Origin of the sequence: Azospirillum brasilense, assembly GCF_007827815.1 — a bacterium.
In the GTDB taxonomy this organism is placed as follows: Bacteria; Pseudomonadota; Alphaproteobacteria; order Azospirillales; family Azospirillaceae; genus Azospirillum; species Azospirillum brasilense_C.
Window position 1 is genome coordinate 733,024 of the sequence record NZ_VITH01000001.1, and the last position, 54,473, is coordinate 787,496.

54 protein-coding genes and 3 tRNA genes (2 of these 57 only partly in view) are annotated in these 54,473 nt (G+C 70.3%); 28 read left to right on the plus strand and 29 right to left on the minus strand.

Features of this window, described 5'->3' with window-relative positions; all coding sequences use genetic code 11:
- The 3 genes from FBZ83_RS03385 to FBZ83_RS03395 all read right to left on the minus strand — a co-directional run.
- Positions 1–234, minus strand: partial view of an SH3 domain-containing protein gene (locus tag FBZ83_RS03385; protein WP_145681055.1) — the 5' portion only. The gene continues 408 nt to the left of window position 1, outside the view; 234 of the gene's 642 nt are visible here — the first part of the coding sequence; it begins with the start codon at positions 232–234; its stop codon lies beyond the left edge, outside the window.
- 96 nt (positions 235–330) lie between these two features.
- Positions 331–2,280, minus strand: a complete 1,950-nt coding sequence (locus FBZ83_RS03390; RefSeq protein WP_145681056.1) for a M1 family metallopeptidase — start codon at positions 2,278–2,280, stop codon at positions 331–333.
- Positions 2,281–2,335: 55 nt separating this feature from the next.
- Positions 2,336–2,974: a gamma-glutamylcyclotransferase gene (locus tag FBZ83_RS03395; protein WP_145681057.1), complete on the minus strand. Its 639-nt coding sequence runs from the start codon at positions 2,972–2,974 to the stop codon at positions 2,336–2,338.
- 108 nt (positions 2,975–3,082) lie between these two features.
- Here FBZ83_RS03395 and FBZ83_RS03400 point away from each other — a divergent pair, with 108 nt between their 5' ends.
- Positions 3,083–4,096, plus strand: a complete 1,014-nt coding sequence (locus FBZ83_RS03400; RefSeq protein WP_145681058.1) for a DUF2125 domain-containing protein — start codon at positions 3,083–3,085, stop codon at positions 4,094–4,096.
- 142 nt (positions 4,097–4,238) lie between these two features.
- Here FBZ83_RS03400 and FBZ83_RS03405 read toward each other — a convergent pair whose 3' ends face one another.
- From FBZ83_RS03405 to FBZ83_RS32250, 5 genes are all read right to left on the minus strand, one after another.
- A complete protein-coding gene (locus FBZ83_RS03405) occupies positions 4,239–5,498 on the minus strand; it encodes a M16 family metallopeptidase (RefSeq protein WP_145681059.1) in 1,260 nt (419 codons plus the stop codon).
- A 124-nt stretch (positions 5,499–5,622) separates the two neighbouring features.
- On the minus strand, positions 5,623–5,790 hold the full coding sequence (locus FBZ83_RS31305) for a hypothetical protein (RefSeq protein ID WP_186464732.1): 168 nt from the start codon (positions 5,788–5,790) through the stop codon (positions 5,623–5,625).
- 112 nt (positions 5,791–5,902) lie between these two features.
- Complete coding sequence (locus FBZ83_RS03410; RefSeq protein WP_145681060.1) at positions 5,903–6,673, minus strand: hypothetical protein; 771 nt, start codon at positions 6,671–6,673, stop codon at positions 5,903–5,905.
- 45 nt (positions 6,674–6,718) lie between these two features.
- Positions 6,719–7,144: a DUF350 domain-containing protein gene (locus FBZ83_RS03415; protein WP_145681061.1), complete on the minus strand. Its 426-nt coding sequence runs from the start codon at positions 7,142–7,144 to the stop codon at positions 6,719–6,721.
- Between the two features lie 39 nt (positions 7,145–7,183).
- Positions 7,184–8,878 (minus strand): DUF2491 family protein, encoded by a 1,695-nt coding sequence (locus FBZ83_RS32250; protein ID WP_282186883.1) that lies wholly within the window; start codon positions 8,876–8,878, stop codon positions 7,184–7,186.
- A gap of 455 nt (positions 8,879–9,333) precedes the next feature.
- Between FBZ83_RS32250 and acnB the strand changes: the two genes are divergently transcribed.
- From acnB to FBZ83_RS03440, 3 genes are all read left to right on the plus strand, one after another.
- Complete coding sequence (acnB, locus tag FBZ83_RS03430) at positions 9,334–11,919, plus strand: bifunctional aconitate hydratase 2/2-methylisocitrate dehydratase (protein WP_145681063.1); 2,586 nt, start codon at positions 9,334–9,336, stop codon at positions 11,917–11,919.
- Positions 11,920–12,022: 103 nt separating this feature from the next.
- The gene (locus FBZ83_RS03435; RefSeq protein WP_145681064.1) at positions 12,023–12,262 is read left to right on the plus strand and encodes a hypothetical protein; all 240 of its coding nucleotides are present in this window, start codon (positions 12,023–12,025) and stop codon (positions 12,260–12,262) included.
- Positions 12,243–12,578, plus strand: coding sequence for a type II toxin-antitoxin system PemK/MazF family toxin (locus tag FBZ83_RS03440; protein WP_145681065.1), 336 nt, complete (start codon positions 12,243–12,245; stop codon positions 12,576–12,578). Before FBZ83_RS03435 ends, FBZ83_RS03440 begins: the two co-directional genes overlap by 20 nt.
- A 68-nt stretch (positions 12,579–12,646) precedes the next feature.
- On the opposite strand, the gene FBZ83_RS03445 is transcribed toward FBZ83_RS03440, so the two are convergent.
- Positions 12,647–13,423 (minus strand): AraC family transcriptional regulator, encoded by a 777-nt coding sequence (locus FBZ83_RS03445; protein ID WP_145681066.1) that lies wholly within the window; start codon positions 13,421–13,423, stop codon positions 12,647–12,649.
- A gap of 127 nt (positions 13,424–13,550) precedes the next feature.
- On the opposite strand from FBZ83_RS03445, the gene FBZ83_RS03450 reads away from it, so the two are divergent.
- From FBZ83_RS03450 to FBZ83_RS03465, 4 genes are all read left to right on the plus strand, one after another.
- The gene (locus FBZ83_RS03450; RefSeq protein WP_145681067.1) at positions 13,551–14,756 is read left to right on the plus strand and encodes an MFS transporter; all 1,206 of its coding nucleotides are present in this window, start codon (positions 13,551–13,553) and stop codon (positions 14,754–14,756) included.
- A gap of 183 nt (positions 14,757–14,939) precedes the next feature.
- Positions 14,940–15,422, plus strand: a complete 483-nt coding sequence (gene fldA / locus FBZ83_RS03455) for a flavodoxin FldA (RefSeq protein WP_145681068.1) — start codon at positions 14,940–14,942, stop codon at positions 15,420–15,422.
- Entirely contained in the window at positions 15,401–15,817 is a 417-nt protein-coding gene (locus tag FBZ83_RS03460) for a DUF2023 family protein (protein ID WP_247888119.1), read from the plus strand. Before fldA ends, FBZ83_RS03460 begins: the two co-directional genes overlap by 22 nt.
- Positions 15,818–15,940: 123 nt before the next feature.
- Complete coding sequence (locus tag FBZ83_RS03465; RefSeq protein ID WP_145681069.1) at positions 15,941–16,231, plus strand: hypothetical protein; 291 nt, start codon at positions 15,941–15,943, stop codon at positions 16,229–16,231.
- Positions 16,232–16,238: 7 nt separating this feature from the next.
- Here FBZ83_RS03465 and FBZ83_RS03470 read toward each other — a convergent pair whose 3' ends face one another.
- The 3 genes from FBZ83_RS03470 to FBZ83_RS03480 are packed head-to-tail and all read right to left on the minus strand — an operon-like array spanning position 16,239 to position 18,455.
- Positions 16,239–16,772, minus strand: a complete 534-nt coding sequence (locus FBZ83_RS03470; protein WP_145681070.1) for an AAA family ATPase — start codon at positions 16,770–16,772, stop codon at positions 16,239–16,241.
- A gap of 44 nt (positions 16,773–16,816) precedes the next feature.
- The gene (gene rraA / locus FBZ83_RS03475) at positions 16,817–17,314 is read right to left on the minus strand and encodes a ribonuclease E activity regulator RraA (RefSeq protein ID WP_145681071.1); all 498 of its coding nucleotides are present in this window, start codon (positions 17,312–17,314) and stop codon (positions 16,817–16,819) included.
- 58 nt (positions 17,315–17,372) lie between these two features.
- Positions 17,373–18,455: an NUDIX hydrolase gene (locus FBZ83_RS03480; RefSeq protein ID WP_247888120.1), complete on the minus strand. Its 1,083-nt coding sequence runs from the start codon at positions 18,453–18,455 to the stop codon at positions 17,373–17,375.
- A 231-nt stretch (positions 18,456–18,686) separates the two neighbouring features.
- On the opposite strand from FBZ83_RS03480, the gene FBZ83_RS03485 reads away from it, so the two are divergent.
- Positions 18,687–19,340: a DUF47 domain-containing protein gene (locus FBZ83_RS03485; protein WP_145681072.1), complete on the plus strand. Its 654-nt coding sequence runs from the start codon at positions 18,687–18,689 to the stop codon at positions 19,338–19,340.
- 4 nt (positions 19,341–19,344) lie between these two features.
- On the plus strand, positions 19,345–20,352 hold the full coding sequence (locus FBZ83_RS03490) for an inorganic phosphate transporter (RefSeq protein WP_145681073.1): 1,008 nt from the start codon (positions 19,345–19,347) through the stop codon (positions 20,350–20,352).
- A gap of 130 nt (positions 20,353–20,482) precedes the next feature.
- Here FBZ83_RS03490 and FBZ83_RS03495 read toward each other — a convergent pair.
- Positions 20,483–20,557 (minus strand) — tRNA-Gly (locus FBZ83_RS03495).
- 318 nt (positions 20,558–20,875) lie between these two features.
- Between FBZ83_RS03495 and FBZ83_RS03500 the strand changes: the two genes are divergently transcribed.
- Complete coding sequence (locus tag FBZ83_RS03500) at positions 20,876–23,962, plus strand: ATP-binding protein (RefSeq protein WP_186465955.1); 3,087 nt, start codon at positions 20,876–20,878, stop codon at positions 23,960–23,962.
- 55 nt (positions 23,963–24,017) lie between these two features.
- Here the strand turns inward: FBZ83_RS03500 and FBZ83_RS03505 are convergent, their stop codons facing one another.
- Positions 24,018–24,326 (minus strand): ribbon-helix-helix domain-containing protein, encoded by a 309-nt coding sequence (locus tag FBZ83_RS03505; protein WP_145672829.1) that lies wholly within the window; start codon positions 24,324–24,326, stop codon positions 24,018–24,020.
- Between the two features lie 233 nt (positions 24,327–24,559).
- Here FBZ83_RS03505 and FBZ83_RS03510 point away from each other — a divergent pair, with 233 nt between their 5' ends.
- From FBZ83_RS03510 to FBZ83_RS03545, 8 genes are all read left to right on the plus strand, one after another.
- Positions 24,560–24,754 carry a hypothetical protein gene (locus FBZ83_RS03510; protein ID WP_145672832.1) on the plus strand — a complete coding sequence of 65 codons (195 nt, stop codon included), beginning with the start codon at positions 24,560–24,562 and terminating at the stop codon, positions 24,752–24,754.
- A gap of 174 nt (positions 24,755–24,928) precedes the next feature.
- Entirely contained in the window at positions 24,929–26,191 is a 1,263-nt protein-coding gene (locus FBZ83_RS03515; RefSeq protein WP_145681075.1) for a YcaO-like family protein, read from the plus strand.
- A gap of 59 nt (positions 26,192–26,250) precedes the next feature.
- Complete coding sequence (locus tag FBZ83_RS03520; RefSeq protein ID WP_145681076.1) at positions 26,251–27,018, plus strand: TfuA-like protein; 768 nt, start codon at positions 26,251–26,253, stop codon at positions 27,016–27,018.
- A gap of 56 nt (positions 27,019–27,074) precedes the next feature.
- The gene (locus FBZ83_RS03525) at positions 27,075–27,785 is read left to right on the plus strand and encodes a Crp/Fnr family transcriptional regulator (RefSeq protein WP_145681077.1); all 711 of its coding nucleotides are present in this window, start codon (positions 27,075–27,077) and stop codon (positions 27,783–27,785) included.
- A 105-nt stretch (positions 27,786–27,890) separates the two neighbouring features.
- Positions 27,891–28,277, plus strand: a complete 387-nt coding sequence (locus FBZ83_RS03530; RefSeq protein WP_145681078.1) for a ribbon-helix-helix domain-containing protein — start codon at positions 27,891–27,893, stop codon at positions 28,275–28,277.
- Positions 28,278–28,493: 216 nt separating this feature from the next.
- Positions 28,494–30,536: an MASE3 domain-containing protein gene (locus tag FBZ83_RS03535; RefSeq protein ID WP_145681079.1), complete on the plus strand. Its 2,043-nt coding sequence runs from the start codon at positions 28,494–28,496 to the stop codon at positions 30,534–30,536.
- Positions 30,514–30,909, plus strand: coding sequence for a response regulator (locus tag FBZ83_RS03540; protein ID WP_247888121.1), 396 nt, complete (start codon positions 30,514–30,516; stop codon positions 30,907–30,909). The genes FBZ83_RS03535 and FBZ83_RS03540 overlap by 23 nt, the downstream gene beginning before the upstream one ends.
- A gap of 356 nt (positions 30,910–31,265) precedes the next feature.
- Complete coding sequence (locus FBZ83_RS03545; RefSeq protein WP_145681081.1) at positions 31,266–32,198, plus strand: NAD-dependent epimerase/dehydratase family protein; 933 nt, start codon at positions 31,266–31,268, stop codon at positions 32,196–32,198.
- 18 nt (positions 32,199–32,216) lie between these two features.
- On the opposite strand, the gene FBZ83_RS03550 is transcribed toward FBZ83_RS03545, so the two are convergent.
- Positions 32,217–33,908 carry a Na/Pi cotransporter family protein gene (locus tag FBZ83_RS03550; RefSeq protein WP_348982495.1) on the minus strand — a complete coding sequence of 564 codons (1,692 nt, stop codon included), beginning with the start codon at positions 33,906–33,908 and terminating at the stop codon, positions 32,217–32,219.
- 129 nt (positions 33,909–34,037) lie between these two features.
- Positions 34,038–34,937, minus strand: a complete 900-nt coding sequence (locus FBZ83_RS03555) for a DMT family transporter (protein ID WP_145681083.1) — start codon at positions 34,935–34,937, stop codon at positions 34,038–34,040.
- Positions 34,938–35,041: 104 nt separating this feature from the next.
- On the opposite strand from FBZ83_RS03555, the gene FBZ83_RS03560 reads away from it, so the two are divergent.
- Both FBZ83_RS03560 and FBZ83_RS03565 read left to right on the plus strand, forming a co-directional pair.
- Positions 35,042–35,917 (plus strand): LysR substrate-binding domain-containing protein, encoded by an 876-nt coding sequence (locus tag FBZ83_RS03560; RefSeq protein ID WP_145681084.1) that lies wholly within the window; start codon positions 35,042–35,044, stop codon positions 35,915–35,917.
- A gap of 136 nt (positions 35,918–36,053) precedes the next feature.
- A complete protein-coding gene (locus FBZ83_RS03565) occupies positions 36,054–36,626 on the plus strand; it encodes a glycine zipper 2TM domain-containing protein (RefSeq protein WP_145681085.1) in 573 nt (190 codons plus the stop codon).
- Positions 36,627–36,639: 13 nt separating this feature from the next.
- Here FBZ83_RS03565 and FBZ83_RS03570 read toward each other — a convergent pair whose 3' ends face one another.
- Positions 36,640–37,656: a 4-(cytidine 5'-diphospho)-2-C-methyl-D-erythritol kinase gene (locus FBZ83_RS03570; protein WP_145681086.1), complete on the minus strand. Its 1,017-nt coding sequence runs from the start codon at positions 37,654–37,656 to the stop codon at positions 36,640–36,642.
- A gap of 569 nt (positions 37,657–38,225) precedes the next feature.
- On the opposite strand from FBZ83_RS03570, the gene tyrS reads away from it, so the two are divergent.
- On the plus strand, positions 38,226–39,500 hold the full coding sequence (gene tyrS / locus FBZ83_RS03580) for a tyrosine--tRNA ligase (protein WP_145681087.1): 1,275 nt from the start codon (positions 38,226–38,228) through the stop codon (positions 39,498–39,500).
- A gap of 22 nt (positions 39,501–39,522) precedes the next feature.
- On the opposite strand, the gene FBZ83_RS03585 is transcribed toward tyrS, so the two are convergent.
- The 4 genes from FBZ83_RS03585 to FBZ83_RS03600 form a co-directional block, all read right to left on the minus strand.
- Positions 39,523–42,456 (minus strand): PAS domain S-box protein, encoded by a 2,934-nt coding sequence (locus FBZ83_RS03585; protein ID WP_145681088.1) that lies wholly within the window; start codon positions 42,454–42,456, stop codon positions 39,523–39,525.
- Positions 42,457–42,712: 256 nt separating this feature from the next.
- Positions 42,713–43,297 (minus strand): carbonic anhydrase, encoded by a 585-nt coding sequence (locus tag FBZ83_RS03590; protein WP_145681089.1) that lies wholly within the window; start codon positions 43,295–43,297, stop codon positions 42,713–42,715.
- 254 nt (positions 43,298–43,551) lie between these two features.
- Entirely contained in the window at positions 43,552–43,725 is a 174-nt protein-coding gene (locus tag FBZ83_RS31310; RefSeq protein ID WP_155903579.1) for a hypothetical protein, read from the minus strand.
- A gap of 113 nt (positions 43,726–43,838) precedes the next feature.
- The gene (locus FBZ83_RS03600; RefSeq protein WP_145681090.1) at positions 43,839–45,014 is read right to left on the minus strand and encodes a mandelate racemase/muconate lactonizing enzyme family protein; all 1,176 of its coding nucleotides are present in this window, start codon (positions 45,012–45,014) and stop codon (positions 43,839–43,841) included.
- Between the two features lie 123 nt (positions 45,015–45,137).
- On the opposite strand from FBZ83_RS03600, the gene FBZ83_RS03605 reads away from it, so the two are divergent.
- Entirely contained in the window at positions 45,138–46,061 is a 924-nt protein-coding gene (locus tag FBZ83_RS03605) for a LysR family transcriptional regulator (protein WP_145681091.1), read from the plus strand.
- Complete coding sequence (locus FBZ83_RS03610) at positions 46,058–46,699, plus strand: glutathione S-transferase family protein (protein ID WP_145681092.1); 642 nt, start codon at positions 46,058–46,060, stop codon at positions 46,697–46,699. The genes FBZ83_RS03605 and FBZ83_RS03610 overlap by 4 nt, the downstream gene beginning before the upstream one ends.
- Positions 46,700–46,788: 89 nt before the next feature.
- On the opposite strand, the gene FBZ83_RS31315 is transcribed toward FBZ83_RS03610, so the two are convergent.
- On the minus strand, positions 46,789–46,926 hold the full coding sequence (locus FBZ83_RS31315; RefSeq protein WP_186465956.1) for a hypothetical protein: 138 nt from the start codon (positions 46,924–46,926) through the stop codon (positions 46,789–46,791).
- Between the two features lie 245 nt (positions 46,927–47,171).
- On the opposite strand from FBZ83_RS31315, the gene FBZ83_RS03615 reads away from it, so the two are divergent.
- Positions 47,172–48,170 (plus strand): MBL fold metallo-hydrolase, encoded by a 999-nt coding sequence (locus tag FBZ83_RS03615; protein ID WP_145681093.1) that lies wholly within the window; start codon positions 47,172–47,174, stop codon positions 48,168–48,170.
- Positions 48,171–48,285: 115 nt separating this feature from the next.
- Positions 48,286–48,492 (plus strand): hypothetical protein, encoded by a 207-nt coding sequence (locus tag FBZ83_RS03620; RefSeq protein WP_114858830.1) that lies wholly within the window; start codon positions 48,286–48,288, stop codon positions 48,490–48,492.
- 9 nt (positions 48,493–48,501) lie between these two features.
- Here FBZ83_RS03620 and FBZ83_RS03625 read toward each other — a convergent pair whose 3' ends face one another.
- A complete protein-coding gene (locus FBZ83_RS03625) occupies positions 48,502–49,080 on the minus strand; it encodes a hypothetical protein (RefSeq protein ID WP_145681094.1) in 579 nt (192 codons plus the stop codon).
- Between the two features lie 220 nt (positions 49,081–49,300).
- Here FBZ83_RS03625 and FBZ83_RS03630 point away from each other — a divergent pair.
- Both FBZ83_RS03630 and FBZ83_RS03635 read left to right on the plus strand, forming a co-directional pair.
- Positions 49,301–49,376: transfer RNA gene (locus FBZ83_RS03630), tRNA-Asn, on the plus strand.
- A gap of 4 nt (positions 49,377–49,380) precedes the next feature.
- Positions 49,381–49,457 (plus strand) — tRNA-Asp (locus FBZ83_RS03635).
- A gap of 32 nt (positions 49,458–49,489) precedes the next feature.
- Here the strand turns inward: FBZ83_RS03635 and FBZ83_RS03640 are convergent.
- The 6 genes from FBZ83_RS03640 to FBZ83_RS03665 all read right to left on the minus strand — a co-directional run.
- Positions 49,490–50,095: a hypothetical protein gene (locus FBZ83_RS03640; protein ID WP_145681095.1), complete on the minus strand. Its 606-nt coding sequence runs from the start codon at positions 50,093–50,095 to the stop codon at positions 49,490–49,492.
- 169 nt (positions 50,096–50,264) lie between these two features.
- On the minus strand, positions 50,265–50,672 hold the full coding sequence (locus tag FBZ83_RS03645; RefSeq protein WP_145681096.1) for an EF-hand domain-containing protein: 408 nt from the start codon (positions 50,670–50,672) through the stop codon (positions 50,265–50,267).
- Between the two features lie 93 nt (positions 50,673–50,765).
- Positions 50,766–52,178, minus strand: coding sequence for an alginate export family protein (locus tag FBZ83_RS03650; protein ID WP_145681097.1), 1,413 nt, complete (start codon positions 52,176–52,178; stop codon positions 50,766–50,768).
- Complete coding sequence (locus tag FBZ83_RS03655) at positions 52,175–53,827, minus strand: MFS transporter (RefSeq protein WP_145681098.1); 1,653 nt, start codon at positions 53,825–53,827, stop codon at positions 52,175–52,177. Before FBZ83_RS03655 ends, FBZ83_RS03650 begins: the two co-directional genes overlap by 4 nt.
- Positions 53,824–54,276: a DoxX family protein gene (locus FBZ83_RS03660; protein ID WP_186465957.1), complete on the minus strand. Its 453-nt coding sequence runs from the start codon at positions 54,274–54,276 to the stop codon at positions 53,824–53,826. Before FBZ83_RS03660 ends, FBZ83_RS03655 begins: the two co-directional genes overlap by 4 nt.
- Positions 54,277–54,290: 14 nt before the next feature.
- Positions 54,291–54,473: the final stretch of an amidohydrolase gene (locus FBZ83_RS03665; protein WP_145681099.1), read on the minus strand. The gene runs 1,794 nt beyond the window's last position; only the last 183 of its 1,977 coding nucleotides appear in the window; its start codon lies off the right edge, out of view — the gene reads right to left on this strand; the stop codon is at positions 54,291–54,293.

The following is a 54,473-nucleotide window of genomic DNA, read 5'->3' on the forward strand; positions in this document are numbered from 1 at the left end:
GCGCATGGAGCGCACGCCGATCCAGTTGCCCTCCTGCTTCAGTTCGATCACCTCGTCGCCGCGGGTGACCGTGGAGCGGACCGAGGCGTTGTCGGACGGGGCCGCGCGTAGGTTGACCTTCTCGCCGGTCACCGTGTGGATGTCGCCGGAGGCCGCCGCCGCGGGCAGCGCCAGCGCCGCCGCCACGCCGAGGCCGGCCAGGGTTCCGAGGATGGTCTTCGTCATCCGAGACATGTGCATTCTCCCGCAGAACGCGCGCATCGCGCGCCGTTTCCCCTACAACAGGCAAAGGCGGGGTATGCTCCATGGACAGAGGACGGGCGGGCGGAACTACTCGAAAGACACACGTAGGGGGCTGTCGCCAGCGGGCCAGACGCCGCGGTCCACGGCGCGTGCCCCCTCGAAGACCAGCCAGCTCTGCCGACCGTAATGGGGCAATGGGCGCAGCAGCGCCTGCAACGCCGCCGCGTCGTCCGCGGCCACCGCCAGCAGCGGGCGGCCCTGCGGGGTCCGCGCGGTCCACACCCGCGCCGTGCCGCGCCCCTTGAGGCTGTCCGGAACCGCCGGCAGGCCGAGCCGGGCCAGCAGCCGGTCGACCTCCCCCGCCGTTCCGATCACGGCGAGCGGAGCGGTGGGATCGGCGCGGTCCGCGGCGGCAATGCGCGGTTTGCCATCGGCCAGACGCTCGGCCAGCGCATGGGCGGCCTCGGCGGCCGGGTCGTCGGCGGTGGCGATGACGGTGGTGGCCGCGTGGTCCAGCGTCACGTCGCGCAGGGTCGGCGGCGCCTCCCCGGGTGCCAGACGGCGGAACAGGGCGAAGCCGGGATCGACCGCGAGCGCCCGCGGCGGGGCGGCGATCGGGATCGTCACCGTCGTTTCGCGCCCGTCGAGGCGGATGGTGTGACGTTCCGTCCCCGCCGCGGTCCGCACCTCCACCGGCACGGTCAGACCGTAGGCCGGCTCGCCCTGGCGCAGGGTCAGCGCCACGCCGTCGCCATCCGCCTTGGCTTCCGCCAGTTCAAGCGTCGGCGCCCCCACGCGGGTCAGCCATTGCTCGAAGAAGGCTTTGAGGTCCCGCCCGGACCCGGCCTCAAAGGCGCGGCGCAGGTCGTCCCATCCAGCGTCCTGAAAGCGCTTGTCCTCCCAGAAGCGGCGGATGCCCGCGTCGAAGGCGTCCGCCCCGATCTCGGCGCGCAGCATATGGAACAGCATCGCCGCCTTGCCGTAGCCGACGATCTGGGCGGCGTCATGGACCTTGGCGCGGAAGTCGGTCAGGGCGGAATCGCGCTCCGCCGGAAGGGCGGCATAGTCGCGCAGCCAGTCCAGCCGCATGGCCCGCGCCGCGTCCTCCCCGCGCGCCTCCGCCGCCGCGTAGTCGGCCATGAAGGTGGTCAGCCCCTCTGACCAGTTGCCGGGCCAGTTGCCGTCCCCGCCGACGCGCACGCCGTTGCCCCACCAGTTGTGCAGGATCTCATGGGGCAGCGACTGGGCGCGGATGAAGGGCAGCGGCATCACCTGACGCCCGATGTAGGTCAGGCCGGGGAAGCCCAGCCCAACCGGCAGCGGCGCTGACAGGATGGCGAAACCGGCGAAGGGATAGGCGCCGATCCGCGCCGCCTGTGCGTCGATGGTCCGGGCGCTGAGGTCCAGATACTCATCGGCCAGCGCGGCCTGCTCCGGATGGAAGTAGGTGCGGAGACGAAGACCATTGTGCATCCGTTCCGTCACCTGCCACGCCCCGGCGAAGAGAGACGGTTCCTCGACGCTGCGGTCCTCGGCGAAGGTCGCGGCGTAGCCCGCACCGTCGCGCGTCTCCTCCACCAGACGTCCGGTCGCCACCGCGACGAAGGGCGCCGGCACCCGGACCGACAGACGCCAGGACGGCGGCGCCTCCGCGCCGCTTTCGGGGGTTGGAATCCAGCCGGTGCCGGCGGGCAGATAGGCGCCCTCCGCTCCCCCGCCCCCGCCTCGCGACTCCGGTGTCAGGGGCGGCAAAGTCCCGGCGTAGCGCAGGCGAAGCTCGCCGCCCCCCTTCGGCACGGTGACCGGCAGGGCGTTGCCGCGCACCGTGACCGATTTGCCGTCGAGCAACGCTTCCCCCACCGTCAACCCCGGCGCCAGCAGCAGCCGGTGCGTCCCGGCGGGCAAACGCAGCCGGTCCTCCACCTCCAGCCGCCGCGCGGCGGGATCGAGCGTGACGGTCAGGTCATGATGCAGGCCGGCGGCCCAGCCGGGCGCGGCGGCGAGGATGCCCAGAAGAGCGAGGAGGAGGGTGCGCATGGCCCAGCAATATAAGGCTTGGGCTGCGCCGCGCCAGCGCTTGCCCCTGTCCCCGTCACCCCATCCGCGCGCGCACCGCCGTCAGCAGGCTGCACAGCCCGCGATCATGGATGCCGATGGCCTCCAGATGGGCGACCGTGTTGGCGAGATAGTCCAGGTTCGGGCCGCGCTCGCCGCGGCAGCAGGCGATGCGCTCGGCCATCGCGGTCTCGTCCATGCAGCCGCAATATTGCCGGTGGCGGCGGTCCACCACGAAGGTGCAGGCGGTGACCGGCGCGCCGCCGTCGCGCGGGCGCACCGGCAGCAGCTTGGGACGGTAGACGCGGTTCAGCATCTCCCGGTCCCACAGACAGTCCAGCGTCTCCGGCACCCGCTCCGCCGCCACGCGGAAGACAATGCCCCGGCAGGAGCCGCCGCGGTCCAGCCCGAGCACCAGACCGGGCCGCTCCGGCGTGCCGCGGTAGCGGTGGGAGGACACACAGAAGCGGCGGTGATAGCCGCCCAGCACCGCCGGATGACGCTCGAGAAAGGGAAACTCCGGGTTCCACATCAGCGAGCCGTAGGCGAAGACCCAGAGGTCGACGCCGGGCGTCACGACGATGTCGCCGGACCAGGAAGAGGCGGATGATGCCGGACGCTGCGTCGGTGCGGTGACCGGAAGCTCGGCAACAGGCGATTGCGTATCGAGCAGCATGACCCATAAGTAATGCAGCGTGCGCCGACTGGTGGCGACACGGTGAATGCTAGCACGGCCCCTGGCCGCCCGCTATAAGGTGGGTGCCACAAAACGGAAATGCCACAGATGCGCGTTCGGAAGATCTTGGGCTTCGCCGTTCTCGCCCTGGCCCTGCTGGCCGGCGCCTATTCGGTGTGGTGGTGGCAGGCCGCGGCGGCGGTGGAGCGCGGCGTGCTCGCCTGGATGGACGAGCAGCGGGCGGCCGGCGCGGTGGTAAACCATGGTGGGCTGAGCGTCGGCGGCTATCCCTTCTCCATCCGCGCCGCGCTGGAGGCGCCGCACCTCGCCACCCGCGATGTGGAATGGCGGGGCGCCCGGCTGGTGGCGGAGGCGCCGCCCTGGAACCACACGCGCATCGCCCTGTCGCTGCCCGGCGAGCAGCGGGTGACGGTGGTGCAGGCGAACCAGCCGCCCTTCACGCTGGTCGCCCGCGACGGCGGCCGGGGGCATGTCGGCCTCACCCTGACCGGCCAGCCGGTGGAGGCGCAATTGGCCTTCACCAACCTCGTGGCGCAGCCCGAGGCCATGCCCGTTCCCATCGCCACTCTGGACCTGACCGCCACCCAGCCGTCCGAGCCGCCGGCCAGCCACACCGACACCGGCTTGTCTGTCACGCTGGACGCGCGCGGCGCCACCCTGCCCGACGGCGCGCCGGACGCGCTGGGCCGCGAGGTGCAGCGGGTCCTGCTGACCGCGCGCATCCTCGGCCAACCGCCGAAACCGGAGCCGGTCAGCCTGTCGGCCTGGAGCCGCGACGGCGGCACGCTCCAACTCGACGGGCTGAATGTGGATTGGGGACCGCTGAAGCTGGCGATGAACGGCACGCTGGCGCTCGACGCCGCCTTGCAGCCGCAGGCCGCGCTGACCGCGGAGGTGCGCGGGTATCAGGCGGTGCTGGACGCGCTCCAGGGCATGTTCCGGCCCAAGGAGCTGGCGATGGCCCGCACCATGCTGGGCTTGCTGGCCCGCCCCACCGGGCCGAACGGCGAGCCGGTGCTGACCGCTCCGGTCACCGTGCAGAACCGCGGGCTGTTCCTGGGGCCGCTGAAGGTCGCGGCGCTGCCGGCGGTGGTCTGGTAGAGGCAACGTCTTGCCCCCACCCTTCCCACGCTGCGCGTGGGCCCCTTCCCTCCCCCGCTTCGCAGGAGAGGGACCAAATCCCCTCCCCTGCGTCAGCGGGGGGAGGGTTAGGGAGGGGGCAAAGCGTCGGTAAACAACAACCTCACGCCGCCTGCAGCATCCCCTGCATATCCTCGTAGGACGGCAGATGGTCCAGCTTGCCGACCGCCGACACCGCCATCGGGCCGGCGAAGACGCGGTTGGCCGCCGCCGCCACAGCCTCCGGCGTCACGGCGTCGATCCGCTCGAAGATCTGCTCGATGGTCCGCACCTCGCCGGTGCGCAGCAGGGTGCGGGCGAAGCGGTCGGCGCGGCGCATGGTCGATTCCAGCGACTTGCCGACCGAGAAGCGCATCTGCTCCTTCGACCGTTCCAGCTCCACCGCGGTCACGCCGTCGCGGGCCTTGCGCAGCTCCTCGAAGAAGACCGGCACCAGTTCCGCCACCTCCTCCGGCCCGGTGCCGGCGTAGAAGCTGAGCGCGCCGCCGTCCGAGTATTGGATGGGCGCCGCGTAGACCGAATAGACCAGCCCGCGCTTCTCGCGGATCTCTTGGAACAGGCGCGAGGTCATGCCGCCGCCCAGGATGTTGGCGAGGTGGCGAAGCGCGTAGCTCGCCGAATCCTCGGTGCCGACGCCAGGGAAGGCCGCCATGAAATGCACCTGCTCGGCGTCGCGCTTCAGCAGCGCCGCCCCGCCCTTGTTGACGACCGTCTCCTGGAAGGGGTCGTCCTTGGCGGTCAGATGGCCGAACAGCGCCTCCGCCCGGCGCACCACGGTGCCGTGATCGACGTTGCCGGACACCACATAGACCATGCGGCGCGGGTCGTAATGGGACACGTAATCGAACAGATGCTCCCGCCCGAAGCCCGCGACGTTCTCCTTCGGGCCGAGGATCGGGCGACCGAGCGCTTGCCCGTCGAAGGCGGTGCGGCGCAACGCCTCGTAGACCACGTCCTCCGGCTCGTCGGCGTAGCGGCCGATCTCCTGGATGACCACGCCGCGTTCCTTCTCGACCTCCTCCTCCGGAAAGACGGAGTTGAGGACGATGTCGCCGATGATCTCGCAGGAAACGTCGACGTGCTTGGCCGCCATCTGCGTGTAATAGGCGGTGACGTCGTAGTCCGTGTAGGCGTTGAACTCACCGCCGCGGTTCTCGATCTCCAGCGCGATGCCCAGCGCGTCGCGGCTTTTCGTTCCCTTGAAGATCATGTGCTCCAGGAAATGGGCGATGCCGTTCACCGCCGGCCGTTCGTTGCGCGCCCCGACGCCGACCCAGACGCCGCTGGTCACCGTGCCGAGATGCGGCAGGTGGTCCGTCAGCACGCGGAATCCGTTGGCGAGGGTGGTCAGTTGGATCGTCACACAGGGTCTCCTGGTTGGGCACGGGATCGCCCGGAACATCGGGGGCGTTGCATTGACGTGGGGCGCCGTCCGCACAGGAACAACGCTCCGCGTTCTGGGGTCAAGGTCGGGGTGAGACGCGCCGTCAACCGCGCGGCGGCGCCAAGGCGGCGCTGAGAGCGCGGCGGTTGCGGTGCGCGCGCATCAGCAGCGGCGCCGGAACGTTGCCCGGCACCTGCAGGCGACCGCCCGGCAGCAGCCGGACGCCGTGCCGTTCCAGTTCGTTCAACAGCTCCGCCATAGACCGACGCATGGCTTCCTCCAGCGAGCAGAGTTTCACTGCTCGCATCATGGCGGAGAAATTCAATAGGATCGATATGGCTCATCCTATCTCACCGATAGGATGAGCCTATTCATTCCGCCGTTCAATGCCGGCTTTTCAGGGATGCCAGACGGTCCGACAGGGTGCTGGGCGCCGGCTTCGCCCCCGTGGCGGCATCGAGCGCGGCCTTGATGTTGGGATCGTCCTCTTCCGGCTTGGACGGCTTCAGCAGGCGGGCCTTGGCGCTGGACGCCTCCGCCTGGGCAAGATCGCGGGCCGCCGCGTCCTGCATCGCCTTCAGCGCCGTGCCGAGGCTGGAGGTGGCGCCGCTCAGCCCCGCCGCCTGCCGGGCCGCCTCCGCCCGCTGCTCGGCCATGTCGCGCTGCTGGGCGGCGCGACCCATGTCCCGTTCGGCCCGCTGCAACGCGCTGCGGGCGGCCTTCAGCTTGCCGCCGGCCTCGGCGTAGGTCGTCTCCAGCATGGTCAGAAACTCGCGCGCGTCGACGGCGTCCTGCTCCTCCCGGTCGATGTCCGGAGCCATCTGCTCCAGCATCCCCACCAGCGTCTCCAGGCTCTTTTCGAGCTGCGCCTTGCGGCCGGCGTCGGCTTCCGACTCCATCTGGCGCTGCAGATGCTCGGCGGCGGCCATGCGCTGGCGCGACAGCTGGAGGATGGCGTCGGCCTCCTTCTGCTCCTTCTCATAGGCCGCACGGGCTTGGGCGACCTGAAGGCCGAGGCTGTCCAGATGCTCTTCCATCGTGCGCAGTTCGGCCTCCGTCGCGGCCTTCGGGTCCCAGCGGACCAGGGCCTCCACCGCCGACTGGACGGCCTGATCGGTCTTCACCCCGACGAGGTTGCGGATGAACGAGATCATGGTTGCGGTTCCTCTCAGTTTGGGCGGGCCTGTTCGAGCGGGTCTTCAGCCCGCCATGGCTCCGGCGTTCAGCAGCGCGACGGCGATCTGGAGGCCGGCCAGCGCCGTGCCAGCCGCGACGTTGCCGGATTCGATCATCGTGCGCAGGTCGCGGAACAGCCAGATGGCGATCAGGAAGGTAATCAATTGCAGCACCAGCGCAACGGCTCCCCAGATCAGGATGTCCGCCAGGACGAGGCTGGTCGCCAGCGTCGCCGCCAACGGGATCGCCAGGGCCACCATCGTGCCGCCCAGCACCACGCCGGCGGCCTGGTTGCCGTTCGCCAGCAGCTCGCGCTCGTGCAGCGGCGTGACCGCGACGTAGACGGCCACCCCGATCAGGAACAGAGCCAGGGTCGCTCCGAAATGCAGAAGCAGCAGCGGCAGGCCGGATTCGAGACCCTGCAGGATTTGCGCGACGCTGGTGTCCATGGTGTCTTCCATACGGGCTGGCGGGATCGGGCGGGAAAATCAGGCGAGAGAAAGGGAGGCGGGGTTGACGTCGATGCCGGCGCGGACCTCCACCCATGCCTCGCCACCGTCCTCCACCGCCGCGACCAGCACATATTCTGTGCGGGGCGCGGGGTCGGCGGCGCCGGTGGGAGCCGCGTAGAGCATGGCGGTTACGCGGCGGGTGCGGCTGCCGCGGTGGTCGGTCAGAGTCTCGTCGAATGTGACGGGGGCGATGCGGGACGCGCCGGGCGACCATTGCCGCCCGTACAGCTTGCCGTCCTTGGTCTGGAACTGCGGATAGCCGATCATCCCGTCGCCAGGGTCCAGCCAGAAGCCCCACTCGTCGTTGTCGGTGGGGTGCACCTCGTCCAGCACGGAGAACCAGCGGCATTCGTCCGGCGCGCCCCCCGCTCCCAGATGAAGCTGGTAGAAGCCGTTCCCGTCCGGAAGATAGAGACGGTGCAGCGTCACGCCGCCGCCCGTCAGCGTGCCGACGGCCGCCACGCTGACCATCGAGCCAGCGCCCTCCGGGGCGGTGGCCTTGATCGCGCCGCCGCCCAGCAGGAAGGGCGTGGGATCGGGCGTCAGCGTCATGCCGACGCGGAACAGCGAGGGTTCGTAGGACGCGCCGGTGGCCTTGGCCTTCACGATGCCGGCGGCGGTGCTGGCGGCGGCGCCCCAGGGTGAACGGGTCATGGCGGAACCTCCGGATCGGGAGCCCGACGAGCGGCGGCGCAGGAGGGTCACCGCCGCCACCATCCCCCCGACGAGGACAATCAGAAGAATCAGGGTGCCCAAACCGCCCCCGCCGCCGGAGGACTCCTCCGGGGCGGACGGCGTCTCCGGCGCGGCCTGCGCGACGTCCCGCGGGATGTCGGGCGGCAGATAGTTGGGGTCGCGCGGCCGGTCCTCCTGCGCGCGCAGGCGGGTGTCGAGATCGTCCAGGCGCTGGCGCAGGTCGGGGTCGCCCTGCGCGCGCCGTTCCGCCTCCGCGCGCCACTCCGCGTAGCCGGGGTCGCCCTGGTGGTTGTGGAACCAGTCGGCGTAGCCGGGGCGCGACAGGTTGTCGAGCAGGAACCACAGGAACAGCCCGTTCCACAGCCCGAAGCTGGAACGGCCGCCGGAGGCCCAGCCCGGCGCGCGCCAGCCGCCGTACCAGCCGCCCGGACCATAGCCGCCGGTGCGCCGCTGCCCCCAGCCCGCACCGGAACCCGACCCCCAGCCGCCGCCCTGCCATCCCCCTCCGCCCCAGCCGGACCCGGACCCGGAACGGGGCGGCGGCGCGGCGACCGGCGGGGTGCGTTCCCGCTGTTGCTGTTGCTGCTGTTGCGCCCGGTAGCGGTCCAGCGCCTCGCCGCTCGACCGCCGCGACACGCCCAGATCGCCGCCGCCGGACGGCGACCCGCCGGGCAAGCCATAGGACGGCCCGCTCTGGGGACGGCTGTAGCCGCCGCTGCCGGTGGACGGCGTGCGCGAGGGAGCGGAGCGGGTGGAGAAGGACGGGGTGCGCACGGCCGGGCGGCTGTATCCCCCGCTGGAGCTTCGGCCCCCACCGGCCCGCGCCTCGACCGCCTGCGGCCAGAGCAGCGCGGCGGTGGCCGCGGCCAGCCCGGCGGGCACCGCCGCGGACGTGGCGGCGGGCAGCGGTTGCAGCGGCGCCAGCGCCAGAAGAACGCTGAGGAGCCGGGCGATGATCCGGTGTCGAAAGGGCATGGAGCCTGGGGGCATGAGGCCTGCGCGGTGCCGTGGATGCCGGCCAGAACACCCTACATGCCCAATTGTTCACCATCAACCTCCGCGCCGGCCAACCTTCTCGCGGCGGGTCAGACATGGTGATGCGGCGGCCTGCGCAGAAACCCCGCCGCCGCGTTCATTGCAGAAACCATGAGGAATTCAGGAAATCGCCGCCCCTCCACAGGGTCGGCGGGAGCAAGTTGTAATACCACTTCTATGGCCGGCGCTTGAAAACGTGTCGCAGGCGGAGCGTTGACTTGACGACTCCCAAGGCCGCGACGTAAGACATCTCCGTTCCGCGGAAGTTCCTTCCGGAATGGTAGGACCAGCGGCGTGGCAAGACGCCGCAAGGGCAAAAAGCCGGGTCCGCGAGCGCGCCCCTGGGTCGGGGAATCGGACGACTGTTGAGCAACCTTGGATGAGAGGACCGCACCGTGCTTGAAGCTTACCGCCAGCATGTCGCTGAGCGTGCCGCGCTCGGAATTCCCGCCCTGCCGCTTTCGGCCAAGCAGACCGAGGAGCTGGTCGACCTTCTCCTGAACCCGCCGCAGGGCGAGGAAGCCTTCCTGGTCGACCTCATCACGCACCGCGTCCCGGCGGGCGTCGACGACGCCGCCAAGGTCAAGGCCGCCTTCCTGGCCTCGCTCGCCAAGGGCAACGAGACCTCGCCGCTGATCTCCAAGGTCAAGGCGACGGAGCTGCTGGGCACCATGCTCGGCGGCTTCAACATCAAGCCGCTGATCGACCTGCTGGGCGACGCCGAGTGCGGCGAGGCCGCCGCCGCCGGCCTGAAGACCACGCTGCTGATGTTCGACTACTTCCACGACGTCAAGGACCTGGCCGACAAGGGCAACGCCAACGCCAAGGCGGTGATCCAGTCCTGGGCCGACGCCGAGTGGTTCACCTCGCGCCCCGAAGTCCCGGCCAGCCTGACGCTGACCATCTTCAAGGTGTCGGGCGAGACCAACACCGACGACCTGTCCCCGGCCCCGGACGCCTGGTCGCGCCCGGACATCCCGCTGCACGCGCTCGCCATGCTGAAGAACCCGCGCCCCGGCATCGTGCCGGAGGAAGCCGGCGTTCGCGGCCCGATCAAGCAGCTTGAGGATCTGAAGGCCAAGGGCAACCTCGTCGCCTATGTCGGCGACGTGGTCGGCACCGGCTCCTCGCGCAAGTCGGCCACCAACTCGGTGCTGTGGTGGACGGGCGAGGACATCCCCTACGTCCCGAACAAGCGCTTCGGCGGCGTCTGCCTGGGCTCCAAGATCGCCCCGATCTTCTACAACACCATGGAAGACGCCGGCGCCCTGCCGATCGAGCTTGACGTCTCGCAGATGGAGACGGGCGACACGGTCGAGCTGCGCCCCTACGAGGGCAAGGCGCTGAAGAACGGCGCGGTGATCGCCGAGTTCACCGTCAAGTCCGACGTGATCTTCGACGAGGTGCGCGCCGGCGGCCGCATCCCGCTGATCATCGGCCGCGGCCTGACCGCCCGTGCCCGTGAGGCGCTGGGCCTCGCCCCGTCGACCCTGTTCCGCCTGCCGTCCTCCCCGGTCGACAGCGGCAGGGGCTTCACGCTCGCCCAAAAGATGGTCGGCCGCGCGGTCGGCTTGGCCGAGGGCCAGGGCGTGCGTCCGGGCACCTATTGCGAGCCGAAGATGACCACGGTCGGCTCGCAGGACACCACCGGCCCGATGACCCGCGACGAACTGAAGGATCTGGCCTGCCTCGGCTTCTCCGCCGATCTGGTCATGCAGTCCTTCTGCCACACCGCGGCCTATCCGAAGCTGGTGGACGTCAAGACCCACCGCGAGCTGCCGACCTTCATCTCGACCCGCGGCGGCGTCGCCCTGCGTCCGGGCGACGGCGTGATCCACTCCTGGCTGAACCGCCTGCTGATGCCCGACACCGTCGGCACCGGCGGCGACAGCCACACCCGCTTCCCCATCGGCATCAGCTTCCCCGCCGGCTCGGGCCTCGTCGCCTTTGCCGCGGCCACCGGCGTCATGCCGCTGGACATGCCGGAGTCGGTTCTGGTCCGCTTCAAGGGCGCGCTGCAGCCGGGCGTCACGCTGCGTGACCTCGTCAACGCGATCCCGCTCTACGCCATCCGCCAGGGCCTGCTGACGGTGGAGAAGAAGGGCAAGAAGAACATCTTCTCCGGCCGCATCCTGGAGATCGAGGGTCTGCCCGAGCTGAAGGTGGAGCAGGCGTTCGAACTGTCCGACGCCTCGGCCGAACGCTCCGCCGCCGCCTGCACCGTCCGGCTCAACAAGGAGCCGATCATCGAGTACATGCGCTCCAACATCACCCTGATGAAGTGGATGATCGCCAACGAGTACGAGGACGCCCGTACGCTCGGCCGCCGCATCAAGGCGATGGAGGACTGGATCGCCAACCCGTCGCTGCTGGAGCCGGACGCCGACGCCGAGTACGCCGCCGTGATCGAGATCGATCTGGCCGACATCAAGGAGCCGATCGTCGCCTGCCCGAACGACCCGGACGACGTGAAGCTGCTGTCGGAGGTTGCCGGCGACAAGATCGACGAGGTCTTCATCGGCTCCTGCATGACCAACATCGGCCACTTCCGCGCCGCCGGAAAGATCCTGGACGGGAAGACCGACATCCCGACCCGCCTGTGGATCGCCCCGCCGACCAAGATGGACGCCCAGATCCTGACCGAGGAAGGCTATTACGGCGTTCTCGGCAAGTCGGGTGCCCGCATGGAGATGCCCGGCTGTTCGCTGTGCATGGGCAATCAGGCGCAGATCCGCAAGGGCTCGACGGCCATCTCGACCTCGACCCGCAACTTCCCGAACCGCCTGGGCATCGACACCCGCGTCTATCTCGGCTCCGCCGAGCTGTCCGCCGTCGCCGCCCTGCTGGGCAAGCTGCCGACCCCGGCCGAGTATCTGGAGCAGGTGAGCGTCGTCAACCAGAAGGCCGGCGACATCTACCGCTACATGAACTTCGACCAGATCAAGGAGTTCCAGGACGTGGCCGACACGGTCGCCGCCTGATCCGCCTGCATCTCTTCCCCTCCCCTCGCGCAAGCGGGGGGAGGTCGGGAGGGGATATCCACAAACGGTAGCCGGCCGGCGATCCCTGCGGTAGACTGTCTCCATGAGAGCCACCATCGACCGCATTGAAGCCGGCCGCCTGCTTCCTCCGGACGACCTCAAGCGCCTCGGCCTGTCTCCGCGGCGTCTACTGCGTGTTGTCCTTGAGACCGTCGACGATGAGGACGACATCTCAATCACCGAGATGAACGCGAAGGGCGGCGCCTTCAACCATCTTGCCGACGAACCCGACCTCTACTCCGACACCGACCTCATCGAACGCAATGAAGATTTCGTTCGGTGACGTGCTGCTTGCGCGCTTTCCTTACACCGACTTGACCGGCGACAAGCGTCGCCCGGTTCTGGTGCTCTCCGCCAACAACGACGGAGAAGACATCGTCGTCTGTGCCATCACGTCACGCCCACACACCGGCCCCTACGACATTCCGGTTGCCCCAACCGCTGACAATGGCCTCAAAAGTCTGTCGCGCGTTCAATTCGACAAGGTTGCGACGCTCGAACGCAGCATTGTCGCCGGCCGCCTCGGCAGGCTTCCGGAAGTGTTCATGAATGACCACAAGTCCCTTTTCTTCACGCTGTTCGGCTTCCAACAAGGGTAAGCACGCTTCCTGTGCGGCATGGCTTCGGCCCAAAGCCCGTCTTTCCGGACGCAACCGCTCTTTCCCAGTCAACCAGCCCCCGCCAGATACGCCCTCGGCGACGCCCCCAGCGTCCGCTTGAACATCGTCGTGAAGGCCGCCGGATTGTCGTAGCCGAGGTCCAGCGCCACCGTCGTCACCGGCACCCCCGCGACCAGCCGAGGCAGGGCGGACACCAGGCACGCCTGCTGGCGCCATTCCACGAAGCTCAGCCCCGTTTCGCGTCGGAACAGCCGCGTGAAGTTGCGGCGGCTCATGCCCAGACCGTCGCTCCAGTCCTCGATCGTCGCCTGGATCGTCGGTTCCTGGAGGAACCGCCGGCAGCGCTCCGCCAGGGCGGCGTGGGCGGGAAAGGGCAGCGACAGCGGCTCCACCGGCAGACGGTGCATCTCGTGCAAAAGCAACGCCATCACCGCGCCGTCGTGGCTCTCCGGGTCGTAGTCCACCGGCACGTCGATCGCCCGCCCGATCAGGCTGCGGAAGAAGGGCGACAGCGCCAGCACCTCGCAGCGGCCCGGCATGGTGTCGGCCAGCGCGGGAGCCAGATAGAGGCTCTGTGTCATCACCATCCCGATCATCCGGACCTCGTGCGGGACGCCCGGCGGAATCCACAGCCCGCAATGGGGCGGCATCACCCAACGCCCCTGGGCGGTGGACAGCAGCAGCGTTCCCGTCGCCCCGGACAGCAACTGGCCGCGCCGATGCGTGTGGGCAGCCAGCACGGTGCCGTCCGCATGATCCTGTCCCAGGGTGATCAGCGGGCGGGGCGACTCCTCGACCGTCTCGATGCGCAGGTTCCGGACCATGGCCCAGTCTCGTAAGAAATCGGCCTGACCGCGGTGGCAGGCCGTCGCGGCTCACCATAGGCTGTTGCTCCACACCAAGCAACGCGCCGCCCGCCCGCCGAGCAAGCGCCAAAAAAGGCTTCCTTTCGTGACCGACACCACCCTGTCCCGGCCCAAGGCCGGGGGGACGGCCCTGCCCGTCCTGGGGACGATCAGCGTCTGCCATCTGCTGAACGACCTGATCCAGTCCCTGCTGCCCGCGATCTACCCGATCCTGAAGGGCGGATTCGACCTCAGCTTCGCGCAGATCGGCCTGCTCACCCTGACCTACCAGATCACCGCCTCGCTGCTTCAGCCGATCATCGGGCTCGCCACCGACCGGCGGCCGGCGCCCTATTCCCTGACCATCGGCATGGGGGCGTCTCTGGTCGGGCTGGTCACGCTGGCCTTCGCGCCGAATTACGCGGCGCTGCTGATCGGGGCGACCATGCTGGGCTTCGGCTCCTCGGTCTTCCATCCCGAGGCGTCGCGGATCGCCCGGCTGGCCTCCGGCGGCGCGCACGGGCTGGCGCAGTCGCTGTTCCAGGTGGGCGGCAACGCCGGCTCGGCGCTGGGGCCGCTGCTGGCCGCCTACATCATCCTGCCGCGCGGGCAGGAGAGCCTGTCCTGGTTCGCGCTCGCTGCCCTGGGTGGCATGGCGCTGCTGACCGGCATCGGGCGCTGGTACGCGCGCAGCGACCACGCCCGCCCGGTTCGCCGCGGCGCCGCGGTCCGTCACCCCGGCCTGACCCGCGGGCAGGTGAACCAGGCGCTGGCGGTGCTGATGGTGCTGATCCTGTCCAAGTACGTCTATCTGGCCTGCCTGACCAGCTACTACACCTTCTTCCTGATGAAGCGCTTCGCCCTGGCCCCGGACTCGGCGCAGCTCTGCCTGTTCGTCTTCCTGGCGGCGGTGGCGGCGGGGACGATCATCGGCGGGCCGGTCGGCGACCGGATCGGGCGCAAGACGGTCATCTGGATCTCGATCCTCGGCATCCTGCCCTTCACGCTGCTGCTGCCCCATGTCGGGTTGACGGCGACGGTCGCGCTCAGCGCGGTGATCGGGCTGGCCCTGGCCTCGGCCTTCCCGGCCATCATCGTCTACGCGCAGGAACTGATGCCCGGCCGTGTCGGCATGGTCTCCGGCCTGTTCTTCGGTCTGGCCTTCGGCATCGGCGGCATGGCCGCCGCCGGGCTCGGCGTCCTGGCCGACTGGAAGGGCATCGGCTTCGTCTTCCAGGCCTGCTCGGTCGTGCCCCTGCTCGGCCTTGCTGCCGCGCTGCTGCCCAACGTTTCCCCGCACAAGGAGTCCTGACCACCTGAAGGCCGCGCCGTCCCCGACGGCGCGGCCCCCCCCTTCGCAGAATTCCCACAAATCCGTCATGGTCATATTGCAAATGCGAATCATTCTTATTATCATTCACTGCAGGCCGGACGTTCCCGCCTTTGCTTGCCGGCCCTGACCCGATTGGCCCACAGGATTGCCCAGAGAGAGACCATGAACGTCACGATCATCTATGGCTCCGACGGCGGCGCGACCAAGTCGGTCGCCTTGCGCATCGCGAAGAAGATTCAGGGGAAAACCGTCGACATCGCCCGCGCCTCCGCCGCGGATTTCGAGAATTGCGACCTGCTGATCCTCGGCGCGCCGACCTACGGGGTGGGCGATCTGCAATGCGATTGGGAGGCCAATTTCGGCGCGCTGACGGCGGCCAACCTGAACGGCAAGAAGGTTGCCCTGTTCGGCACCGGCGATCAGGTGACCTACCCGGAGTCCTTCGTCGACGCGATGGGCACGCTCTACGATCAGGTGGTGGCGCAGGGCGGGGTCGTCGTCGGCTTCACCGACACCACCGGCTACGAGCATTCGGGCTCCACCGCCGAACGCGACGGGCGGTTCGTCGGGCTGGCGCTCGACCAGGACAACCAGTCCTCCCAAACCGACAAACGGATCACCGCATGGATCAGCCAACTGACATGACGCCTCATGACGGGTTGTCCATGCCCGTCCACCTGCTCGGGCACCATCTGTACGAGTACAGCAAGGGCGTCCGGCCCATGGTCATGATGACTCTCAGCACGCGGGACGCCGACACGGTGACCCGCAAGCTGGCCGAGCGGTTCGTCGACTACCACGTCCAGACGGTGACCGAGGCCAAGGTCAACGTCTTCTTCGGCAACCCGTCCTGCGTCGCGATGGTGCGCAGCGTCGTGCGCAAGCCGTTGAACCAATTGACCCCGGAAGAGGATTTCATCCTCGGCACCCTGCTCGGCTACGATCGCGAGCAGCAGTGCCGGCGCTTCCTGGCTATGGCCCAAGCCGGAAGGGAGGGGGCCGGAAGAGAGGGGGCCGGGCGGGACGGGGCGGTGTCCTGAACCATCCGTCGGGGCACCACCCCCACCATCCGGAAAAAGGCCCTTTCGGCCTCGACAGGCCGGGCCGCCGTCGTACAGACTGCCTCCCCAAATAGAATGGAAAACAACCAAGGGGAGGCAGGGATGGCGGCGGCTCCGTCCGGGATGATGTTCGAGAATCCGGAGAACGGCCAGCGGGAGGCGGTGACCAACCGCGAGATCCTCTGGGCCTTTCTGCTCGGCCCCATCTACTTCGCGAAAAAGGCCGAGTGGCTGCACGCCGGGATTCACGCGGCGCTGATCCTCATCTCCATCCCGCTGTGGCCGGCGGGCGCCCTGATGACGCTGGGCGTCTGGGTCGGCTACGCCTGCGCGGCGCCGACGATCCTGGAATACCGGTACCAGAAGATGGGCTGGGAGAAGGTCGCGGGCTGAGTCAGCCTCACGGACGGCGTCCGGTCCCGTCGGGCGTGCGGATCGGCAAAACCGCCAGAATCGACGCGACGCAGGCGTCGACCGCGCGGCCCGCCGTGTCGACGACAATGGCCGGCCCGTCCCAAGGCTCGTAGGTCCGGCCCGTCACCGCCACCCAGGAGGGCGGACGGTGTCCGGCGATGTCGCTGTGGCGGGTTTCCACCCGATGCCGGTGCTCCACCGGGTCCGAGCACACGACCTCCACCTCGACCAGCGGCACCCCGGCGCGGAGCGCCGTGGCGCGCCACGCCTCGCGCGTGACGCGGATGGGGTTGACCGAGTCCGCGACGACGGTGGCGCCAAGCCGAAGATTGTCGCCGGCCACGGCGTAGGCGACCACATAGCCCTGCGGGCCGACAGCCTCCCCGTCGGCGCCATCGGCCATGCGGATCGCCTGCTCGATCGTATCGATCCGCAGATGAAACGCGCCGAGCCGGCGCGCCAACACGCGGGCGATGGTCGTTTTGCCGGTTCCGGGCAAGCCGCCGAAGACGATCAACATGCGCCACTCTTTTCAGGGCCGGAGCCTGCCTCGTTCCACACCCGTCACGCGGCGGCGCCGAACTCCTCCGGCGTCAGCACCAGCACCCCGTCCTCATCGGCGAAGACCAGATCGCCGGGGTTGATGCGGATGCCGGCCAGCGTCACCGGCAGATCCTTCTGCCCCTCGCCGTTGCGGACGGTCTTGCGCGGGATGGCCGCCAGCGCCTTGATGCCGAGGTCCAGCGTGGCGAGCACCGCGGCGTCGCGGACACAGCCGTGGATGACCACGCCCGCCCAGCCGTTCTTCACCGCGTCCTTGGCGATCAGGTCGCCCATCAGGGCGGCGCGCAGGCCGCCGCCGCCGTCCACCACCAGCACCTTGCCCTGCCCCGGCGTGCCCAGCAGTTCCTTGACGCGGGAGTTGTCCTCGAAGCACTTCACGGTCACCGCCGCGCCGCTGAATTTGCAACGCCCACCGAAATCGCGGAAGACGGGGTCGGCGACGCGGGCGGTCTTCTCGAACCGGTCGTAGAGGTCGCAGGTGCTGTCGAAATCGGTCATGCGGTTTCGCTCCCCTTCTTTAGCCGTTGGCGGCAGAATACCCGCAGTGCGGCGATGGTCAATCCTCCGGGGCGGCGATGGCGCCCGTGCTGGTGCGCTCCAGGATGGCGCTGCGGCGGAAGCGGTACAGCTCGGCGGGGCGCCCGCCGGTCTGGCTTTCATACTGGCCGGTCGGCTCTACCAGCCCGCCGGAGATCATCAGCCGGCGGAAATTCTGCTTGTGCAGCCGCTCGCCGGACAGCGCCTCCACCACTTGCTGAAGCTGGTGCAGGGTAAAGGTCGGGGGCAGCAGCTCGAACACGATGGGGCGGTATTTCAGCTTGCCGCGCAGCCGCTCCAGCGCCGTCGCCAGGACACGGCGGCCGTCACGGGCCATCGGGCGGCCCAGCGCGCGCGGCATCTCCAGCCGCACCGTCCGTTCCTCCACCCCCGCCCGGCGGGCGAGGTCGTGGTCGCGGAACGCTTCCACCACCAGCCCGGCTTCGTAGAGCAGCTCGTAGCGTTCCAGCACCCGTTCGGAGTCCCACTCTCCGCCGTCCAGGGCGAAGGCCATGCGGGCGCGCTCGCCGCGGCGGGCGCGGGCGGGCTCGTCCGGCGCCGCGGCGACCCAGCGGGCCAGCGCCGGACGGATCACCGAATCGAGCAGCGCCGGCGGCGAATCGCGCCAATCCTCCCAGGGGAAGAATTCGTAGAGGCCGCGCCATTCCGCGCCGTCGATGCGCAGCGGCGCCTCGCGCAGCAGCGCCAGATAGCCGACCACCAGCGAGCGCGGACCGCCGAACAGCTCGTGCGGGTCGCGGTAGCGGTCGCCGAAGCTGTAGAGCTGCTCGACATAGCGCAGGGTCAGCCCGGCCGCGTCCTCGGCCACCGCGCGCAGGCCGTCCTGGAGCGTGCGGAAGCGCTCGGGATCGAAGGGCGCGCCCGGCAGGGCGTCGCGGTGGGGCGGCGGCTCGTCGCCGCGCCGGTGCGATTCGGGGATTTCGAAGCCGCTGCGCACGGTCACCACGCGCGGCTCGGCGCCGTTCGCCGGGGACACGCCCACCGAAACGATGGCCGCCGTCAAGCCGATCTGTGTTTCCAGGCCGATTTGTGTTTCCAGGCCGATCTGTGTTTCCGAGCCGTTCCGTGCTTCCCCTGCCACGCGCCACCCCGTTGCCGATCCGTCGGCGGCAGGATAAGCGGCCCGCCGCGGCAAATCACCGGTCTTTCCGCCGGACACCCCCGTGAAATCTCGCCGCAAGCCGGCCCGGCATGACACTTTTGTGACTCCCCACGGGCGCCGGGGATGTTACACCAGCCGCGACGCTGAGGCTCGCGCGCGTCCGTGCGGGTTCCCCAGCGCTGCAGGCCGGCGTAAGTTGGAGAACCACGCATGCTGAATTTGTTCCGGGCCCTGATGCCGCGCGAAGAACGGTTTTTCGACCTGTTCGCCGACCACGCCCGGACCGTCGCGACGGGCGCGGAAGCGCTGCGGGCGATGATGGCCAGCGGCCAGGACCTGGAGGAGCGGTTCCAGACCATCCGCCGGGTCGAAAGCGAAGCCGACGCCATCGAAAGGAACATCCAGCTCGCCGTCCACCGCACCTTCATCGTGCCCTTCGACCGTTCGGACATCCAGGAACTCGGCAAGCGGATGGACGACGTTCTCAACCTCATCGAGGAGACCGCGCGTCACCTCGTGGAGGCGGGCTTCATCGACTACACGCCGGAAATGCACGCCCAGGCCGACGCCATCGTGCGCTGCACCGCCCGGCTGAGCGCGGGCATCCCCCTGCTCCGCGACATCCCCAAACACGTCGAGCAACTCCACGCGATGACCGCCGAGGTCTCGCGGATCGAGAGCGAAGGCGACCGGCTCCTGCGCGAGGCCAAGCACCGGCTGCGCGACGAGAGCGGCGGGCTCGACGCCCCCATCACCCATCGCCACGCCCTTCAACGCGAGATCATCGAGCTGCTGGAACGCGTGCTCGATGCCTGCGAGGACGTGGCCGACACCATCGACGGCATCATCGTCGAACAGGTCTGATCCCATGGAAGCCGCTTCCCTCGCCCTGCCCATCCTCATCGGGCTGATCGGCGTCGCCCTCCTCTTCGATTTCCTCAACGGGCTGCACGACGCGGCCAACTCCATCGCAACGGTCGTCTCCACCCGCGTGCTGAAGCCGCGGACCGCCGTCGCGATGGCCGCCTTCTTCAACTTCATCGCCTTCCTGTTCTTCGGGCTGCATGTGGCGACCACCATCGGCACCGGCATCGTCGGGGCGGGGGTGGTCGACCCGCACGTCATCTTCGGCGCGCTGATGGGCGCCATCGTCTGGAACGTCTTCACCTGGTGGCTGGGCATCCCCTCCAGCTCCTCCCACGCGCTGATCGGCGGCCTCGTCGGGGCCGGCGTGGCGAAGGCCGGGCTGGACGCCGTGGTGGTGTCCGGTCTGGCGAAGACCGCCGCGGCCATCGTGGTCTCGCCGGTGGTCGGCTTCCTGCTGGCCAGCGTGATGATCGTGGCGGTGTCCTGGCTGTTCCGGCGCAGCACGCCCTTCGCGGTCGACCGGCTGTTCCGCCACATCCAGATCGGCTCCGCCGCGCTCTACAGCCTGGGGCACGGCGGCAACGACGCGCAGAAGACCATGGGCATCATCGCCGTCCTGCTCTACTCGCAGGGCCTGTTGGGCGATACCTTCCACGTGCCCTTCTGGGTGGTCATCACCTGCCAGGCGGCGATGGGGCTGGGCACGCTGTTCGGCGGCTGGCGCATCGTCAAGACCATGGGCTCCAAGCTGACCGACCTGAAGCCGGTCCAGGGCTCCTGCGCGGAGACGGGCGGGGCCATCACCCTGTTCGTCGCGACGTGGCTCGGCGTGCCGGTCAGCACGACCCACACCATCACCGGCGCCATCATCGGCGTCGGCGCCGCCCGCCGCACCAGCGCGGTTCGCTGGGGCTTGGCGCAGGGCATCGTCATGGCCTGGGTCATCACCCTGCCGGCAACCGCCATCGTCGGCGCGCTCTTCTACGAAGTGTCGCTGGCCCTGTGGTGACCCCCGGCGGGGCCGGAACCGGGCACGGCGGGCCGAAGGGTCCGCCACCGGCCGGCCTCCCGGCAGACTCCGAAACGCGAAAAGGGCGGCCCGAGAGGCCGCCCTTTTTCGTACCGTCCGCACTGTGATCTGGAGCGGGCGAAGGGATTCGAACCCTCGACCCCAACCTTGGCAAGGTTGTGCTCTACCCCTGAGCTACGCCCGCGCCGCTCCAGCGGAGGAGCGCCCGTATACGCCCCGGCGGCGGCCAAGGCAAGCCTATTTTTTCACGCGACACCAATCCTTGCGGTGAAGCCGCCTCGGCACGGCGGGAATGCAGCGCGGGCCGGGCCGCCGCTTGCGGATTGCATAAGAAAGCATACCAACATATGTTACGCTGCCTCGTTCAGAACAAAATTGCCAATCCATTGTTTTGAATGTCTGCGCATTTGAATTTCTTTCCTCTAACATGCCGATGACGCTCCGCAGGGGGGCTTCGATGGCCGGAACGGACATGGACTTGGGCGGACCGCAACCGATGCCCATGACGGCGCCTCGGGAGGCGTCGAGCCGTGTCGTGCCCGCCCCCGACGCCGCCCGCCCCGTCGAAACGCCGGATGGCGGGGCGGCCCGGCGCAACAGCGCGGAACGCAAGGTCGTCACCGTCCTGTTCGCCGACATCGTCGAATCCTCCAGCATGGTGTCGGGCCGCGACCCCGAGGAGGCCGACCAGACCCTCCTCACCATCCTGCAGGTCCTGACCGACGCGGTGGAACGCTACGGCGGGACGGTGGCCCAGGTGCTGGGCGACGGCATCATGGCGGTGTTCGGCGCTCCCTCGGCGCTGGAGGACCACGCGCTGCGCGCCTGCCTCGCCGCGCAGGACATCGCCCGCTCGGCCATCGATTCGGACGAGTTCAAGATGCGGATCGGCATCAGCTCGGGCGAGGTGGTGGCCCAGATCATCGAGACGGGCGTCTGGACCGACTACCGCACGGTGGGCGAGACCGTGCATGTCGCGGCCAAGCTGCAGCAGCGGGCGAACCCCAACAGCGTGCTGCTGAGCCGCGAGACCCTGGACCTTGTGCCCAAGGGCCTGACCGTCCGCCCGGCGGGAACGCTGCGCCTGTCCGCCGCGGCGGAGCCGGTGACCGCCTTCGCGCTGGAGGCGGCGCAGGCGATGCGCCGCACGGCGATGGACCTGCTGTCCGCCGAAGGCACCCTGTTCGTCGGGCGCCAGCCCGAACTGACGCTGCTGACCGGCGCTCTGCGGCGGGCCGAACGGGGCCAGGGCGCCTGCGCCATCCTGATCGGGGAGGCCGGCATCGGCAAATCCCGTCTGACCGGAGAGCTGATGCGCAGCCCGGAGGCGGCGGCCTTCACCACGACCATCTGGCCGCAGTTCCCGATCCGCCGCCTGGGCGATCCCGACGACCTGGAGGCGGCGGCCCGCTGCCTGGCCCAGGCGGTCTGCGGAGCGATGGATGGCCCGGCGGGGGACGGCGTGGCGGTGGCGCGGCTGACCGCCGCGGCGCGCAGCGGCGGCGAACTGGCCGGTGAGGCGATGCGGGAACTGCTCGGCCAGCCCTCCGTCCACCCGCTGTGGCAGGGGCTCGACCCCGCCCAGAAGGCCGATTTCAGCGTCGAGGGGCTGGTCGCGGCGATCCGCGAGCTGTCCGTCGAGCGCCCGCTGCTGATCCTCGTCGAGGACGCGCACTGGACGCGCGGACTGACCAACCGCCTGCTCGACGCCCTGGCCGAGGGAGCGGAGGACGCCCGGGTCTTCGTCCTGGTCACCTCGCGGCCCGATGCGCCCGCCGGCTGGTCCGCGCCGGACACCGTCCACGCCATCACGCTCGAACCGCTGGAGCCGCTGCAGGCCGACGAGTTCCTCGACCATTGGCTCGGCCACAGCCCGTCGCTGGCCGACCTGAAGGCTCGCGTCGCGACGCAGAGCCAGGGCGTGCCGCTCTATCTGGAGGAATCGCTGCGCACCCTGGAGACCACCGGGGTGATCGTCGGCAGCCCGGGACGCTACAGCTTGGGCAAGACCGACGCCCGGATGGTCCTGCCCGCCACGGTGCACGGCCTTCTGGCCTCGCGGATCGACGCGCTCGACCCCGGCCCGCGACGGGTCCTGATGCACGCGGCGGTGATCGGCACCTCGGTCGACCTGGGCCTGCTGCGCGCGGTGTCCCCGGTTCCCGCCGCCGACCTGCCGGCGGCCCTGGCCCGGCTGGAGCAGAGCGGCTTCTTCGCGCGCTCCCGCCTGCTGCCGAACCTGGAGCTGACCTTCCGCCACGCGCTGGTCCAAGAGGTCGCCTACGCCACCCTGACCAAGCGGGAGCGCCAGCCGCTGCACGGGCGGGTCCTGCACGCCCTGCGCCGGCGGTCCGACCGCAACCTGCCGAACCGGGCGGAGCTGATCGCCCATCACGCCTTCTACGCCGAGGATTGGCCGCTCGCCTGCGCCTACGGCCGCCGCGCCGGGCGCCGGGCGGAAATGCGCTGCAAGCATTTCGACGCCGGACGCTTCTACGAGCAGGCGCTGAAGGCCCTGGACCATCTGCCGGACACCCGCCGCAACACCCAGCGGCGCATCGACCTGTGGGTCGGCATTCCCCTCGTCCTGCTGCCGCAGGGGCGCCAGCTGGCCGGCGACCCGCTGGAGGAGGCGCGGGACATGGCGCTGGGCATCGACGACCGCATCCGCTACGCCCGCGCGACTTCGCTGAAGGCGTCCTTCCAATGGGTCTACGGCGTGCTCGACGGCGCCATCGCGCTCAGCCGCAGCGCGCTCGACCATCTGGGCAACCGCGGGACGATGGAGCTGCGCATCCAGGGACTGATGCGGCTGGGCGGCATGCTGGTGGACAAGGGCCATTTTCCGGAGGCCCAGGAGAAGCTGGAGCAGGCGCGCAGCCTGGCGCTGGCCCACGCCCCGCGCGCGCGGTTCGGCCTGACCGCGGTGGCGGTCGCCATCACCGCCGCCTACCAAGGCCGCTGCCTCGCCGAGCTGGGGCGCGACGAGGAGGCCGTCCGGGTGATGCTCCACGCCCTCGACATCGCGGAAGAGGTCGGGCACGCCTTCTCCGTGTCGTCGGTGAAGGTCCATCTGGCGCTGGTCCACATCATCGGCGAGCGCTTCGCCGAGGCGCTGCCGTTGTTGAAGGACGCCATCACGATCACCGAGGCGACGCGCCTGCACATCTTCCAGCCGATCACGCTGGGGGCGCTGGGCTACGCCATCGCCCGCACCGGCGGTGCCGTGGAGGGCGCGCGGCTGCTCAACGCCAGCCTGGAGCAGGCGCACATCCTGAATCACTCGCTGCCCAGGCCGCGCATCCTCAACTGGATGTCCGACCTCGCCCTGGAAACGGCGCAGCATGAGACGGCGATCGGCTGCGCCGCCAAGGCGCTGGGCATCGCCACGGATGCCGGCCAACTGTCCGAGCAGGGCTGGTCACACCTCGCCCTGGCCCAGGCCTTCACCGCCGTCGGCCAGCATCACGAGGCCATGGAGCATCTGGCAGCCGCCGAGACGATGAGCCACCAGCTGTCCATGTTGCCGCTCGCCGACCGCTGCCGGACCTTCCGCCGCTGCCTCGCAGCCTCCAGCCCGGTGACGTGAACCAGCTTGACGTGATCCAAGCCTGATGTGATCCGGTGACGCCCCCGCCGGGGCGTCAGGCCACCAGCGTGGTGGTGCCCGCGGCGGTGCTGCGGAAATGGTTCAGCACATAGACCCGGACGCTGGTGGCGAAGGGGATGCCCTCCGTCCGGCTGTCGTGGATGTCGGCGCACAGCGCCTCCAGCGACCGGCCCTGGGACTTGGCGATGTCCTTCAGCCCGTCCCAGATCGTCGCCTCCAGCCGCAGGCTGGCGCGGCGCCCCCCGATGGTCAGCGAGCGCGTCACCACGGCGGGGGGAGCCGTGAGCGAGCTGAGGTCGGCCATCTCGTCGAGGCTGCGGGGAATGCGGCGGTCCAACTTCATCGGTACGCTCCTGTCTCGGCTGGCCGCTTCTCGGCCTGGCGAATTTTTCCCGGGTCGCCGGATTTTTTCCGGGACTAAACATGCGTGTGTGCGCGTGTAAGCGATTTTTACCCAGGCAACGGGCGTCCGGCATGTGAAGTTCTTCACAGTCCGGACGGGTCATAGCGGCCAAGGTTTCGACATACCGCAGTATTCCGCGGTTCCTCGAAACCCCACGCCCAGGAGCTGTTCCCATGACCGCCATCATCGACCAGACCGCCCTCATCCGTGGTGCCGACGGCCGTCTCTTCGCCGTGACCGCCCAGGGCGTGACCGAGGTTGCCGAGCCGGCCACCGCGCTGACCGCCGCCGCCCGCATCGGCGACCGCCGCGCCTTCAACAGCGACGACCACGAGGCCGCCCGCCACGCGATCACCCCGGGCCTCTGACCGGCGGGCAAACCGCCTGGGCCCGTCCGTCGGGCCTGTTCTTCGGGCCGTGGCGGCCGGCGTTTCCCTGGCCGGCCTGCCACGGTCCCCGCCCGGCTCTCGTGCTTCGCCGGTTTCGATCCGGATTGACCACGGGCATCCCGTGGCGGCGTCCCAAGGCGGAGACCCTTTCCCATGCCCCTCGATTTCGTCCGCGGCCTTGTCCGGGACCCGGCCATGTCCGACCAGCCGCTGAAGGTGCACACCACCGGAACCCACCGGATCGCCACGCCGGAGCAGACGCTGGCCCGCGTCACCCCCTTCCTGCCCGTCATGGGCATCACGCGGGTGGCGAACGTCACCGGGCTGGACCGCGTCGGCATCCCGGTCGTGATGGTGACCCGGCCGAATTCCCGGTCCGTCTCCGTCGCCCAGGGCAAGGGCGTCACGCTGGCCGCCGCCAAGGCGTCGGGCGTCATGGAGGCGATCGAGAGCTACCACGCCGAACGCATCACCCTGCCCCTGAAATACGCCAGCTACGACGAACTGCGCTGGACCCACCGGGTGGTGGACGTGACCCGCCTGCCGCGGCTGTCGACCAGCGCATTCACCCCGCACACCCCGATGCTGTGGATCGAAGGCGACGATCTGCTGGGCGGCGGGCGGATGTGGGTGCCCTTCGAGACGGTGCATCTGAACTTCACGCTGCCGATGCCGCCGGGGTCCGGCTGCTTCCTGGCCGGGTCGAACGGGCTGGCCTCGGGCAACAGCCTCGCCGAGGCGACCGCGCACGCCATGACCGAACTGGTCGAGCGCGACGCCGCCACGCTGTGGCGCCTCGCCTCCCCGGAGGCCCAGGCCGCCACCCGCATCGACCCCGACAGCGTCGCCGATCCGGTCTGCCGCTCCCTGCTCGACCGCTTCGACGACGCGGGCGTCGCGGTCGGCCTGTGGGACATCACCAGCGACATCGGCCTCCCGGCCATCCTTTGCCGCATCGCGACGCGCGAGGATTCGCCGCATCACAGCGTCCGCCCGGCCATGGGCATGGGCTGCCACGCCGCGCCGGAGATCGCGCTGTCCCGCGCCCTGACCGAAGCGGCGCAAAGCCGGCTGACCTTCATCGCCGGGGCCCGCGACGACATGCCCCGCTCCGAGTACGAACGCCACCTCGACCCGGTGCAGCACGCGCGCTGGACGGCGCTGATCACCGGGGGCGCCGGGCGCCGCGACTTCGCCGCCCTCCCCAGCCTCGCCGGACGCACCATCGAGGAGGATCTGGCCGGCCAGCTCGACCGGCTGCGCGCCGCCGGCATCGAGGAGGCGGTGGCGGTAGACCTGACCAAGCCGGAGTTCGGCATCGCCGTGGTCCGTCTGGTGATTCCCGGCCTGGAGGGGCTGGACTCCTCCCCGGACTACGCGATGGGCGCCCGGGCGCGCGCCGTGGCCGGCCTGTGAAGCCGGCCGCGGCCGTAGAGAGTATGCAGAGTATAATGAGAGCGAAGGCGGAGACTCCCATGCAGACGCCGGACGGCCTTTACCTCTTCCTCGGTCCCACACTGTCCCGCGCCGATGCGGCCCGGCGCCTCGACGCCACCTACCTGCCGCCGGTCGCCCAGGGCGACATCATCCGGCTGTGCGCGCGCAAGCCGCGGGCGATCGGCATCGTCGACGGCTACTTCGAGAACATCCCCTCCGTCTGGCACAAGGAGATCCTGCACGCCATCCACCAGGGCGTGGCGGTGTTCGGGGCGTCCAGCATGGGCGCCCTGCGCGCCGCGGAACTGCACCCGTTCGGCATGATCGGCGTCGGCGCCGTCTTCGAAGCCTTCCGCGACGGGCGGCTGGAGGACGACGACGAGGTGGCGGTGATCCATGGCCCGGCGGAACTCGGCTATCCCGGCCTGTCCGAAGCGATGGTGAACATCCGCCGCACGCTGGCCGACGCGGCGCAGGAGGGCGTCGTCCCCGCCGCCACGGCGCGGCGGCTGGAGGCCATCGCCAAGGCCCTGCCCTACCGCGAGCGCGGCTATGGCCGGGTGTTCCGCCTCGCCGCCGCCGAGGGCCTGCCGGACGAGGAACTCGCCGATCTGCGCCACTGGCTGCCCACGGGGCGCTGCGACCAGAAGCGCGAGGACGCGCTCGACCTGCTCCGGACCATGGGGCGCTGGGCGTCGGACGGCGGGCGGGCGCCCGAGGCGCGCTTCCATTTCGAGCACACCGCGCTGTGGGACCGTGCCCTGCGCGACGGCGCGCACCACCGGATGGGGAATCCGCTGGACTGATCGTCCGCCGGGTGCCATCAACGGTCCGACGGAACTCAACCGGGACCGCGAGCGCCATGGCCTTACTGAAGGACGTCGCCGGCATCCTGCGGCGCAACCGCATGTTGGGGGTTCTTGACGACGACCGGATGCAGGAGCTGGTCACGCTCGGCCGGGTCTCGCGGTTCCACGAAAACCAGACCGTCTTCAGCAAGGGCGATCCCGGCGATTGCCTGTACGCGATCATGAAGGGGCAGATCGCCGTCTCGACCTCGTCGGAGGACGGGAAGACGATGCTGCTCAACATCCTGAATCCCGGCGACGTGCTGGGGGAGATCGCGCTGATCGACGGCAAGGACCGCACCGCCGGGGCCACCGCGTTGCGCCCGGCGGAACTGTTCCGCATCGACCGTCCGGAATTCATCTCCTTCCTGGAGCGGCACCCCTCGCTATGCATCCGCATGATGGGTGTGCTGTGCGAACGGCTGCGCTGGGTGTCGGAAAACATCGAGGATGCGGTTTTCCACGACGTGCCGCGCCGGTTGGCCCGGCGTATCCTGCTGCTGGCGGACACCTATGGGCAAAAGACGCCTGCCGGGCTGCGCATCAACCAGCCGGTGTCCCAGGAGGCGCTGGCGTCGATGCTTGGTGTCACGCGCGAGATGGTGAACAAAAGCCTGCGTGCATTGCGCAGCGCCGGAGCGATTACCTATAACAAAGGTTTTATTGTCGTCACCAATCTATACATGCTTAAGGATATGGCGGGAGAGTCGGGCGACGTGCCATAAGGCCACTCAGCACATCCGCTGAGTTTTATCGTCGCAAATTTTTTCAATCACGCTATATTGGCTGCACGACATGAAACACGGCTGACAGTCAAGGAATACAGGGCTATGTCGGGTCAGGATTCACAGGCGTCCAACGCACCATCGCCGCTGAACGCCATCCCTCTGGTGGCACGCACCGTCAAGCTGTTCGGAAGCCCGACGCAGCTTCGGCTGGAGCCGTCCTACTGGGAGGCGCTGGACGACATCTGCCACCGCGAAGACCTGACCGTGGACGAGCTGTGCAGCGACCTCAAGGACCGCCTGGAGTCGCAGTCCCGCCGGTCGCGCGGCAACGCCGTGTCGCTGGCCAACGCGGTCCGCGTGTTCATCGTAGGCTACTATCGCAAGGCGGCGACCGAGAAAGGTCACGACCGCGCCGGCCATGGCCGCGGCGATCCCTTCGTCAGCACCCCCTTCGACCTTCCTCCGGTCCATCCGGCCAAAGAAGGCTGATTTTCCGGCGCTGTTCCCGCTGATCAGCGCATGCCCCGAGGACAGGACGGCGGCCATTGCCCTGTCGTGGGGAAATGTCGCGACCGCTGAACGTGGTCAACGTCCGGCTTGCACCGCGACGGGATTTGGTGTGTTGATCGGTCCGGCGGCGTGCACGGCCGGCTGACCGGGCCATCCGTGGGCCGCTCCTCCCGTCAACCGCGGAGCCGACCGTTCATGAGCGGAACCCAGCCGTCCGCCATCCCGCCGATGTTTGCCCGATGGCTCGGAGACCGTTCCTTCCTGTCCGGCTTGGCGGCCCTGCTGATCGTCACGACGGTCCTGGCCTTGCTGGTCCGCCACAATTACCTGCTGTTCCATCTCTGCGTGGAGTTGTTCGCCGTCGCCATCTCCATGACGATCTTCACGATCGCCTGGAACACGCGCGATACGAACCAGTCGCCCTTTCTTGCCTTCGTCGGCCTGTCCATGCCGGGCATCGCGCTGCTGGACCTGCTCCACGCCATCGCCTTTCCCGGCATGAACGTCATCGGCGAGGCGAGCCCCAACCAATCCACCCAGTTGTGGATCGCCGCCCGCGGCCTGCAAGCCTCGGTGTTCCTGGCCGCCCCGCTGCTGACCGAGACGCGGCTGCGCGCCGGCGACGTGCTGCTGATCCAGGCCACCGTCGTCGCCTGCAGCCTGCTGTCGATCTTCACCTTCGACATCATGCCGGACGCCTTCGTTCCGGGGCTCGGGCTGACGCCCTTCAAGATCGGCGCCGAGTACACGTTCAGCGCCGCGGCGGTCGCCGCCTGCCTGCTGCTGTGCCGCAAGCGCCGGCAGTTCGAGCCCAGGGTGTTCGGCCTGACCTTCGCCGGAATCGCCCTGCTGGCCCCGCAGGAGCTGATCTTCACGCTCTACAACCACCCGCACGGGGTGGTGAACGCGCTTGGGCACTTCATTAAGATCCTGTCCTTCTACCTGCTCTACCGGGCGATCATCGTCACCGCGCTGCGCAACCCTTACGACCTCGCCTTCTACCGGATGCGCCGCAGCGAGGAGGCCCTGCGCGACCATCTGAGCGGGCTGGAGTCGCTGATCGCCACCCGCACCGCCGAACTGCGCGAGAGCGAGGCGCGCTGGCGGGCGCTCCTGGAATGCTCCAACGACTGGTTCTGGGAAACCGACGAGCGCGGGCGCTTCACCGCTTTGTCGCCACGGGCCCAGGAGTCCACCGGACGCGGCGGGGCGGAGCTTCTGGGATTCACCCACGCCGATCTCCTGGACCGCAACCGCCCCGAGGAGGATTTCCCCATCCTGATCGAGGCGCTGCACCGGCGGGAGCCCTTCCGCCGCCTGTCCTTCCCATTGGAATCGCCGGGAGGGGCCGCGCGCTGGGTGATGGTCAGCGGCACGCCGCGCTATGACGGCAACGGCACCTTTCTCGGCTACCGCGGCACGACCAGCGACATCAGCGCGCGGCGCCAGTCGGCGGAGGCGGCGCGCCAGAAGCAGACCATGGCGGCGCTCGGCAGCCTCGTCGGCGGCCTTGCCCACGAGATCAACAACCTGCTGCAACCGGTCATCAGCCTGTCCGACTTGGCGCGCGGCCGCGCCGGGGAGGATCGCAAGCTCCAGGCCTATCTGAACGCCATCCACGACAGCGGCGTGAAAGCCCGCACCATCATGCGCGACGTCCTCCAGTTCGCCCGCGTCGAGGTAGCGGACTCGCCGCCGGGCAACCTCGAGGACGCCGTCCGGTCGGCCCTGGAGCTTGCCGCCCCGTCGATGCCGCCGTCCATCGGAACGCGCACCCATCTGGAGCCCGGCCTGGACGCGGTGACGATCACCGCGACCGAACTGACCCAGGTCCTCCTCAACCTGATCCAGAACGCCCGCGATGCCATGCCGCAGGGCGGCACCCTGACCATCGACGCGCGCTCTTTGACCATCAAGGAGCGGGAAACGACCCTCCGCCAGCTCGGCGAAGGCCGGTATGTGCGGCTGACCGTGACCGACACCGGCACGGGGATGGAGGAGGGAATACGTTTGCGCGTGTTCGATCCATTCTTTACCACCAAGCCGGTTGGCAAAGGGACGGGGCTTGGGCTTTCGGTGGTATATGGTATCGTGCGTAACGGGGGCGGCGATGTTTGGGTCGAGAGCACCCCCGGACGCGGAACGTCCTTCATCATCGACCTGCCCACCGCCCCACCCGGCGGACCGGGCCAAACGACACATGGGATGCTGGTTCATGGCGAAGGTGCTGGTCGTTGAGGATTCGGCCGCCGTGCGGCTGGCGGTCACCGAAGTGATCGAACAGGCGGGCCATGAGGTCGTGGAGGCGGAAAACGGCCGCGTCGCCATCGCCCTGCTTGACGGCGGCGCGCTCTTCGACCTGATCGTCACCGACGTGCTGATGCCCGAAGCCGACGGGGTGGAGGTCATCAAGGCTGCGCGCACCCGCAACCCCGGCGCGCAGGTGCTCGCCATGTCGGGTGGGGCACCGAACCTGCCCGCCGGCTATGCCTTGAAGATGGCCGAGATGTTCGCGGCGGACGCCGTGCTCTACAAGCCCTTCCTCAACGAGGAACTGCGCAAGGCCGTGGCCCGCCTGCTGTCCGCGTCGCAGGACACCGAGGCCGGCTGAAAACGGGCCGACCAGCCGCCGTCCGAAAGGCCACGGCTTGGCCCCCAACACGCTGTGTCTTCCAGCACACAATGTGTCCAGGAGGCACCAGGGCGGCCACCGGTCCTCTTGACCGAAGTTATCCACAAAAAAGTGCATAAGATGGTGGATAAGGCTGTTGAACCCTCGGTTCCGCCTGCCCGCCGCGAGGGTGCCGGGGAACGCCCCTGAAACGACACCGATTCGGGGCATCCCACCCCGAACGGCCAGGATCGGCGCACCCCATGCGCCATTCCCTACCCCTAAGATGGTCTGGTCGGTTCCACACCCCCTCGCCACTATGACTCCATGCTTTGCGAAGGTGGAAAGGACGGCGGATGGCCCATTTTCTTGTGACCGGCGGCTGCGGCTTCATCGGATCGCATCTGGCCGACCGGCTGATCGGCGACGGGCACCGGGTCACCATCCTGGACGACATGAGCACCGGCCGCCTGGAGAACAAGCCGCTGCTGGCGAAGCTGGTGGTCGGCGATGTCGCCGATCCGGACGCGGTCCATCAGGCGATCCAGGGGGTGGACGGCGTGTTCCATCTGGCGGCCGTCGCCTCCGTCCAGCGCTCGCGCGAGTTGTGGGCGGAAACCCACCGCACCAACCTGTCGGGCACCGTCACCGTCTTCGAGGCGGCGCGCAGCGCCCGCAACGGCAACCCGGTGCCGGTGGTCTACGCCTCCTCAGCCGCGGTCTACGGCGACAACACCGCCACCCCGCTGCGCGAGGACGCCACGACACGCCCACTGTCCGCCTATGGCGTGGACAAGCTGGGCTGTGAGCTGCACGCCAACGTCGCCTGGGCCATCCATGGGGTGCCGACGACGGGCTTCCGCTTCTTCAACGTCTACGGCCCGCGGCAGGACCCGTCTTCGCCCTATTCCGGGGTGATCTCGATCTTCGCCCGCCGGGTGGCGCAGGGCGAGGACGTGACGATCTTCGGCGACGGCGAGCAGGTCCGCGACTTCGTGTTCGTCGGCGACGTCGTGCGCTTCCTCGTCAAGGCGATGGAGCGCCGCCCCGAGGGGGCGGAGGTCTTCAACCTGTGCACCGGCCGCCCGACTTCGCTGCTGATGCTGCTGGAGGTGTTGCAGGAATTGTGCGGCAGCCGGGTGCGCCGCCTGCACCAGCCGGCGCGGGCGGGCGACATCCGCGTGTCCATCGGCGACCCGGCGCGGCTGCGCGCCACCTTCGGCGAGGGCTGCCGCTTCGGCCTGCTGCAGGGGCTGAGCGCCACCCTGACCGGGGAGATGCCGCGGTAACGCGGCGCTCCCCCACCGCTACACGTCGCGGCTTTCCAGCCGGGGCAGCCCGACCACCTTCAGGCGGCTTTCGCTGAGCTCGCCCACCTGATCGAGGATCGGCAGGGCGATGGCGGCGACATGGGCGTTGATGCGTTTCAGGTCGCGCAGGATGTCGAGCACCAGGGCGCTGGTCTCGATGCTGGCGGCATCGCCGCGGCGGACGCGGTCGAGGTGGCGGGCGGTGGCGGTGCGCTCCAGCGCCCGCACCGCGTCCTTGCCGGCGATGAGCTGGCGGGCCAGCCGCCGGTCCTCGCCGATCAGGATGCCGAGCGCCGTGCGCAGATTCTCCACCGTGCGGCGGTGCAGCTCCTCGACCTCGCGGAAATCCTCCGGGGCGAAATGCAGGTGGTGGCGGATGCGCTTGGCGGCGAGTTCCATCAGGCTCTTGTCGATGATGTCGCCGATGTGCTCCAGGTTGATGGCGAAGGCCATCAGGTCGTCGACCCGCCGGGTCTCCTCGGCGTCGAGGTGACGGCGCCCCAGCTTGGCGAGGTAGAGCTTGAGCGCGGTGTGCAGCCGGTCCACCCGGTCGTCGGCGCGGCTGACCTCGGCGATCGGGCGCTCGTCGTTCTGGCGCAGCGCGGTCAGGCTGCGGCACAGCATGTCCTCCACCAGATCGCCCAGCCGCAGGGTCTCACGCACCGCGCCGGCGATGGCGACGGAGGGCGTCTCCAGAGCCGATTCATCGAGATGCCGGGGCGTCGCCGCGTCCTCACCCGCGTCCTCCGGCTGGGGCAGCAGCCCTTCGGTCAGCCGGGCGAGCGGCGTCACCAGCGGCAGGAAGAGCAAGGCCAGCGCCGCGTTGAAGGCGACATGCGCGCTGACCACCGCCGTCAGCGGGGCCATTCCGGCCAGGAACGACGCGGCCAGCGGCACCAGCGGCAGGGCCAGCAGCGACCCGGTCACCCGAACCAGCAGATTGCCCAGCGGCACCCGCCGCGCCGCTGCGCCGTCGGCCGAGGTCGCCAGCACCGCCGGGATGGCGCCGCCGAGATTGGCGCCCAGCACCAGCGCCACCGCCGTCTCGGCCCCGATCACCCCCGCCCCGGCCAGCGATCCGGCCAGCATCACCGTGGCGAGGCTGGAATGCACCGCCGCGGTCAGCGCCGCCGCGACAATCAGGGCGAACAGCGGCTCGCCGCCCAACGCCTCCAGCATTGCTTGGACCAGCGCCGACTCCCGGACCGGCAGGGTGGCCGTGCCGAGCAGCTTCAGGGCGAGCAGCATCAGCCCGATGCCGACCAGGATGCGGGCCAGCGCCCGCCGGCCGCGATGCTCGCCGCCCAGCGCGTGCAGCGCCCCGCCGAGCAGCAGCAGGCTGGGCGACAGCCAGTGCAGGTCGATGGCGAGCAGCCGGGCAACGAGGCTGGTCCCGACGTCGGCGCCCAGCATCACCGCCAGCGCCATCGGGGTGGTCATGAAGCCCTGCCCGGCCATCGAGGCGGTCATCAGGGCGGTCGCCGTGCTGCTCTGCACCGCGATGGTGGCGGCGATGCCGGCCAGAAAGGCGGCCAAGCGGTTGCGCGTGCCGTAGCCGACCCAGCGGCGGACCGCCGCCCCACCCCACCGGAAGACGCCCGTCCGCACCAGCCGCAGCGCCCACAGCAGCAGCGCCACGGCGCCGAGGATGTCGATCAGGACCAGGGTGGGCGAGACGGCGGTCGTGATGGCGGGCCTCCCGGCGTGTGGGCCTCAGCAACAGGACGATGGAGAGTGGGGCGTCATGAAAACGTAACAATCGCAGGGCGCAACCTGATCCCCCGCGAAAGGCGTATCCCTTTTGCCGGGATGCGCCCCTTACCCCCGCGTCACCAGCCGGATGCCCAGCGCCACCGGCAGGATGCCCAGCAGGTCCCAGGGCTGGACCGTTTCGCCCAGCAGCGCCCAGCCGAACAGCATGCCGAGCGGCGGCATCAGGAAATGATAGGCGCTGGCCTCCGTGGCGCTCGTCCGCTGCAGCAGGCGGAACCACAGCAGGTAGCCGCCGATCGACACCACCAAAGCCTGATAAACCAGCGACCCGGCGAAGCCGGCGGTCAGCCGGATCGACCCGGCGTCTTCCAGCAGCAGCCCGAGGGGCAGCAGCGCCAAGCCCGCCGCCAGCACCTGGACCCCGGTGCCGGCGAGCAGCCCGGTCCGCGGCGCCAGCCGCTTGAAGAGCAGCGTCCCCGCCGACAGCGCCACCAGCGCGCCGACCGCGAGCGCGATGCCCAGCGGCGCGTCCGTCCCGCTGCCCAGCCGCCCGCGCACCACCAGCGCCACCCCGGCCACCCCCAGCGCCAGCCCCACCGCCTTGCGCCGGGTCATCGCCTCGCCCAGCAGCAGGGCGGCCAGGGCCGCGGTCAGCACCGGGTTGGCGCTGACGATCAGCGCCGTCAGGCCCGAGGACACGTGGGTCATGCCACTGTAGCTCAGCCCCAGATAGAGCGCGTGGTTGAGCAGGCCGAGCAGCGCCAGCAGGCCGAGGGTCCGCCCGGCCATTCCCCGATACTCGCCCCGCCACGCCGCGACGGCGGCGAGCAGCGTCCCGGCCATCAGGAAGCGGAAGGCCAGCAACAGCAGCGGCGGGCAGTCGGCCAAACCGATCTTCCCCGCGGCAAAGGCCGAACTCCAGGCCAGGCAGAAGGGCACGACCAGGGCGAGCGGCGCCGCCCGCGGGTCGGTCAGGGGTAAGGGGTGCGTGGCGGCGTGGGTCATGGCCGGTCCTCTCCCATGCGGAAGGCTGTGCGTTGGAGAGAGGATGGCGCGGGGTCTTTCCATTTGGAAATTGGATGATATGATCCATTGCATTCGAAATCTGAATGGTCGATCCGATGCGCGAGATGGATCTGGGCCTGCTGCGCACCTTCGTCTCGGTGGTGGACGCCGGCGGCTTCACGCGGGCCGGCGAGCGGGTGCACAAGACGCAATCCACGGTCAGCCAGCAGATCCGCCGGCTGGAGGAGCAGATCGGGCAGCCGCTCCTCGACCGCAACAGCCGCGCCGTCGCGCTGACCGACGACGGCGAGCGGCTGCTCGGCTACGCCCGCCGGCTGCTGGCGCTGAACGACGAGGCGAACGCCGTGCTGTCCGGGCGCCCGGCGGCGGAGGTGGTGCGGCTGGGCGTGCCGGAGGATTACGCGGTGGAGCGGCTGCCCCGCCTGCTCGCCGACTTCGCGCGGGCGAACCGGCGGCTGCGGCTGGACGTGCGCTGCGACCTGTCGGTGCGGCTGCGCGCCGACGTGGAGTGCGGCGACCTCGACATCGCCCTGGTCAAGCAGGAACCCGGCCGCCCCGGCGCGCTGCGCGCGTGGCGGGAGCCGCTCTGCTGGGTCGGTTCGGCGGCGGAGGACCTGCACCGCGAGGACCCGCTGCCGCTGGTGCTCTTCCCCCAAGGCTGCGTCTACCGCAACCGCGCGGTGCATGAGCTGGAGCGCGCCGGGCGGCGCTGGCGGGTGGCCTACTCCAGCCCCAACCACGCCGGGGTGCGCGCCGCGGTGTCCGGCGGGCTGGGCGTCAGCGTGCTTCCCCACAGCGCCCTGCCGCCTGGCGCTCGCTTCCTCGGCGTGACGGACGGCCTGCCGTCCCTGCCGGAGACGGAGCTGGCGCTGCTGATCGGCGGCGCGGCGCGGAGCGCGGGGGTGGAGATGGTCACCACGCTGCTGACGGAAAGCCTTCCCGAACCGGTGTGGGCCTGAGGCGCACGGCGGGGCGGCCCAAGGGTGGGTTACCCCTTTCGCGCACCCCAAAAAGGTCACGCCTGCCGCGGCCGCTGGATGGATGAAAGCGCCGCCCCCGGATGTTCATTCGGGTGAGACGTATCCTGGAGCCATCATGACGCACATCCGCTTCACCCCCAAATCCCTCGCCATCGCGCTGCTGGCCGGTGTGGCGGCCTTGGGCGCTGGAGCGTCCCCGGTTCTCGCCGATCCGCCCGATTGGGCGCCGGCCCACGGCTGGCGCGCCAAGCAGGAGCGCCACCACGAGCGCGAGCGCCATGACCGCGACCGGTACGAGCGCGACCGGTACGAGCGGCCCCGCTATTACGAGCATGGCTACATCGACGGCGGCTATGGCGACGGCCGCGTGGTGATCGTGCGCCGCCCCCCGCCGGTGGTGGTCTATGAGGAGCCGCCGGTCGTGCATTACGCCCCGGCTCCCGTCTACATCGAGGAGCCGCCGCCGGTGATCGTCCAGCAGCGCCCGCGCGTGGTCCGCGCCGCGCCGCAGGTGGTGGAGTGCGGGCCGCTCGACGGCGACTTGATCGGCGTGCTCGGCGGGGCGGCCGTCGGCGGGCTGGTCGGCTCGCAGTTCGGGCGCGGCGACGGCAAGCTGGCGGCCACCGCCGCCGGCACGCTGGGCGGCGCCATGCTGGGCGGTGCGATGACCCGCGGCGGCGGCTGCTGAACTTATAGGAAGGTCAGCCGACTCCCCAGCCGCCGGTGTCCGGGAAGGGGACCGGCGGCGCCGGGGCCGTGGTGACCGTGGACGGTGCCGTCAGGCCCTTGGGCAGCGGCGGCGCGTCCGCCGGGGTCGGCAGCAGGCGGGCGGCCTTCACCCACCAGCGCGGCTGCGCCGCCTGGATCGACCGGGCTGCGGCGGCGGCACGCTCCGCATCGGCGTAGAAGCCGAAGCAGGTCGCGCCGCTGCCCGACAGGCGGGCCAGCAGGCAGCCGTCCGTGCCGTCCAGCGCCGCCAGCACCGTGGCGATCACCGGAGCGACGGTCAGCGCCGGCTCGGTCAGGTCGTTGCGCCGCTCCCTCAGCAGCGCAGCCAGCGCCGCGGCGTCGGCCGGCGCCACGGTGAAGCGGGCCGGGGCCGAGAAGGTGCCTTTGCGGGCCTTGAACACCGCAGGGGTCGGCACCGGCACGCCGGGGTTGACCAGCACCGCGAAGGTCTCCGGCAGGGCCGGCGCCTCCTCCAGCACCTCCCCGACGCCGCCGAAATAGCAGCTCCGCCCGGCGACGCAGACCGGCACGTCGGCACCCAGCGACGCCGCGACCTCGTAGAGGCGCTGGTCGGTCACCGGCACGCCCCACAGCCGGGCCAGGGCGCGCAGCGTCGCGGCGGCGTCCGCCGAACCGCCACCGATCCCGGAGGCGATGGGCAGAATCTTCTCCAGCGCGATCATCGCGTCGGCCTTGCGCCCCAGCCGGGCGGCCAGCGCGTAAGCGGCGCGGATGACAAGGTTCTGCGCCGGGTTCTCGCCCATCAGCGCCGGGCCGAAGGGGCCGGAGATGGCCAGCCGCGGCCCGACCGGCGGCAGGTCCACCCCGCGCAGCGCGATCCGCGCCACGCCCGGCTGCACCGTCACCCGGTCCGCCACGTCGGCGAAGGCGACGAGGCTGTCCAGCTCGTGATAGCCGTCGTCCCGGCGGCCCACCACATGCAGATAGAGGTTCAGCTTGGCCGGCGCGGCTTCGGCGATGGCGCTCATGGTCAGGTCCCCGGAAGCGAAAAGCCCTTCCTCCCGTCAGGGGGAAGACGGGCTTTATGCGGCATGGCCGCGGTGAGCGCCAGAGCCCACATAGCCGGTCACTGGACAAAGGGTCGGCACCGGCGCGTCAGGGCAATCGCATTTGAAGTCCCCTCTCCCCTCTGGGGAGAGGGTTAGGGTGAGGGGGGTGTGCTTTTGCCGGACGTATCGTCTTGCAACATCCCCCTCACCGGCCCTCCGGATCACCCTCTCCCCGCTTTCGGCGGACCAAGGGTCCGCCTGTCGCGTCAGCGCAAACTTCGTTTGCGCGTGAGCAGAGGGGAGAGGGCTATTTGGCCAAATGGGATGGCCGTGGCCGGCGCGTCATCCACCCTTGACGCCCCGTTCCGGCGCGCCTAGCTTTCCGGCCATGACGACGCGCACGCACCATTCCAGCCGCTATTATCCGCTGCTCCCATAGGGCGGCGCGTTCAGTCTTGACCACATGAACCATGCCGCCGCTGACCGGCGGCATGTGCTTCGACAGATGATCTCCGGGACGCGGCCCTTCCCTTCCGGAGATCAGCACCATGGCGACCCCTGCCGCTTCCAGCCCCTTCCAGTCCGACTTCCTGCGCGTGCTCGACGAGCGCGGCTTCCTGCATCAGGGGAGCGACCTGTCGGGCCTCGACGCCCTGCTGCGCCAGGGACCGGTCGGCGCTTACATCGGCTTCGACGCCACGGCGGACAGCCTGCATGTCGGGCATCTCGTCTCGATCATGGTGCTGCGCTGGTTCCAGAAGACCGGCAATCGGCCCGTCGTGCTGATCGGCGGCGGCACCACGCGCATCGGCGACCCCAGCTTCCGCGACACCAGCCGGCCCATGCTGGACGACGCGCAGATCGCCGCCAACATGGGCGGCATCGGCCGGGCCTTCGCCCAATACCTGTCCTTCAGCGATGAAGAGCGAAACGGCGCGGTGATGGTCGACAACGCCGACTGGCTGGACGAGTTGCGCTACATCCCGATGCTGCGCGACATCGGGCGCCATTTCACGGTCAACCGGATGCTGAGCTTCGACTCCGTCAAGCTGCGGCTCGATCGCGAGCAGCCGCTGACCTTCCTGGAGTTCAACTACATGATCCTCCAGGCCTTCGACTTCCTGGAGCTGTCGCGCCGCCACGGCTGCCGGCTGCAGATGGGCGGGTCGGACCAGTGGGGCAACATCATCAACGGGATCGAACTGGCCCGCCGCGTCGACGGGACGGAGCTGTTCGGTCTGACCACGCCGCTGCTGACCACCGCGTCGGGCGCCAAGATGGGCAAGACGGCGGCGGGGGCGGTGTGGCTGAACGCCGACCGGCGCAGCCCGCACGACTTCTGGCAGTTCTGGCGCAACACGGAGGATGCCGACGTCGGCCGCTTCCTGCGCCTGTTCACCGAACTGCCGCTGGACGAGATCGCCCGGCTGGAAGCGCTCCAGGGATCGGAGATCAACGAGGCCAAGAAGATCCTCGCCCATGAGGCGACGGTCCTCTGCCACGGCGCGGCGGCGGCGGCCGAGGCCGGGGAGACCGCCCGCCGGGTCTTCGAGGAGGCCGGGTCCGGCGACGGCCTGCCGACGGTTGAGGCCGCCCGCGCCGATCTTGCCGCCGGAGTCCGGCTGGCCGACCTGCTGGCCGCCGCCGGACTCGCCGAGTCCAAGGGGGCGGCGCGGCGGCTGATCCGCGACGGCGGGGCGCGGGTGAACGGCACCCCCGTCACCGACGAGGCGGCGCTGCTGACCGCGGCGGACCTGGACGGCGAGGGTCTCATCCGCCTGTCCGCCGGCCGCAAGCGCCACGCGCTGGTCCGGGTTCGGTGAGCGGAGCCGAGGCCGGGTGCCCTCAGCGGCCCCCGGCTTCGGCCACCACCTGCTTCAGGTGATGGGACGACACCGGCTTGTGCAGGATGGCGAAGCCGCTGCGCTGGGCCTCGACGATGCGTTCGGGGGCGGTGTCGCCGGTCAGGATGATGCTGGGGATCGACGCCCGGCAATGGGCGTGGATGGCGCGCAGGGCCTCCGGCCCGGTCTTGCCGTGGCGCAGCCGGTAGTCGGCCAGGATGACGTCCGGGCGCCGCCCGGCCTCGTCGAGCAGGCGGATCGCCTCGTCCCCGGCGGTGGCGGCGATGACCTCGTAGCCCCAGCCCTCCAGCATGGCGCGCAGCCCCATCAGGATGATCACCTCGTCGTCGATGATCAGGACGAGCCGGCACCCGCCGCCCTCCGTCCGGCCGACCGCGGGAACCGTCGTCACGGCGGGCCTCGGCGGCTCGGCGGCGGGGACGGTGACCAGGAAGGTCGATCCGCTGCCCGGCCGCGACCGCAGGGCCACGGAATGGCCGAGCAGAGCGCACAGCCGCCGCACGATGGCGAGGCCGAGGCCCAGCCCCTTCTCGCGGTCGCGCTCCGGGTTGCCGAGCTGAGTGAACTCTTCAAAGATATCCTCCTGGCGGTCCGGCGGGATGCCGGCGCCGCTGTCGCACACGGCGATGTGGAAACGGCGGCGCGACCGCCGCACGCCCAGCAGCACCCCGCCCCGCCCGGTGTAGCGCAAGGCGTTGTCCAGCAGGTTGCGGACGACCCGTTCCAGCAGCATGGGGTCGCTGCGCGCGTGCAGCGTGGTCGGGACGACGCGCAGGGTCAGGCCGCGCCGCGCCGCCTCCGGCGCGTATTCGGCGGCGAGGCGCTCGAACAGGGGCTGGATCGCCACGGTGGTGGTCACCGGCTCGACCACCCCGGCGTCGAGCTTGGAGATGTCCAGCAGGCCGTCGAGTAGGCGCTTCAGCGCCTCCAGCGCCTGCTGCATGGTCGTCAGCGTGCCGTGGCCCGGGGTGCCCTGCGTCTGCTCGCCCAGCGCCGAGGTGAGGAAGAACAGCGACTGCACCGGCTGGCGCAGATCGTGGCTGGCCGCGGCGAGGAAGCGCGACTTCGCCCGGTTGGCCCGCTCCGCCTGATCCTTGGCGCGGCGCAGCGCCGATTCGGTGCGCTTGCGCTCGGTGATGTCGCGCAGGATGGCGGTGAAGAAGCGGTCGCCGCCGTCGCTCCAGGCCGACAGCGACAGCTCCAGCGGCACCGCCAGCCCGTCGCGCCGCCGCCCCTCGACCTCGCGGGCGACGCCGTCGGCCAGCCGGTCCGGGCTGAGAGGCTCCGCAATCAGGCCGCCGGGGATCAGGCGGCACACGTCCGTCCCGACCGCGTCGGCCGGACCATGGCCGAAGATGCGCTCCGCACCGCGGTTGTAGGTGTGCACCGTGCCCTTGGCGTCGACCAACAGGATCGCGTCGGCGGCGGTCTCCAGAAGCGAGCGGTGGCGCTCCACGGCGCGCCGGATGGCCCGTTCGTCCTCCTTGCGGCGGGTCACGTCCTGGGCGTAGACGGCCAGCCGGTCGCCGGTGGCGAACAGGCGCAGGGCGTACCAGTCGCCACCGCTGCCGCCGCCGTTGCCCTGTTCCTTTCCGCCGGCCAGCCGGATTTCGAACTCCTCCGGCTCCCGCCGGGCCAGCGCGTCGCGCAGGCGCGCGGCGAAGGGCTCGACCACGCCGGGCGGCAGCAACGCCACGAAGACGTGCCCCACGAGGTCCCCACCGTCGCCGAACAGGCGCGCCGCCTTGTCGTTGGCGAAGGTCACCCGGCCCTCATGGTCCAGCTCCACCACCGCGTCGGTGGAGGCGGCGAGGATCGCGGCCATGCGGTGTTCGGCGGCGTGGGCGGCGTCGCGGGCCTGCTCCCGCGCCTGAAGCTCCTGCGCCATCGAGTCGAAGGCGCGCCCCAAGGCACCGATCTCCGAGCGGTCGCCCGGCCGGCCGATCCGCGCGTTGCGGTCCCCGGCGCTCCAGCGCTCGACCACCCGCTTCAGCCGGGCCACCGGGCGCAGCACGAACAGGCGCGCGCCGATCCAGGCCGCGGCCAGGGACAGCGCCGCCGCCAGCGCCAGCAGAAAGGCGCTCCGCTCGGCCGCGGCGGTGACGGGGCGCAGCGCCTCCGTCCGATCCAGCCCGACCGCCAGGAACAGCTCGCGAACCTTCTGGTCGACCGGGGCGTAGGCGAGGATCCGCGGCTCGCCATCCAGGCCGGCAACCTCCGCCACCCCGTCGGACGGCGCGCTCAGCAGGGCCATCAGCGGTTCGGGCAGCGGCTTGCCCACCCGCTGGTCGTCGCTGCCGGGGAAGCGGCCCAGCAGCGTGCCGTTGCGGTCGGCCAGCACCAGCATGGCGTTCGGCGGCAGCGGCTTTTCCGCCAGATACTCGCGCAGCCATCCGGCGTCGAGCGCGATGGACACCACCCCCGCCATGCGGCCCGTCCCGTCGGTGTAGGGCGCCGCGAAGGGCAGCACGGGCCGACCGTCCAGCCGCCGCACCGCATAGTCGCCAACGACGAAGCCATGCCCGTAGAGCGCCATGCGGATGTGCGGCAGCATCCCCACCATCAGGCCGTTCAGCTTCGCATCGCTGGCGCAGCGGACCGAGCCGTCGAGATCGGTCAGGGCGATGCCCTTCACCCGCGGCAGCCGGCCACGCAGGCGGTTCAAGGTGGAGGAGCATTGCTGGGGGTCGACAGCGAGCCGCGGCGCCATCTCGGCCATCGTCACCAGCACGCCGCGCATGCCCTCCACGACCCGCTGCTGCTCGTCCTGGATGAGGGTCAGAAGGCGGCGAGCCTCCGCCTCGGCCTGCCGCTCCCCCGCCTCGATGGCGGTCAGGCTGTTGTGGGCCAGGATGCCGATGGCCGGCAGGCTGGCGAGGAGGACGAGCAGGACAAGGCGTGTGAGAATGCTCATCGGCAGCCTGGGAAAAGCACGGCGGAAGGGAACGGCACGACCCTGCACTTCCCAAGGGACGCATGGCACCCCGGGTCCGATGCACGCCGTCGTATCCGCGGCAGCGGTGCCCCGCTACCCCGCCGGCCACATCCTTACCTTGCGTTTACCAAAAGGAGGGACGGCGCTCAACCGACTATTTCGCATACGAATTATAAAGGCGCCGGAGCGAGGGGGGGGCCCCTAGCTCCGGCGCCGCCGGAATCGCCGCCTGTCCTCAGGCGGATTCGGCGATGGACTCGACGCTGCCGTCGAGCGCCATCAGCAGCAGTTCCACCTCCAGATCGGGATGCCGCGCCTTGATCGCGGCGCCCAATGCGCGGAGCTGGTCGGCGTGAACGGCGGTCTCCCGATCCGGGTCCGCCGCGACGTCCGTTTTCAGGAAGACGCGGTAGGCGCCGCAGTCGCGGTGGTCCATGACCATCACGCGCCGGATCCGGTGCAGCTGCTTGGCGACCGCCACATGATCCCAGAAGGCCTCGCCCCACGCCTTCTTCTGGTCGGTCAGGGCGCCCAGCGACGCGCCGGCCAGGATCACATGGTCGTAGCGGTTGGTCAGCCCGCGCCCGTCCATGTAGCGGCCGATGTCGTCGATCAGCCGGTAATCCATGCAGGAGAGCAGAAGCGCGTCCACCTCGCCGGCGGGCTGGGCGGCGCGCGCGGCGCCGGTGGTCAGGGGCGCCACCATGGCGGCCCCGGCGCCCAGCGCGGCGATCGTCAGAAAGGTCCGGCGGGAGCGGTGCCGGGGGCTTCCGCAGCAGGTCGAGCCCAAGTCGACTCCGGAGCTGTGTCGGTACTGCATGAGGTCTCCACGTCGTTGAGGTTTCGTGGGGCCGAACGCCCATGGAGACCGCAGTACAGCACCGCTTCCGAGACAGCATTATTCGTGAACGAATCTTTCATGGACCAGAAGGGCACAGCATGATGACAGGACTATCTGGACAAACTGGAACGAGAACCTTCGGTCCGTCCACAGGGCACCAAAAAGAAACGGGCCGCTTCCCGGATGGGAAACGGCCCGTTCGGCATGGTGCTGCCGGTGTTGCGTTGCTGGTATCAGCCGCGGGTGCTGCCCGAAGCCCGGTCGCCGGTGGCGACCGTGTCGCTGGCCGGCTTTTGCGTGCCGGCGCTGGCGCTGTGGCTGGAGGAGCAATCCGCGCTGGCGACCCCCGCCGTCAGGAGGGCGGCGAGACCGAACAGAACGGCTACCGGCTTGGCTCCATGAGACATTGGATCACCTCCTTTCAAAACTGTTGAACACCGCAACAGCATGTGAGGACGATCCGGCGCGAGTCAACGCCTTATACCGCCCGTACAGGGTGCGGCGCGCAACGGAGACCGCCTCAGTTCGCCGTCTCCAGCGCCTCGCGCATGGTGCGGAACAACTCCGCCTTGTCCTCGAAGCCGATGCCGGGAAGCTCCGGCAGGCGGACCCGCCCGTCCTCGACGGCGATGCTGTCGGCGAAGCCGCAGAAGGGCTTGAACACGTCCGGGTAGGACTCGTTGCCGCCCAGATGCAGGCCGGCGGCGATGTTCAGCGACATCTGGTGGCCGCCGTGCGGCACGACGCGGCGGCTCGACCAGCCGTTCTCCTTCAGCATGTCCAGCGTGCGCATGTACTCGACGAGGCCGTAGCTGAGCGCGCAGTCGAACTGCAGCCAGTCGCGGTCCGGGCGCATGCCGCCGTGGCGGATCAGGTTGCGGGCGTCCTGGTGGCTGAACAGGTTCTCGCCGGTCGCCATGGGGCGGTCGTAATGGTTCGCCAGTTCGGCCTGGAGCGCGTAGTCGAGCGGGTCGCCGGCCTCCTCGTACCAGAAGAGGTTGTAGGGCTTCAGCGCCTCGGCGTAGGCGATGGCGGTCTTCAGATCGAAGCGGCCGTTGGCATCGACGCAGAGGTTCTGCCCATCGCCGACCACCTCCAGCACCGCCTCGATGCGGCGCAGGTCGTCCTCCAGCGAGGTGGCGCCGATCTTCATCTTCACGACCTTGTAACCGCGGTCGCGGTAGCTGCGCATCTCGTCCTGGAGCGCCTCCACCCCCTTGCCGGGGTAGTAGTAGCCGCCGGCGGCGTAGACCCACACCGACTCGTCGGCCACGCCGCCGCGGTAGCGGTCGGCGAGCAGGCGGTAGAGCGGCTTGCCGGCGATCTTCGCCACGGCGTCCCACACCGCCATGTCGATGGTGCCCACCGCGACCGAGCGTTCGCCGTGGCCGCCCGGCTTCTCGTTGGTCATCAGCCGCGCCCAGATCTTGAACGGGTCGAGGTTGCCGTTCGCCTCGTCGATCAGGCTGTCGGCGGCGGCCGAGGTCAGGCGGGGGATGAAGCGCTCCCGCATCAGGCCGCCGGCGCCGTAGCGGCCGTTGGAATTGAAGCCGTAGCCGATCACCGGCTTGCCGTCGCGCACCACGTCGGTGATGACCGCCACGGTGGAGCAGGTCATCTGGCTGAAGTCGATGTAGGCGTTGGCGATGTCGGACTTGATGCCGACGGTCTTTTCCCGGATCTCAACGATGCGCATGGCGCTGCTTCCCTTTGGCTTTTCCGATGCCCTGGGCCGCAGGATAGGGATGGACGGGACCGCCGGGCCAATGCCAGTTTCAAATCGCGTGATGCGCATCCGGCATGGGCGAACGGCACAGCGATGGAACTGAACTGGCTTGAGGATTTCCTCGCCCTGGCGGAGTGCGGCAACTTCTCCCGCGCGGCGCAGCGGCGCAACCTGACCCAGCCGGCCTTCAGCCGCCGCATCCGCGCGCTGGAGGACTGGACCGGCACGCCGCTGTTCGACCGCAGCACCCAGCCGGTCGGGCTGACCGAGGCCGGGCGCCGCTTCCGCCCCTTCGCCGACGAGACGGTGCGCCGCCTCCTGCAGGGGCGGGAGGAGGCGCGGTTGGCCGGCGGGGCGGCGGCCACGGCGCTGCGCTTCGCGGCGACCCACGCGCTGTCGCTGACCTTCTTCCCGACTTGGCTGAGCCGGCTGGAGGGACAGGCGCGGCTGGGCGCCATCCACCTGCTGTCCGACAGCATGCAGGCGTGCGAGCAGGTGATGATGCAGGGGCAGGCGCAGTTCCTGCTGTGCCACGCCCATGCGGCGGCCCCCTCCCGGCTGGAGGCTGGAGCCTTCCGCTCCGCCGCGGTGGGAAGCGACCGTCTGGTGCCGGTCTGTGCGCCTGATGGGACCGGTGCCCCCCGATACCCGCTGTCCGGCGGCGGATGCGCTTTGCCCCATCTCGCCTACAGCCCGGAGTCGGGCATGGGACGCATCGTCACGGCGGCGCGCGGCGGCTTTCCGGCGCCGCTCGCGCTCGATACCGTCTTCACCTCGCATCTCGCCGCGGTGCTGCGCACGCTGGCCCGAGACGGGCGTGGCGTGGCGTGGCTGCCGGACAGTCTGATCGGCGACGACGTGGCGCAGGGACGGCTGGTGCGGGCCGGCGGGGCGGGCTGGGAAATTCCGGTGGAGGTGCGCCTCTACCGTCCGCGCGCCCGACAGAGCCCGGCAGCGGAGGCGTTCTGGACGCTGGCGGCGGGACAGGGACCCCAGGATGGGAGGGATCGGGAATGAGCGGTGAGGTTTACAGGCTCTACGGCGTGCCAGGCTGGGGGTCCGTCCTGACGGAAGCGATGCTGGTCCAGTGCGGCGTCCCCTTCGTCTTCGAGGATGTCGGGGGCTTCGACGCGCCGGGCGCGGCGCGCCAGCGGCTGCTGGCGCTGAACCCGCTGGGGCAGATCCCCACCCTGGTCCTGCCGGACGGGACGGTGATGACGGAAAGCGCGGCCATCGCGCTGCTGCTGGCCGAACGGCACCCGGACGCCGGGCTGGCGCCGCCGCCGGACGCGCCGGAGCGCGCCACCTTCCTGCGGCTGCTGGTCTGGCTGGTGGCCAACGTCTACCCGACCTTCACTTTCGGCGATTACCCGGAGCGCTGGGTGACGGAGGCTCCGGAGACGCTCGGCGGGGCGATGGTGGAGCAGCGCAAGACGCTGTGGCTCTGGCTGGAATCGCAACTGGGCGACGGCCCATGGGTGCTGGGGCAGCGCTTCAGCGCGCTCGACATCTACGTCGGGGCGATGGTGCACTGGCGGCCTCGCCACGCCTGGTTCGCGGAGCGTTGCCCGAAGCTCTCGGGCGTCGCGGAGCGGGTGAAGGCCCTGCCGACCCTGGCGCCGGTCTGGAGCCGGAACTTCACGCCGGCGTCCTGAACCGGGACGCACCGGGTTCATACAGCACGGGGGCGACCGCTGGGCCGCCCCCGTTCAACAATCAACACTCGTGACGCAAGGCTCGCCGATCAACGCTCGTTGATGGCGCGATACACGATGTAGGCCGGGGTCGCGCGCAGCCAGGCGGCGAGGAACTCGCGGACAGCCTGGAGGGCGGAGGACGGGGCGCGGTCGCTGCGGATGTGGGTGTAGGTCGAGCTGTTCATGATGGTCTCCAATCGTTGGGAGGCGTTATCGGGGGGTTGTTCGTTGAGACCAATATGCTCTGGTATACCTAATACCACACGCGCGCTTATTGCAGGGCAGCCCCCGAAAAATGCAACGCTTTCAATGCTTTAATGATCCGACATTCCGTCTCGTGAACTGTTTGCCGCGCGGACACGAAATTCTTGCCGCATCGCGGCAGGCGGCGGCCTAGCCAAGGGCGCCGCACCACCCCACTTCTGGTGTCATGCCGCGCGACGACAGCCAGCCCCGCTTTCCTGCCGTTCCGTCCGACCACTGGGACGGACGCCGCTTCTTCAACCCGCACGCCGACACGGACAAGGGACCGCGCGATCTGTGGCGGCTCTACAAGGCGCGCGGCCCGCGCTGGACGCCGGCGGAGCCGGAGCCGCCCCGCCCTTTCCGCCCCGTCACCCCGGCGCGCGGCGAGGTGGCGGTCACCTTCATCGGGCAGGCGACCTTCCTGATCCAGATCGGTGGAGCGGCCTTCCTGACCGACCCCGTCTACTCCGACCATGCCGGCCCCTTCGGGCGGCTGGGGCCGAAGCGGGTGCGCCAGCCCGCGGTGCGGATGGAGGATTTGCCGGCCATCGACGCGGTCCTGCTCAGCCACAACCACTACGACCATCTCGACGCCCCGACTCTGCGCCATCTGGCGCGGCGGCGCGGCGTGCCGCAGGTGATGACGGGGCTCGGCAACGGCCCGATGATGCGCCGCGCCGGCTTCGACGCGGTGCACGAGCTGGACTGGTGGGACAGCCTGCCCGGCCCGCACGGCACCCGGATCACCTTCGTCCCGGCGCAGCACTGGTCCGCCCGCACCCCGTTCGACCGGCGCAAGACCCTGTGGGGCGGATTCGTGGTGGAGACGCCGGAGGCGGCCGTGTATTTCGCGGGCGACAGCGGCTACTGCCCGCATTTCAAGGAGATCGGGCGGCGGTTCGGCGCCATCGACGTCGCCCTGCTGCCGATCGGTGCCTACGAGCCGCGCTGGTTCATGGCCGCCCAGCACATGAACCCGGCCGACGCCGTGCGTGCGCACTGTGACCTGGGGGCGCGACACAGCGTCGCGATGCATTTCGGCACCTTCCAGCTGACCGCGGAGGGCATCGACGCCCCCATCCGGGCGCTGCACCACGCTTTGGCCGAGCATGCGGTCGAACCCGCCCATTTCGCCGTCCCCGGCTTCGGCGAACCCCTGCGCTTCCGCCGCTCCCCGACCTAGCGGATAGGAGGGATTCGCCCGGCGGCCTATGGCGCAAGCGCGATGGACGCGACCGCGCGGATCGGAGTAACGCCTTGCGGGACAGCACCCACCACACAGGCGGAGCCCGGTCTAAATGCAGTTGGAAATCAGCGCCTTCGTCAGCTCCCTCGGCAGCGAATCGGACCATGGCCCCGACGCGTTGGAGCGGGTGCGGGACAGCATGCGCTCCCTGGTGGACACGCTCGCCGCGCTGAACCTGGGCATCGTTCTGGAAGTGCGCGACGTGCAGCGTCTGCAGACCGTCACCCGCATCGTGCAGGCCGACGCGCCGAACCGCTGACCGCCCGCCTTATCGCCGCAGCGGGCAGGCCCGGCGGGCCAGCCGGGCGCTGAGGTCGCCGGTGCCCACCACCGGCTCACCCTGGCTGCGCATCACGAAGCCGAAGGTGTCCATCACACGGTCAAGCACGATCTCCTGGTCGTCGGGGCGGCGGCTGACCATCACCACGGCGTAGCCGGCGGAGCGGGCCACCGCCGCTTCGCCGCGCAGGCCGCGCACGCCCCAGCCGGCCAGCGCGCCCTTGCAGCGGAACAGTTCCACCGCCAGCCCGTCGCCGCCGGTCGCCCCGGCCACCACATAGCCGGCGGCCACCGCCAGCGGGGCCAGCAGCCCGTCCCAGTCCAGGCAGTCCTCCCGCGACACCCACATGCCGCCGACCGAGCAGGGGGCGGCGCCGATGGCCTCGCCCAGCCCGGCGCGGAAGGCGCGCAACACCTCCACCGCCGCTTCCGCCGGCATCGGCTCCACCCGGTTGCCGTCCGGCATCAGCATCAGGCGCCCCGCCCACTCGGTGGAGGGGGGAAGCTGCTCGGTGAGACGGGCGAGAAGGGCTTCGCGCGCCTGGGCGAAGGGAACGACCTTGGACATGGGGGAACGGCGACCAGCGGCAGGGGATTGGGACGGGAACCGGGGCCGGAAGGAAGCGAAAGCCACGCCCTCTGTCAACCGGCGCGCGAGGGCTTCGCCATATTTCGGCCCCATTGTCACGGCCCTGCATCGCCGCCACCGGCGCCGGACAGAAAATCCGGCCGCCGGGTTGTTTTCCCCTTGCCAGCCTCCGGAAAGGGGCTTATAAGCCGGCCTCCGTTCCGGATTAGCTCAGTCGGTAGAGCAGCGGACTGTTAATCCGCGTGTCGCTGGTTCGAGTCCAGCATCCGGAGCCATATTGCGGGTGTAGCTCAGTTGGTTAGAGCGCCGGCCTGTCACGCCGGAGGCCGCGGGTTCAAGTCCCGTCACTCGCGCCACCTTCCCTCATCGGTGGCCTTCGCCTCTCCCCTCATCGCATCACGGTGACCGTGGCGGCCTCCGTCCGGCTGATCACCACCTCGTCGCCGGGCTTCACCGTCTCCAGCCCCTGCACGTCCGGCGGGACCGGAACCGTGCGCGTGCGCCCCTGCGGCCCGCGCAATGTGACCGTCCGTCGGTTGAGGTCGATGGCCTCGACAACCTCCGTCACCTGGGTGGTGGTGATCGCCGACGCGCGCGGCATCTCGCCGACCGCGGCGCGGTCCGTGCTGCTCCGCTGAATGGCGCCCGGCCCGCCGCCCGGCGGCTGGGTGACGATGTTGGTCAGGCGGGCGTACTCGATCTGCACGGTGTCGCCGACCTTGATGCGGTCGAAGTTCCGCACGGCGGTGCCGGCGGTCACCGCCTCTTCCCGCCCGTCCTGGAATTGCAGGATCACCGTCCGCGCGGCCTTGTCGATTCCGCGCACCTTGGCGGTGGAGCGGACGTTCTCGACCATGGACAGCCGCGGCGTCGGCTCGACACTCGCCGGGGCCAGGGCGGCGGACGGCGGCGCGGTCTCGGACGCCGGCGCGCAGCCGGCGAGGACCGCGCCGGTCAGGAACACCGCAAGGATGGCACGAACTCGGCGCTTCATGGATCGTCTCCGCCTGTGTTTGGGTCGATTGGACGGCAACGTTACACGGATGGCCGGCGTTCCCGGCATGGCAGCGGCCGTAAGTTACGGTAATCCCGCCGCGCCGAAGGGGAGGGTTGCAACGGCAACATTGCCACGGACGGCGGCGCCCCGCTGACCGCGGCACGCTTCAGGGACGGATGCGCTGCCGGAAGGCAAGAAACTCCTGCCGGTCGAGCATGGAGTCGTGGTTGGTGTCGGCGATGAGGAATGCCTCGTCGATGACCGTGATGAAATCCAGGCTGTCGATCCGCCCGTCCGGCCCGGCGGCGGCGGCGAACACCTCGGGCCTCAGCGGTGTCTCATCGGGCGTCAGCACGAGGTCCCGGTTCCGGTCCCAGACATAGAAGACCAGAATCTTGTTGTTCTGAAACTCCGCGTTCGAAATCCGCCCGTCGTCATTCTCGTCGAACAGATCGAACACGTCGGCCTTCTGCCCCGCCCGATCCGGCATCTCGGCGGCCATAGCCGGCGCCTGCAATCCAACCGGCGAGGCGAGAATTGCGAGGAGGAAGACCGGACCGGTGCTGCGGAACATGCTGCTGCGCCCCTATGCATCATGACGTTCGCGATGATGCCGTCAAAAGAGGGGACCGGTGCAGGTACCGTACCGAAACATACCGATGGCCCATCAGAACTTGAACACCGCCTCCATCCCGACGAAGTGGATGGTCTTCGCGGGGCCGGTGTCCTGAAGGAAGGAGCCGGGCTGGAACAGCGAGTAGGACAGCAAGCCCTCGACCGTGCGCCCGGCGGCGTAGGACAGCACAAGCTCCCCCTGCGTGCCGATGTGGCGCGACCGCGATCCGGCGCCGGAACGGAGCAGGTTGCCGGACAGGTCGTAGACGCCGTCCTCCAGGCTCATCCGCCAATAGGCGATGGCCGAGGCGGACAGGCTGAACTCGTCCGACAGCGCCAGATCCACGGAGGGATGCAGGTTCATCAGGTTCAGCGGCCCGACCGGGGTCAGTTCCCCGAAATACTTGGCGCGGGGGAACAGGGGGTTGAAGGTGCCCAGCCGCCCGTCGCCGGGATCGCGGTCGCCGCTGGCGATGTTGGCCTTCAGCCCGAGCCGCGGGCGCAGCGGCAGGCCGTTCCAGCGGTGTCCGGTGTCGCTGGCGACCGACCATGCGGCGATGGTGTCGCCATCAATGCGGCCGGTCTGGAGCATGGCCTCCCAGTTCCAGTCCCAGCCGTCGGCCTTGCCGAACAGGCGGGTGCCCAGCGTGTGCCGCTCCTCCCGTCCCTGCCCGCCCTCGAAGGACGCCGCCCGGTTGCCGTAGCCGATGTAGTAGGCGTCCAGCCCCGTGCCCCAGCCCGCCCCTGCGCCGCGCGTGGCGTACAGCCCCCAGGCGGAGCGACCCCCGTCGCGCCGGTCGTCGAACAGGTCGGGCGCCGCGCGGACGGGGCGGCCGAGGAAGCCGTCCACCCGCCAGGGACCGGACTGCACGATGCCCGTCACCGCGTCGAAGGCGCGCGGCACGTTGGCGCCGTAGCGCAGGCTGATCAGCCGTTCCGACCCATAGGCGAGCATCTGACGCCCCGCCCGCAGCGTGCCCTGCGCGTCGCCCAGCGGGACGGAGAGGTCGGCGAAGCCCTGCAGCAGGTCGGTGCGATCGACGTCCGGCGCCCCCTCCGGCCCGAGCTTGCCCGCCGAACCGGCCATGATCAGTTGCCCGAAGACCCGCAGGGCCGGGCCGGCGCGCAGGTCGGCGTAGGGCAGCAGGCGCCACAGGCCGTAGGCGTCGTTCCTCGGCTCGTCCTGCCCCCAGCCGCTGTTGCGCACCGCCTCGCCGCGCAGCCGCGCCTCCAGCCCGGTGGACAGGGAAACCGTGCCGCCGGGGCTGAGCGGGACCGCCTTGAACCGCTCCCAGAAGGCGCCGCTGCCCGCCGCAGGGTCGAGGAGGTAGCGGTAATCCTCGTCGTAGCGGGTGTTGGTCAGCGGCGGGGGCGTCTTCGCGGGAGTCTCCGCCGGAGTCTCCGCTGGGGCCGGGGCGGACTGGAGCAGCAGAGCCGCAACCAGCGCCCCGCGCCACCGCCTCACGAGGACCGCCCCGCGTGGTGCTCCAGCGCCAGGAAGTGCGACACCCGCGGCGGCCCGTCGCCGCGGTGGAAGGCCAGCGCCTCCTTCTGCACGTCCGCGTCGGCGTTGGACACCCGGCGGTGCTGGCGCTGGTGCTCCGCCCAGGATTCGACGAAGAACCACTCCAGCACCCGTTCCGGATCGCCGGAATCCTGGCTGACGCCCCAGGCGTAGGCGCCGTCCCGCCGCCGCGCCTCCGACAGGCGGCGGAGTGCGGCGTGGAAGGCGTGCTGGTCGGCGGCGGCCACCCGGTACTCGATGGTGATCAGCACCGGACCGCGGTCGTTGCGCACCGGCTCGGCGGTCAGCGGCTCCGGCCAATGGTTGGACGGGGTGAGGTCGGCCTCGCCCTCCGGCAGCGGCACCGCGCGGGACAGCACCGCGACGGCGAGCAGCCCGGCGGCGCTGACCCACAGGGTCGCCGGCACGCCGATCGCGTCGGCCAGCGCGCCCCAGCCGAGACTGCCCGCCGTCAAAGCGCCGTTGAACACGGTCAGGTACAGCGCCAGCCCACGCCCGCGCACCCAGTTGGGCAGGATGGCCTGGGTGGTGGCGCTCAGCGTCGTCAACACGGCGATCCAGGCCGCACCGGCGCCCAGCAGGACCGGCAGCGCCAGCCAGCGCGGCGGGGCCAGGGCCAGGATGCCCATGACCACGGCGGTGACCAGCGCCGCCGCCAGCATCAGGCCGTCCGCGCCCAGACGCTCGCGCAGGCGCGGCAGGACGGTTGCCCCGCCGATGGCCCCCGCCCCCACGGCGCCGAGCAGCAGGCCGTAGAAGCCCGGCCCGCCGCCCAGCATCGGTCCGGCGACGATGGGCAGCAGGGCCCACAGGGCGCTGGCGCAGGCGAAGAACAGGCCGGCGCGCAGGAAGACGCGGTGCAATTCCTTGCTGGCGCGGGCATAGCGCAGCCCGGCGCGCAGCGCGCCGCCGAACTGCTCCGACAAATCGTCGCGGGCATCGGGGGTGCGCCGCCACCACAGCAGGGCGGCGATGACGATGATGTAGGAGGAGACGTCCACCGCGTAGGTGGCGGCGGCCCCGGCGGCGGCCAGGATGGCGCCGCCCGCCGCCGGGCCGATGGCGCGGGCGATGTTGATGCCCAGGCTGTTCAGCGCCACCGCGCCCTTCAGCTCGCCGCGCGGCACCAGTTCCGGCACGATGGACTGCCAGACCGGCGCCATCAGCGCCGCCCCGACCCCGCCGAGGAAGGTCAGCCCGGCGATGGAGGCGACGCTGGCGACGCCCAGCCACGCCTGGATCATCAGCGCGGCGCTTACGCAGGCGAGCAGGCACTGGATGACGATCAGCATCCGCCGCCGGTCCATGATGTCCGACAGCACCCCCGCCGGGATCGCCAGCAGGAAGATGGGCAGCGAGCCCGCCGCCTGGATCAGCGCGACGGTGGACGGCGATCCCGACAGGTCGAGCACCAGCCACGCGCTCGCCACGTCGCGCATGAAGGTGCCGACGTTGCCCAGCACCGCCGCCACCCACAGCACGGCGAACAGCCGGTTGCTCAGCGGCGCGAAGGCACCCGCCGGCTTGGATGCGGCGGGCTTATGTCCGGGCGGCTGTGCGCCGGGGGTTGGGACGGCCTCGGCGGTCATGCGGCCCCTCCCCGGCGGCGGGAGTCGCGATGGGTGAGCACCGCCGCCGCCGCGAAGCCGCCGACGATGGCGAGATGCTCCAGGAAGGTGGCGGTCTGCCGCGCGCGGTCCGGCCCCTCATAGGTCCAGAAGGCGTGGGCGAGCAGCGTGGCGACCACCGTGAAGCCGGCGAGGATCCCGGCGCCGAGCCAGCACCAGCGCCGTGTCAAAAACAGCGCCGACCCGCCGAGCTGGCTGACGATCACCGCCACTGCGACGAGGACCGGCAGGCCGAGCCCCAGCCCCGCCGCCTCGGCCACGGCGCCGTTGAAGTCCGTCAGCTTGACCAGCCCGCTGACGACGAAGGGCGCCGCCAGGGCGAGGCGGGCGAGCCAGGCGGTCCCCGGCCAGTCGAGCAGGGCGGCGACCGGCGCAATGGCGTCCTTGCGCGTGGAGAGGGTATCGGCCATCGTTGCGCTCCCCCTCAGACCGCCCAGCAACCGCAGCCGAACACGCCCCAGAAGCTGCGCGCGTCGGACGAGGGCACGTCGGCGCCCAGCGCCGCCGCGTGGTCATGGCCGTGCACGGCGCAGCCGGAGTGGCAACCGCACTCCGCCGCCTGCCGCTGCACCGTCCTGGGGTCGCGGTGATAGCCGCCGACCGTGGC

What these genes read in the sequence shown, in the direction of transcription:
- FBZ83_RS03535 (WP_145681079.1), top strand. Translation starts at nt 28,494, where the DNA reads ATGAGCGGAACCCAGCCGTCCGCCATCCCGCCGATGTTTGCCCGATGG.
- FBZ83_RS03585 (WP_145681088.1), bottom strand. Translation starts at nt 42,456, where the DNA reads ATGAGCATTCTCACACGCCTTGTCCTGCTCGTCCTCCTCGCCAGCCTG.
- FBZ83_RS03400 (WP_145681058.1), top strand. Translation starts at nt 3,083, where the DNA reads ATGCGCGTTCGGAAGATCTTGGGCTTCGCCGTTCTCGCCCTGGCCCTG.
- FBZ83_RS03415 (WP_145681061.1), bottom strand. Translation starts at nt 7,144, where the DNA reads ATGGACACCAGCGTCGCGCAAATCCTGCAGGGTCTCGAATCCGGCCTG.
- FBZ83_RS03505 (WP_145672829.1), bottom strand. Translation starts at nt 24,326, where the DNA reads ATGAAGTTGGACCGCCGCATTCCCCGCAGCCTCGACGAGATGGCCGAC.
- FBZ83_RS03605 (WP_145681091.1), top strand. Translation starts at nt 45,138, where the DNA reads ATGGAACTGAACTGGCTTGAGGATTTCCTCGCCCTGGCGGAGTGCGGC.
- FBZ83_RS03500 (WP_186465955.1), top strand. Translation starts at nt 20,876, where the DNA reads ATGACGGCGCCTCGGGAGGCGTCGAGCCGTGTCGTGCCCGCCCCCGAC.
- FBZ83_RS03540 (WP_247888121.1), top strand. Translation starts at nt 30,514, where the DNA reads ATGGCGAAGGTGCTGGTCGTTGAGGATTCGGCCGCCGTGCGGCTGGCG.
- FBZ83_RS03620 (WP_114858830.1), top strand. Translation starts at nt 48,286, where the DNA reads ATGCAGTTGGAAATCAGCGCCTTCGTCAGCTCCCTCGGCAGCGAATCG.
- FBZ83_RS03515 (WP_145681075.1), top strand. Translation starts at nt 24,929, where the DNA reads ATGCCCCTCGATTTCGTCCGCGGCCTTGTCCGGGACCCGGCCATGTCC.
- FBZ83_RS31305 (WP_186464732.1), bottom strand. Translation starts at nt 5,790, where the DNA reads ATGCGTCGGTCTATGGCGGAGCTGTTGAACGAACTGGAACGGCACGGC.
- FBZ83_RS03590 (WP_145681089.1), bottom strand. Translation starts at nt 43,297, where the DNA reads ATGCAGTACCGACACAGCTCCGGAGTCGACTTGGGCTCGACCTGCTGC.
- FBZ83_RS03555 (WP_145681083.1), bottom strand. Translation starts at nt 34,937, where the DNA reads ATGACCCACGCCGCCACGCACCCCTTACCCCTGACCGACCCGCGGGCG.
- FBZ83_RS03490 (WP_145681073.1), top strand. Translation starts at nt 19,345, where the DNA reads ATGGAAGCCGCTTCCCTCGCCCTGCCCATCCTCATCGGGCTGATCGGC.
- FBZ83_RS03610 (WP_145681092.1), top strand. Translation starts at nt 46,058, where the DNA reads ATGAGCGGTGAGGTTTACAGGCTCTACGGCGTGCCAGGCTGGGGGTCC.
- FBZ83_RS03435 (WP_145681064.1), top strand. Translation starts at nt 12,023, where the DNA reads ATGAGAGCCACCATCGACCGCATTGAAGCCGGCCGCCTGCTTCCTCCG.
- FBZ83_RS03510 (WP_145672832.1), top strand. Translation starts at nt 24,560, where the DNA reads ATGACCGCCATCATCGACCAGACCGCCCTCATCCGTGGTGCCGACGGC.
- FBZ83_RS03440 (WP_145681065.1), top strand. Translation starts at nt 12,243, where the DNA reads ATGAAGATTTCGTTCGGTGACGTGCTGCTTGCGCGCTTTCCTTACACC.
- rraA (WP_145681071.1), bottom strand. Translation starts at nt 17,314, where the DNA reads ATGACCGATTTCGACAGCACCTGCGACCTCTACGACCGGTTCGAGAAG.
- FBZ83_RS03395 (WP_145681057.1), bottom strand. Translation starts at nt 2,974, where the DNA reads ATGCTGCTCGATACGCAATCGCCTGTTGCCGAGCTTCCGGTCACCGCA.
- fldA (WP_145681068.1), top strand. Translation starts at nt 14,940, where the DNA reads ATGAACGTCACGATCATCTATGGCTCCGACGGCGGCGCGACCAAGTCG.
- FBZ83_RS32250 (WP_282186883.1), bottom strand. Translation starts at nt 8,878, where the DNA reads ATGCCCTTTCGACACCGGATCATCGCCCGGCTCCTCAGCGTTCTTCTG.
- FBZ83_RS03525 (WP_145681077.1), top strand. Translation starts at nt 27,075, where the DNA reads ATGGCCTTACTGAAGGACGTCGCCGGCATCCTGCGGCGCAACCGCATG.
- FBZ83_RS03485 (WP_145681072.1), top strand. Translation starts at nt 18,687, where the DNA reads ATGCTGAATTTGTTCCGGGCCCTGATGCCGCGCGAAGAACGGTTTTTC.
- FBZ83_RS03465 (WP_145681069.1), top strand. Translation starts at nt 15,941, where the DNA reads ATGGCGGCGGCTCCGTCCGGGATGATGTTCGAGAATCCGGAGAACGGC.
- FBZ83_RS03645 (WP_145681096.1), bottom strand. Translation starts at nt 50,672, where the DNA reads ATGTTCCGCAGCACCGGTCCGGTCTTCCTCCTCGCAATTCTCGCCTCG.
- FBZ83_RS03570 (WP_145681086.1), bottom strand. Translation starts at nt 37,656, where the DNA reads ATGAGCGCCATCGCCGAAGCCGCGCCGGCCAAGCTGAACCTCTATCTG.
- FBZ83_RS03560 (WP_145681084.1), top strand. Translation starts at nt 35,042, where the DNA reads ATGGTCGATCCGATGCGCGAGATGGATCTGGGCCTGCTGCGCACCTTC.
- FBZ83_RS03545 (WP_145681081.1), top strand. Translation starts at nt 31,266, where the DNA reads ATGGCCCATTTTCTTGTGACCGGCGGCTGCGGCTTCATCGGATCGCAT.
- FBZ83_RS03660 (WP_186465957.1), bottom strand. Translation starts at nt 54,276, where the DNA reads ATGGCCGATACCCTCTCCACGCGCAAGGACGCCATTGCGCCGGTCGCC.
- FBZ83_RS03390 (WP_145681056.1), bottom strand. Translation starts at nt 2,280, where the DNA reads ATGCGCACCCTCCTCCTCGCTCTTCTGGGCATCCTCGCCGCCGCGCCC.
- FBZ83_RS31315 (WP_186465956.1), bottom strand. Translation starts at nt 46,926, where the DNA reads ATGAACAGCTCGACCTACACCCACATCCGCAGCGACCGCGCCCCGTCC.
- FBZ83_RS03625 (WP_145681094.1), bottom strand. Translation starts at nt 49,080, where the DNA reads ATGTCCAAGGTCGTTCCCTTCGCCCAGGCGCGCGAAGCCCTTCTCGCC.
- FBZ83_RS03460 (WP_247888119.1), top strand. Translation starts at nt 15,401, where the DNA reads ATGGATCAGCCAACTGACATGACGCCTCATGACGGGTTGTCCATGCCC.
- FBZ83_RS03445 (WP_145681066.1), bottom strand. Translation starts at nt 13,423, where the DNA reads ATGGTCCGGAACCTGCGCATCGAGACGGTCGAGGAGTCGCCCCGCCCG.
- FBZ83_RS03640 (WP_145681095.1), bottom strand. Translation starts at nt 50,095, where the DNA reads ATGAAGCGCCGAGTTCGTGCCATCCTTGCGGTGTTCCTGACCGGCGCG.
- FBZ83_RS03530 (WP_145681078.1), top strand. Translation starts at nt 27,891, where the DNA reads ATGTCGGGTCAGGATTCACAGGCGTCCAACGCACCATCGCCGCTGAAC.
- FBZ83_RS03410 (WP_145681060.1), bottom strand. Translation starts at nt 6,673, where the DNA reads ATGATCTCGTTCATCCGCAACCTCGTCGGGGTGAAGACCGATCAGGCC.
- FBZ83_RS03470 (WP_145681070.1), bottom strand. Translation starts at nt 16,772, where the DNA reads ATGTTGATCGTCTTCGGCGGCTTGCCCGGAACCGGCAAAACGACCATC.
- FBZ83_RS31310 (WP_155903579.1), bottom strand. Translation starts at nt 43,725, where the DNA reads ATGTCTCATGGAGCCAAGCCGGTAGCCGTTCTGTTCGGTCTCGCCGCC.
- tyrS (WP_145681087.1), top strand. Translation starts at nt 38,226, where the DNA reads ATGGCGACCCCTGCCGCTTCCAGCCCCTTCCAGTCCGACTTCCTGCGC.
- FBZ83_RS03600 (WP_145681090.1), bottom strand. Translation starts at nt 45,014, where the DNA reads ATGCGCATCGTTGAGATCCGGGAAAAGACCGTCGGCATCAAGTCCGAC.
- FBZ83_RS03565 (WP_145681085.1), top strand. Translation starts at nt 36,054, where the DNA reads ATGACGCACATCCGCTTCACCCCCAAATCCCTCGCCATCGCGCTGCTG.
- FBZ83_RS03655 (WP_145681098.1), bottom strand. Translation starts at nt 53,827, where the DNA reads ATGACCGCCGAGGCCGTCCCAACCCCCGGCGCACAGCCGCCCGGACAT.
- FBZ83_RS03615 (WP_145681093.1), top strand. Translation starts at nt 47,172, where the DNA reads ATGCCGCGCGACGACAGCCAGCCCCGCTTTCCTGCCGTTCCGTCCGAC.
- FBZ83_RS03520 (WP_145681076.1), top strand. Translation starts at nt 26,251, where the DNA reads ATGCAGACGCCGGACGGCCTTTACCTCTTCCTCGGTCCCACACTGTCC.